This is a genomic window from Streptomyces syringium (assembly GCF_017876625.1).
Lineage (GTDB): Bacteria > Actinomycetota > Actinomycetes > Streptomycetales > Streptomycetaceae > Streptomyces > Streptomyces syringius.
The window spans coordinates 5,438,208-5,495,683 of sequence record NZ_JAGIOH010000001.1 but is presented as its reverse complement, the minus strand read 5'-3'; the positions used below and the strand labels follow the sequence as shown (position 1 = coordinate 5,495,683).

Genomic DNA, 57,476 nt, shown 5'->3' with positions numbered 1-57,476 from the left:
GGGATCCGGCGGCGACGGCACGCGGCTGGGCCACGGCGGTCCGGAGTGCGTCCTCGAACCGGGCGTTCCGGCCTTCAATCTCATCACGGCCTTCGATCCGCTGTACTGCGCGGGCGGCAGCGCCCGCGGCATGGCGGAGGCGCTGTCCCGGGCCGCCGCCTGCGCCGAGCACGGCGCTCCGGTCGTGCTGGCCGGCTGGGGACCGCAGGAGCGCTGTGCGGCCTCGGGGGCGCTTCGAGTCGCGGCCCGGCTCGCGGACCCGATGTGCGCGCCTGCTCGCTGGCGGCCCAGTGGCCGTGACGATCTGGAGGACCTGGCCCGCCGGGCCGGGCTGGTGCCGGACGGCTCGGGGCGGGTGGCGTGCCCGTACGGCTACGCCGACATGAGCAGCGCGGTGCGCGGCCTGCTGTCGACGGGTGCGTTCGACGCGGCGATGCGGGCGACGGACGAGGAGCAGGTGACCAAGGAATTGGTCGAGGCCCTGCACCCCTATCTGCGCCGGGACGGGACCGTCTGGATGCCGAATGTCTTCCGCTACCTCATCGCGCGCGTCTAGCCCGCGCCACGGCCCGCGACCGGACAACGAAATCGCCCGCCACGGCTGAGCCGTGACGGGCGATTTCACCGGCCGGGGCCGATGGCTCGGTCTCAGCCCATGAATTTCTTGAACTCGTCGGGCAGTTCGAAGTTCTGCGGAGCCTGAGCGGGCAGCTCCAGCGGGTTGTCGCCCTGCTCGCGGCGCGCGGCCGCGGCCTGCTCCTCGGCCTTGCGCTTCATCGGGTTGCCGCTCTTGCGCTTGCCCTTGGCCTGCTTCTGCTGCTTCTTCTGCCGGCCGGGGCCGCCGCCCATGCCCGGGATTCCCGGCATGCCCGGCATACCGCCGCCCTGGGCCATGCGCGACATCATCTTGCGGGCCTCGAAGAAGCGCTCCACGAGGTTCTTGACCGCGCTGACCTCCACGCCCGAGCCCTTGGCGATACGGGCGCGGCGCGAGCCGTTGATGATGTGCGGGTCCTGGCGCTCGGCCGGGGTCATCGACTTGATGATCGCGGCGGTGCGGTCCACGTCGCGCTCGTCGAGGTTGTTGATCTGGTCCTTCATCTGCGCCATGCCGGGCAGCATCCCGAGCAGCTTGCTGATGCTGCCCATCTTGCGGACCTGCTCCATCTGGGACAGGAAGTCGTCGAGCGTGAACTCCTTCGGCCCCTTCGCCAGCTTGGCCGCCATCTTCTCGGCCTCGTCCTGGCTGAAGGTCTGCTCGGCCTTCTCGATGAGGCTGAGCATGTCGCCCATGCCGAGGATGCGGGACGCCATGCGGTCCGGGTGGAACGCGTCGAAGTCGTCCAGCTTCTCGCCGTTGGAGGCGAACATGACCTGCTTGCCGGTCACGTGCGCGACCGACAGGGCGGCACCACCGCGGGCGTCGCCGTCGAGCTTGGAGAGCACCACGCCGTCGAAGCCGACGCCGTCGCGGAAGGCCTCGGCGGTGTTGACCGCGTCCTGGCCGATCATCGCGTCGACGACGAAGAGGATCTCGTCCGGCGAGACGGCGTCACGGATGTCGGCGGCCTGCTGCATCATCTCGGCGTCGATGCCGAGGCGGCCGGCGGTGTCGACGATGACGATGTCGTACTGCTTGGTGCGGGCGAACTCGATCGAGTCCTTGGCGACCTGGACGGGGTCGCCCACGCCGTTGCCCGGCTGCGGCGCGTACACGCCGACGCCGGCGCGCTCGGCGACGACGCTGAGCTGGTTCACGGCGTTGGGGCGCTGGAGGTCACAGGCGACGAGCAGCGGGCTGTGGCCCTGGCCCTTCAGCCAGTGGCCGAGCTTGCCGGCGAGGGTGGTCTTACCGGCACCCTGGAGACCGGCGAGCATGATCACGGTCGGCGCGGTCTTGGCGAAACGCAGCCGCCGGGTCTCGCCGCCGAGGATGCCGATGAGCTCCTCGTTGACGATCTTGATGACGGTCTGAGCAGGATTCAGCGCCTTGGAGACCTCGGCACCGAGCGCACGCTCCTTGACCTGCTTGATGAAGGCCCGGACGACGGGAAGGGCGACATCGGCCTCAAGCAGGGCGATACGGATTTCACGGGCGGTGGCGTCGATGTCCGACTCGGACAGCCGACCCTTGCCACGCAGGGATTTGAAGGTCGCACTGAGACGGTCGGAGAGAGTATCGAACACGGCGCTCGTCGGTCCTCGCGGTCGGGGGCAGTTTGAATCGACCTCCAGGGTATCCGGCCGGGAAAGCAGGGTGGCCTCTCCCCGGTTAATAAGCCAGGCAGAGGCCACATCCCAGGGCGGGGAGCAGACTTTGGCGATCTTGGTGATCTGCTGTGCCGGTGGGTCATCCCCGCCGCGCCGGGGAGCATGCCGTGCCCAATGCCCGGGCCCTCGCAGGCCACCGTCTCACCTCAGGGCGTCCTCCACCGCCTTCGCCAGCGCCACCGCCGCCGCGTCCGGCAGCGGTGAGCCGTCCCGCCGGGTGAGGTAGACGGTGTCCACGGCGTTCGCCCCCAGCGTGGAGACGTGGGCGCTGCGCACCCACACCCCGGCCGCGTCCAGGGCCCGGCCGATCCGGTGCAGCAGCCCGGGGGCGTCGTGCGCCCGCACTTCCACCACCGTCGCGGCCCGCGAGACGCCCTCCACCACGCTCACCCGCGGCGGCGCGGGAGAAACGCCCCGGCGCCGTTTGCCGTAGGCGGCCTCGCGCTCGGCCAGCCGGCCCGCGATGTCCAAGGTGCCCGCCAGGGCCCGCACCAGGTCGTTGCGCAGACGGGCCGCCTCGGGGGGCGCGCCGTACTCGGCGGCCACCCGCCAGTTCAGCACCAGGGCGCTGCCGCCGACGGCGGGCTCCGGCGCGATCGCGCGCAGTTCCGCCGCGCGGACCGTCAGCCGGTGCAGGGCGAGGACCCCGGCCGTCGCGGGCAGCACGCCCGGCTGGTCGGGGACGGCGACGAGCAGCTCGATACCCACGGGCGCCGGGGCACCGGCGTCCTTGGGGTCCGTAGGGGTGCCCGTCGGGGTGTCCGTCGGGGCATCGGCGCCTTCCGGCCGGGTGCGCAGGACCAGCACCGGGCCGCCCGTGCGCAGCGCCTCGATCGCCAGCCGCTCCTCCTCCACGGTCGGCGCCGCCGCCTCCGCGCGGCTCGGGGTCGCACCACCCGCGAGGGCGGCACCGGCACGGCGGACCAGGTCGGCGACCAGCGAGGCCCGCCAGGCGCTCCAGGCCGCCGGTCCGGTGGCGAGGGCGTCGGCCTCGGTGAGGGCGTGCAGCAGCTCCAGGGTGTCCGGGTGCCCGATGGCGTCCGTGACCGAGCGGACGGTGGCCGGGTCGTCGAGGTCACGGCGGGTGGCGGTCTCGACGAGCAGCAGGTGGTGGCGTACGAGGGTGGCGAGGGTCTCCGTGTCGGCCGGACCGAAGCCCAGCCGGGGCGCCACGTCCCGGGCGATGGTCTCGCCCGCGACGCTGTGGTCACCGGGCAGGCCCTTGCCGAGGTCGTGCAGGAGGGCCGCGACGAGCAGCAGGTCGGGGCGGCCGACGCGGCGGGTGAGGGCGGCGGCCCGGACGGCCGTCTCGACCAGGTGCCGGTCGACGGTCCAGCGGTGGACGGGGTTGCGCTGCGGGCGGCAGCGCACGTGCTCCCACTCGGGCAGGAGCCGGGAGACGATGCCCTCCGCTTCGAGGGCCTCCCAGACGCCGACCGTGGACTCCCCCGCCCCGAGCAACGTGACGAGCTGCTCGCGGGCCTCGTCCGGCCACGGCACCGGCAGCGGACCGGCGCCCGCGAGGCGGCGTACGGCGTGCCGGGACAGCGGCAGCCCCGCCTGCGCCGCCACGGCCGCCGCGCGCAGCGGCAGGACGGGGTCGCGCTCGGGCCGGGCGGTGCGGGCGAGCACGGCTTCGCCGTCCTGTTCGACGACGCCTTCCGCCAGCGGGGTGCGCTCGGGCTCCACGAACCCGCCGCGGCCGCCCCGCCCGCCGAGGAGCCGGCGCAGCCGGGGCCGCCCGGACCGGGCCCGCAGCACCCGTCCCACTTCGCGCCAGGTGACGTCGGCGGCGTACGAGACGGTGCGGGCCGCTTCGTAGACCTCGCGCAGCAGCGCGTCCGCACCGGGCAGCCCGAGCCCGGTGGCGACCTGGTGCTGTTCCTGGAGGGCGAGCCGGTCCGTGGCCCGGCCGGTGGCCAGGTGCAGTGCGTCGCGGGTGTCGAGCAGCAGCGCCCGGGCCTCCTCCAGGCCCTCGCGGGGCGCGTCGGCCAGCCAGGACGCGGCCACGGCCCGCAGCGCGGTCGCGTCACGGAGCCCGCCGCGCGCCTCCTTCAGGTCGGGTTCCAGCAGGAACCGCAGCTCTCCCTGGCGGCGGGCCCGCTCCTCCCCCAGCTCGCGCAGCTCCGGCAGCCGGGCGGGCGCCTGGGCCCGCCAGTCCTCGTAGGCCGCCGTGCGCAGCCCGGCGGTGAGGGTGGGGTCGCCGGCGATATGGCGGGCGTCGAGGAGACCGAGGTGGACCTTGAGGTCGCCGGCCGCGGTCTTGCGCGCCTCGGCGGGGGTGCGGACGGAGTGGTCGAGAGCGAGTCCCAGGTCCCACACGGGGTACCAGACGCGGTCGGCGAGCGCCGCGATGGCGGGCGCGTCCGCGGAGCCGTCGTGCAGGAGCAGCACGTCGAGGTCGCTGCGCGGAGACAGCTCGCCGCGCCCGTAGCCACCGACGGCCACCATCGCGACGCCCCGCGCCGCGCCGAGCAGGCCGCCCAGCCACGCGTCGGTGGCGCGCGCGAGCGCGGCGCGGCGCGGCGGCCCGGCCGGTGCCTCCTCGTGCAGGAGGTGCAGCCGGGCCGCCGCGTAGCCGCCGGGGTCGGGCCGGCCTGGACGGCCGGGACGGCCAGGACGACCGGATCCGGTCTCGTCCGTCTTGATCTCGGTCAACTCGGGCTTCCCCTCTTCCGGCTCTGCTCCGGCCCCTGTTCCGGCCCCTGCTCCGGCCCCTGCTCCGGCCCTCTTCCGGTGGGCTCGCTCCGGGCTCAGAGCGCGTCCGGGCCGCGGTCTCCGGTCCGGACGCGCACCACCGTCTCGACCGGGACGACCCAGACCTTGCCGTCGCCGATCTTCCCCGTGCGGGCCGTCTTCACGACGACGTCGACGACGTCCTCGGCGTCGGCGTCCTCCACGAGTACCTCTATGCGGATCTTCGGAACGAGGTCGATCTCGTACTCGGCGCCGCGGTAGACCTCGGTGTGACCGCGCTGCCTGCCGTAGCCGCTGGCCTCGGTGACGGTCAGACCCTGGACGCCGAAGGTCCGCAGCGCGTCCTTGATCTCGTCGATCCGGTGCGGCTTGACGACCGCGGTGATGAGCTTCATGCGTCCACCTTCTTGTTCTGCGCCTTGTCGGATACGGCGGCCGGCGCGGCGGCCCGTGCGGAGGAGACGCCCGCGACCGCGCTGAAGTCGTAGGCGCTCTCGGCGTGGTAGGCCTGGTCGACGCCGCTGACCTCGTCGTCCTCGGAGGCACGGAAGCCGATCGCCTTGTCGACGCCCTTGGCCAGAAGCCAGGAGACGACGAAGGAGTAGCCCATCACGGCGAACGCCCCGGCGGCCTGCCGGCCGAGCTGGGTCGCGCCGCCGACACCGCCGGTGGCGAGGACGCCGACGAGGAGGGTGCCGATCACACCGCCGACGAGGTGCACGCCGACCACGTCGAGGGAGTCGTCGAAGCCCAGCTTGAACTTGAGGCTGACGGCCCAGGAGCAGACGGCACCGGCGACAAGTCCGATGAGGATCGCGCCGAAGGCGTTGACGGCGGCGCCGGCCGGGGTGATCGCGACCAGGCCCGCGACGGCGCCTGAGGCCGCGCCGAGGGTGGTGAAGGCGCCGTGCCGGATACGTTCGTAGACGAGCCAGCCGAGCATCGCGGCACCGGTGGCCACCTGGGTGTTCATCGCCATGTTGGCGGCGACGCCGTTGGCGGCGAGCGCCGAGCCCGCATTGAAGCCGAACCAGCCGAACCACAGGAGCGCCGCGCCGAGCATCACCAGCGGCAGGCTGTGCGGCCGCATCGGGTCCTTCTTGAAGCCGATGCGCTTGCCGACGACGAGGACGGCGGCGAGCGCGCCGACACCGGCGTTGATGTGGACGGCCGTGCCGCCCGCGAAGTCGATCACCTTGAGCTTGAAGAGCCAGCCGTCGGCCTGCCAGACCCAGTGCGCGACCGGGAAGTAGACGACCGTCACCCAGAGGGTGATGAACAGCGCCCAGGCGCTGAACTTCACGCGGTCCGCGAGGGCCCCGCTCATCAGCGCGGGGGTGAGGGCCGCGAACATCAATTGGAAGAGGGCGAAGGCGAGGACGGGGATGCCTTCCTTGCCGCCCGTCAGGGTCTCGGGGCTGATGCCTTTGAGGCCGATGTGGTCGAAGTTGCCCAGCAGCCCGCCACCGAGGTCATCGCCGAAGGCGAGCGAGTACCCGTAGAGCACCCAGAGCACCGAGACGATGCCGAGCGAGATGAAGGACATCATCAGCATGTTGAGCGTGCTCTTCACCCGCACCATGCCGCCGTAGAAGAAGGCAAGGCCCGGTGTCATCAGCATCACGAGCGCGGCACTGATCAATACGAATGCGGTATCTGCGCCATTCAATGTCGTCGTCTCCTCGAAGCGGCGACCCGTACACCCGTGCGGGCGGGAAATGCGATGGGCCGGTATGGCCTCGAGGCTGACGCAGCGCGATTTCAGCCGATGCCATCGATTGTTTCGCGACAGTGACGAAGGCGGCCGACGTGTTACGCCCCGATGAACCGCACCCGCACGGCTCGCCGGACCGTGCGGACGGCCGCGGTCCGGCGGCGCGAGAAGGCCGACCGCGACGACCAACCGAAGTGACCTGGCGTAGGGGGAGCCGAGTCGGGCTGTACGGGATGGTCGTCGCGGCCGGGTCGAGGGGCCGGAGGGGTCAGACCGCGTGCGCGGTCTCCACGGATTCCGGCAGGTGAACGGCGAGTTGCTCGGTCAGATCGACGACTTCGGCCACATCGCCGAAGTCACGCACGGCGGTGTCGACGGTCTTGCGCAGCCGGTTGTTGACCCGCTCCGAACGCACCTGCTTGGCGATCTTGAGGGCCTTTCCGGCGAGCACCGTGGACTGCTCGGGCTCGCGCTCCATGAGGTGCACGGTGGCCATGCCGATGAGGTTGAGCGCATACGACCGCTGGTGCTCCGGGTCCTGCTCGAAGAGCTCGACGGCGGTCTCCATCTTCGGCCGCGCGAGCGAGGCGTAGGTGGGGCTGCGACCGGCCACATAAGCGAGATCCCGGTAGGAATGGGCATTCTCCGCGTTGAGTTCGGCCTCGGAGAAGAAACGGATCCAGTCGGGATCCCCGTCGCCCGGCACACAGTCGCTGAAGCAGTCCTCCGCCATGTTCACCGCGCGCTTGCACTTGGCGGGCTGGCCCATATTGGCGTAGGCGCGGGCCTCCATCGCATACAACATCGCCTGGGTCCGCGCGGTGGCCGTCTCGCGGGAGCCGTACTGCCCGAGGTGGATCAACTCCAGTGCGTCGTCCGCCCGGCCGAGGTGGATCATCTGGCGGCTCATGCTGGAGAGGATGTACGAACCGAGGGGGCGGTCGCCCGCCTCCTTGGCGGCGTGCAGGGCCAGCACGAAATACTTCTGCGCGGTGGGGTGCAGACCGATGTCGTAGCTCATCCAGCCCGCCAGCTCCGCCAGCTCGGCCGCGACCTTGAACAGCCGCTTGGACGTGGCGTCCGACTGGGGCTCCTGGAGCAGGTCGGTGACCTCGTGGAGCTGCCCGACCACGGCCTTGCGGCGCAGCCCGCCACCACACTGGGCGTCCCACTGGCGGAACATCATGGTCGTCGACTCCAGCAGATCCAGCTCCGGCCTGGAGAGCTTGGCCCCGCGGCGGCCGCCCTCGGGAACGGCCGGCCGCTCGGGCTCACGGCCCGCCGGGACCGGCACCAGCCAGCGCTGCATGGGCTCGATCAGCGCGGGCCCCGCCGCCAGGGCGAGCGAGGTACCGAGGAAACCGCGCCGCGCCAGCATCAGGTCGCTGCGCGAGAACTCGCTGATCAGCTCGACGGTCTGGGACCCCGCCCAGGGCAGGTCCACCCCGGACACGGACGGCGACTGGTGTGCGGCGCGCAGACCGATGTCCTCGACGCCCACCACGCAGCCGAAGCGCTCGGAGAACAACTCGGAGAGGATCTTCGGGATCGGCTCGCGCGGCTGCTCGCCGTCGAGCCAGCGCCGCACCCGCGAGGTGTCCGTGCTGATGTGATGGGCACCCAACTGCCGTGCCCTGCGGTTGACTTGCCGGGCCAGTTCGCCCTTCGACAGGCCACTGCGCAGGAACCATGAGCCCAACTGCTCATTGGGACGCTTGTCGCCCTTATCGGGCTGGTCGGCCCCACCGATGCCGCTGCCGTTGCCGCCCACTGGAACGCCCCCATCCGGAACTCTGCTCTGCGCTCGAACCGCCCACAGCATGCCGCCTGTTGCGACTGCTTGTCCGGTGATGCACCATCTCGGCCGGTAATAAACGGTCGCGAGGCAAGGAGCACCGGGACGGAGCAATGCCTCCGGCATACCCACCGGCGGGTGCGTCTCCGGGTTCGCGTACCGAAAGTAATCCTACGATCACGGCTTCGGCGAGAAGAGTCCAGTAATCGCCACCATTCGCCACCCCAACGAATGAACTCCTCCACGTCACAACGCGATTGACTTGACAGGGGAACGATCAGGAGGGGGTGGGTTGATGCACATCGGGGCGCACAGAGCGGGCCGCACCACCCGTCGCGCACCGTCGCGCCGCCGCAGAGCAGGCGTCGGCGACCGTGCGTGTTCGAGACACTCCGAGTCGTAACCATCTGCGAGCACGACCCGTTGGAGGGGGTATGGGCTTCACAATCGGCGGCATCCGGGATCTGCGCTCGAGCTCTCGGCGCCGGTGGCGCGCGTCGGAGTGCGCGACGACGGTAGCGGAGTACACCGGCCTCTGGGGGTGGGACGTGGTGCCCGGCGCCCGGGCGGCCCGCGGCGGGAGCGTGACGTGTTCGTGCGGCGCCGCCGACTGCCCCGCACCGGGCGCCCATCCACTCTCTTTCGCCCCGATCGTCCCGGCCGGGGCGACGTTGGACGATGCCACGGCCGCCTGGGCCGAGGTGCCGGGCGCGGCCGTACTGCTGCCCGTGGGCCGCGCGTTCGACGTCCTGGAGGTCGCGGAGGCGGCGGGCCGGCACGCGCTGGTGCGACTGGAGCGGATGGGGCTGCCGCTCGGTCCGGTGGCCCTCACCCCGCACAGCCGGGCGCTGTTCTTCGTCGCACCCGGCGCCGCCGCCGAACTCCCCCAGCTGCTCTACCGCATGGGCTGGGACGACGCCCGGCTCGATCTGCGCTGCCTGGGAGCGGGTGACCACATCACCGCCCCGCCCTCCGACTTCGCGGGCCTCGGCCCGATGCGCTGGCTGCGCCCGCCGGCCCTGGACACCGCGGGCCACCCCCCACAGGCACGGCTGCTGCTGGGCACCCTCGCCTATGTCTGCCACCGCTCGGCCGCGAGCTGAGCGCGCGGAGTTCCCCCCTCGAGTTCACCCCCCACACAAGAAAGAGGCCCCGCCACGGACGGATGTCCATGGCGGGGCCTCTGTGATGAGGTCCTGCCGACTTCGGCAGGACCTCATGCCTCAGTCACCGATGAGGGCGTCGACGAACGCCTCCGGCTCGAACGGCGCGAGGTCGTCCGCGCCCTCGCCGAGCCCCACCAGCTTCACCGGCACGCCCAGCTCGCGCTGGACCGCGACGACGATGCCGCCCTTGGCGGTGCCGTCCAGCTTGGTCAGGACGATGCCCGTGATGTTCACGACCTCGGCGAAGACCCGCGCCTGGACCAGGCCGTTCTGCCCGGTGGTCGCGTCCAGCACCAGCAGCACCTCGTCCACCGAGCCGTGCTTCTCCACGACCCGCTTGACCTTGCCCAGCTCGTCCATGAGCCCGGTCTTGGTGTGCAGTCGGCCGGCGGTGTCGATGAGGACGACGTCCGCGCTCTCGGCGATGCCCTCCTTGACCGCGTCGAAGGCGATCGACGCCGGGTCGCCGCCCTCGGGCCCGCGGACCGTACGGGCGCCGACGCGCTCGCCCCAGGTCTGCAGCTGATCGGCGGCGGCGGCACGGAAGGTGTCCGCCGCGCCGAGCACGACGGACTTGCCGTCGGCGACGAGCACGCGCGCCAGCTTGCCGGTCGTGGTGGTCTTGCCGGTGCCGTTCACGCCGACGACCATCACGACACCGGGCTTCTCCTCGCCGTTCGTCCCCACACCGGGCTCGGTGTGGACACTGCGGTCGAAGTCGGTGCCGATGAGGGCGAGCAGCTCCTCACGGAGCAGGTTGCGCAGGTCCTCCGGGGTGCGGGTGCCGAGCACCCGGACCCGCTCGCGCAGCCGCTCCACGAGCTCCTGCGTCGGCGCGACGCCGACGTCGGCGGTGAGCAGGGTGTCCTCGATCTCCTCCCAGGTGTCCTCGTCGAGGTGCTCGCGGGAGAGCAGGGTGAGCAGTCCCTTGCCCAGGGAGTTCTGGGAGCGGGAGAGCCGGGCGCGAAGCCGCACCAGCCGGCCCGCGGTGGGCTCGGGGACCTCGATCTCGGGGGCGGCCGGTGCCTCGGGGGCCGCCGGCTCGGCGACGGGTGCCTCCGCGGCCGGCGCCTCGGCCGGCGGCAGGTCCACCTCTTCAATGGTCCGGCGCGGTTCCGCGCGCGGGGTCTCGGCCTCCTCGCCGACGTGTGGCTCGGCGGGCGGCGCGGTGACGGACGGGCTGCTCGGCGGGGCCGGGGGCAGCTGCTTCTTCTTGCGGCTGCTGACCACGAGCCCGCTGATCGCGCCGAGCGCGACCACAGCGATGACTACAGCAAGGATGACGATTTCCATAACGGACCCAGTATCGGACACCGAGCCGCCGGGGCTACTCCACGAACGGTGGCGCGCGTGTTCGATCTTGGTTGTGAGGACCAAAGCGACCAACCCGCCAAAGTTGGAGCAAACTACGGTGGCGTGCGACGATGCGACGCGCGTAGAGTCCCCACGTCCCCCTCTGCCCAGGCCTCCCGCCTCGCTTCACCCCGCACGGAGCCCCACCTCATGGACAACGTCGTCCTCGCCGATTCAGAAGGCGCGATAGAAACCCGCGGCATCGAGCCCGTACCGGACCAGGAGCGTCACGGCAGAGTCCGGGAACTCTTCCCGACCTGGGTCGCGGCCAACATCAGCGTGTTGCTGCTCACCATGGGCGCTGCCCTGGTCGTCTTCAACGCGCTGAACTTCTGGCAGGTGCTGATCGTCGCCGCCTGCGCCGCGCTCGCGTCGTTCGGCATGGTCGGCGTGCTGTCGGTGTCGGGCAAGTGGGGCGGCGCCCCGGGCGCGATGCTCTCCCGCGCGACCTTCGGTGTGCGTGGCAATCTCTTCCCGGGCGCGATCCTGTGGGTCGCCCGCTTCGGCTGGGAGACGATCAACGCGGTCACCGGCGCGTATGCGGTGCTGACCGTCCTTGACCTGCTCTTCGGCATCAAGAGCAACAACGTGCTCATCGTGATCACGCTGTTCGTCTTCGTCGCCTGCACGTTCCTGGTCAGTGGCATGGGCCGCAAGGCGCTGAACGTGTGCAACAAGTGGTCGACGTACCTCTTCGGCATCTTCAGTGTGCTGGTCCTCGGCTACCTGATCGCCACCATGGACTGGGACGAGGTCTTCTCCAAGCCCGCCGGCACCACCGCCATGATGATCACCGGCATCGGCACGATCGCCGCCGGCGGCATCAGCTGGGTGCCCACCGGCCCCGACTTCACCCGCTACCTCCCGCACGCGGCCTCCGGCAAGAAGATCGTCGGCGCGACGATCTCGGGCGCGGGCCTGGTCATGGTCCCGATGGTGCTGATGGGCGCGGTCATGGCCGTGGCCACCCCGGGCCTCGCCGAGGCTCCGGACCCGGTCTCCTTCCTGGGTGACATCCTGCCGACCTGGCTGGCCGTGCCCTACCTCGTCACGGCGATCGTGGGCATGCTGCTGATCAACAGCCTGTCGATGTACTCGGCCGGCTTCACCGCGCAGACCATGGGCGTGAAGCTGCCCCGCGCGATGGCCGTCAGCATCAACGCCGTGATCTCCCTGGTCGGCGGTCTGCTGCTGATGCTGGTCGCGAAGAGCTTCCTCAGCTCCTTCATCACCTTCCTGATCCTGCTCGCGGTCTCCTTCTCCGCCTGGATCGGCGTCTACGCCGTCGACATGGCCCGCCGCCGGGCCCGTGCCGTGCGCTACGACCCCGAGGGCCTCATGGACACCGGCCGCACCAGCCGCTACTGGTACGTGGGCGGCTTCTGCTGGCAGGCGATGACGGCCTGGACGATCGCCCTGATCGCGGGCATCTGCTTCACGAAGTGCGACTGGTTCACGGGGCCGCTCGCCTCGACGTTCGTCGGAAAGTACGGGCTGAGCTGGGCGGCGACGATCGCCATCTCCGCCCTGCTGATGGCAGTGCTGCCGGCTCCGCGGGAGTCGGCCTCGGCCGACGCGGACACGGATGCCGCCGCCGGTTCGCAGCGGGAGTCCGCTGCCGCGTAGTCGCTGGTCGCTGGACCGTCGGACGCCCCCTTTGCCGCTGTGCGGCGGAGGGGGCGTTCGCGTTTTCGCCTGTGGCGGCGTGTGGCGCCGGCGGGCGTCTGTGACGACCAGTGGTCGGGACCCGCGGGGGCCGGTGCCGTATCGCGCGAGGCCGCGCGTAACGCGTGGCGAAACCCCGTGGGGGCCGGGCCCGGGGCCGCGCCGCTCCGGGGTGGGTTCGGGGCTGCTTCGCTTTACGCCCCGACCCCACCCCTCCGCGTCCCGTCCCCTCCCGTCGCGGGAAGCCGGGCGTATCCGGTTCCGTTGCCCCCATACACGGGCGGCCGACAACGCCGGGGGCGGGCCGCGCAGGGGGGTCGGGGGGCGTAAAGCGAGGCACCGGCCCCAGCCACCACAGGTACGACACAAAGACGCCGCCCCGGCTCACATCCGTGAGCCGGGGCGGCGTCCTTCGAGGAGACGAGCAGCGGGGGGGTTAGCCCATCTCCTCCAGCGCCTTGCCCTTGGTCTCCTTCACGAACTTCATCACGAAGGGGATCGAGAGCAACGCGAAGAACGCGTAGATGACGTACGTACCCGAGAGGTTCCAGTCCGACAGGCTCGGGAAGCTCGCCGTGATGGCCCAGTTCGCGATCCACTGCGCGGCGGCGGCGACGCCGAGCGCCGCGGCGCGGATCTTGTTCGGGAACATCTCGCCCAGGAAGACCCAGACCACGACACCCCAGGAGAGGGCGAAGAAGAGCACGAACGCGTGGGCCGCGACCAGGGCCACCGTGCCCTGCGTGGTCGGCAGCGAGCCGTCCGCCGCCTGGGCGGAGAAGGCCCAGGCCTCGAGGGCGAGGGAGACGGCCATACCGGCCGAGCCGACGAGGGCGAGCGGGCGACGGCCGATCTTGTCGACGAAGATCATCGCGATCACGGTGCCGACGATGTTGATGATCGACGTGGTGAAGGAGTAGAGGAACGAGTCGCTCGGGTCGATGCCCACGGACTGCCACAGGGTCGCCGAGTAGTAGAAGGCGACGTTGATGCCGACGAGCTGCTGGAAGACCGAGAGGCCGATGCCGACCCAGACGATCGGCATGAAGCCCATCTTGGAGCCGAGCAGGTCCTTGAAGGACGACTTGTGCTCGCTGCGCATCGCCAGCTCGATCTCGTTGACGCGCGCGTCGAGGTCGATGTGGCTGCCCTCGACGTCGGCCAGGACGGCCTTCGCCTTGTCGATCTTGTTGACCGAGATCAGGAACCGGGGCGACTCGGGGATCACGAAGGAGAGCAGACCGTAGAGCACGGCCGGGACGACCATGACGCCGAGCATCAGCTGCCAGGCCTCTATGCCCATGAGCTTGCCGCGCTGGTCACCGTCGGCGAGGTTGAGGATGCCCCAGTTGACCAGCTGCGAGACGGCAATGCCGACCACGATCGCGGCCTGCTGGAACGAGCCGAGGCGGCCGCGGTAGGCGGGCGGCGAGACCTCGGCGATGTAGGCCGGGCCGATGACCGAGGCCATGCCGATCGCGATGCCGCCGAGCACCCGCCAGAAGGCGAGGTCCCACAGGGCGAAGGGCAGCGCCGAGCCCACCGCGCTGATCGTGAACAGGGTCGCGGAGATCTGCATCACGCGGATCCGGCCGATGCGGTCGGCGAGCCGGCCGGCGGTGGCGGCACCGATCGCGCAGCCGATCAGGGCGATCGCGATGACCTGGGCGAGGGCGGCGGAACCGATGTCGTACTTACCGCGGATGCCCTCGACCGCGCCGTTGATCACGGAGCTGTCGTAGCCGAAGAGGAAGCCACCCATGGCCGCGGCCGCGGTGATGAAAATGACGTGGCCGAGGTGGTCCGGCTGGGCCTTGCGGCCCTCGGACCCCTGCGCCGTCGCAGTGCTGGTCAACGTGTACTCCTGAGACCCGGCCGCGTTGCCGGGCGTGGGGGGCTGGCCCTTCCAGTGGTACATGGGGCATCGGCACCCACCACCGAAAGGTAAAAGCAACGTTGCAGACCCTATGCCTTCAACTTTCGAAGTCAATAGGTCGTAACCAAGAAGTTTCCTGTGAGTTTCCCCGCGCTTGAGTTCAACACTTGAACTAGCTCTTTTTGATCATCGAAGTCGCTGGCTGATGACCTTCGAGACACCGTCGCCCTGCATGGAAACGCCGTACAGCGCATCGGCCACCTCCATCGTCCGCTTCTGGTGCGTGATGACGATCAGCTGCGAGCTCTCCTGGAGCTCTTCCATGATCCCGATCAGCCGCTGGAGGTTGGTGTCGTCCAGCGCCGCCTCGACCTCGTCCATCACATAGAACGGGCTCGGCCGCGCCTTGAAGATCGCCACCAGCAGCGCCACGGCGGTCAACGACCGTTCGCCACCCGACAGCAGGGACAGCCGCTTGACCTTCTTGCCCGGCGGCCGGGCTTCCACATCGACGCCGGTGGACAGCATGTCGTCCGGGTCGGTGAGCACCAGCCTGCCCTCGCCACCGGGGAACAAACGCGCGAAGACGCCCTCGAACTCCCGGGCCGTGTCGTGGTAGGCCGCGGTGAAGACCTCCTCGACCCGCCGGTCGACGTCCTTCACGACCTGCAGCAGATCGGAGCGGGTCTTCTTCAGGTCTTCAAGCTGCTCCGAGAGGAACTGGTGCCGCTCCTCGAGCGCCGCGAATTCCTCCAGCGCGAGCGGATTCACCTTGCCGAGTTGCTGGTACGCCCGCTCAGCCGCGCGCAGCCGCTTCTCCTGCTCGGCCCGTACGTACGGCACGGGCTGGTTCCGCGGGTGGCCGGGGTCCTCGGGCAGTTCCTCGCCCTCGGCGGCGGGCGAGGGCGGTACGGGCTGGTCCGGGCCGTACTCGGCGACGAGCCCGGCCGGCTCGACGCCGAGTTCCTCCAGGGCCTTGGCCTCCAGTTGCTCGATGCGCAACCGCTTCTCCGCGCCCAGCACCTCGCCGCGGTGGACCGAGTCCGTCAGTTTGTCGAGCTCGGCCTTGAGTTCCCGTGCCCGGTTCCGCTCGGCGACCAGTTCCCGTTCCTGCTCGGCCTTGGCCGTCTCCGCCGCCCGCCGCTCCTCGTCGGCCCGTACGAGCGAGACCTCGACGTGCGCGAGCAGCTGCCGGGCCCCGGCCGCCACGGCGGTGGCGACGCGCGCCTCGTGGCGCAGCCGCGCCCGCCGCTGTTCGGCCCGGGCGCGGGCCTCCCGCTCGGCACGGGCCGCCCGGTCGAGGGCGTCCGCCCGGCCGGCGAGACCCTTGACGCGTTCCTCGTGCGTGCGGACCTGGAGCCGTGCCTCCATCTCGGTCTGCCGTGCGTTGGCACCGTCGGCGGCCAGCCGGTCGCGTACGGACGAGTCCGGCTCGTCCGCCGTCTCCTCGCCGTCGGCGGCCAGTTCCTCGGCGACCGCCAGCCGCTCGGCCAGCTCCTCGGCCTCCTCGGTGGCCCGCTCGAGCGCCTCGGCGGCGCGCTCGGCCGCCGCGGCCGTGCGGCCGGCTTCCCCGGCCGCCGCCCGCGCCGCGCCCGCGAGCCGTCCCAGGTCCTGCGCGACCTGCGACTTCTCCCGGTCCGCGGCGCTGCGCCGGACCGCCAGTTCCTCGACCCGGCTGGCGCACTCGGCGCGCCGCCGGTCGGCGGCCCGCAGGGCGGCGGTCAGTTCCTCGCACCACGCGTCCAGCTCGGTCAGCTCGGCGCTCGCCTCGTCGACGGCCGCCTGCACCTCCAGCAGGCTCGGCGCCCCGCCGGATCCGCCGTGCGCGAAGTGGGCACCGAGCGCGTCGCCTTCGGCGGTGACGGCGGTCAGCTCCGGCCGCGCCGCCACCAGCTCCTCGGCGTCCTCCAGGGTCGCGACGACCATGACGTCGCGCAGCAGCCGGCGTACGGCGGGCATCAACGCCGCCGGCCCGGCCACGAGGTCCGCCGCCGGGCGCGGGGTCCCCGGTGTCCGGTCGCGGCCGTCGGGGTCTGCCGGGGCGTCGTCCGGTGCGTCGGGCTCCGGTGCCGCCGCCGATACCAGCAGTGCCGCGCGCCCCGCGTCCTCCTTGCGGAGCAGGCGCAGGGCTTCGGCCGCCGTGGCAGTGTCCGTGACGGCGATCGCGTCGGCGGCGGCGCCGAGGGCGGTGGCGACGGGGAGCTCGTGTCCGGGGGTGACGGTCAGGAGTTCCGCGGCCGGGCCCAGCAGGCCGGACAAACGATCCTTCGCCGCCAGCAGCGTGCCCGTTCCGTCCTTGCGGCGCAGGCCCAGGGCGAGCGCGTCCCGGCGGGCGGCCAGCGCCGCGCGGTGCCGTTCGGTGTCCGTCGCCGCCTCGCGGGCCGCGTTCAGCCCGGCTTCCGCGGCGGCGAGCTCGCGCTTCGCGCTCTCGTGCCGGCCGGCCAGCTCGGCGTCGTCCGCGCCCTGGCCGTCCACCTCGCTCTGCCGTGCCGCGTACGCGGCCTCGGCCTCGGCGGCCCGTTCCCGGGCCTCGTCGCGGGCGGCGGCCAGCCGGTCGGTCTCCGCCTGGGCAGAGGCGACCCGGCCGCGGGCGGCGGTGGCGCGGCCGTGCAGCCGGGCCAGCTGTTCGCGGCGGTCTGCGATGGCCCGGGCGGCGTCCTTCAGCCGCCGTTCCTCCTCCGCCAGCCGGCGCTCCAGCTCGGCGCGGTGCTCGGCCGTGTCCGTCAGCGCCCGGCTCGCCGCCTCCAGCGCGGCCTCCAGCTCCGCTTCCTGCTCACGGACCCGGGCCGCCTCGCGTTCCAGGTCCTCCGGGTCGCGACCGCGCCGCTCCTCCTCGGGGGCGGTGGTCGCGCTGGTGACCCGCGCGTCCGCGAGGCTCACCGTGCCCCGCACGCGTTCGGCGAGCCGGGAGAGCTCGTACCAGGTCTGCTGTGCCTGTCCCAGCCGCGGCGTCAGCGTCCGCACCCGCTCCTCCAGCGCCGCCTCGCGGTCGGTCGCCGCCCGCAGCTCGGCCTCCACGGCCTCCCGGCGGCTCTTGAGCGCGGCTTCGTCGGCGATCTCCGCGCGTAGCGCCTCGCGCAGGGTCACCAGGTCGTCGGCGAGCAGCCGCAGCCGGGCGTCGCGGAGATCGGCCTGGATGACGGCGGCGCGGCGGGCTACGGCCGCCTGCCGGCCGAGCGGTTTGAGCTGGCGTCGCAGTTCGTCGGTCAGGTCCTGGACGCGGGCGAGGTTGGCGCGCATCGCGTCGAGCTTCCGCAGCGCCTTCTCCTTGCGCTTGCGGTGCTTGAGGACGCCCGCCGCCTCCTCGATGAAGGCGCGGCGCCCCGTCGGGTCGGCGTGCAGGACGGAGTCGAGCTGGCCCTGTCCGACGATGACGTGCATCTCGCGGCCGATGCCGGAGTCGGAGAGGAGTTCCTGGATGTCCAGGAGCCGGCAGGTGTCGCCGTTGAGCTGGTACTCGCTGCCGCCGTTGCGGAACATGATCCGCGTGATGGTGACTTCCGCGTAGTCGATGGGCAGCACGCCGTCGGAGTTGTCGATGGTGAGCGAGACCTCGGCGCGGCCCAGCGGCGGCCTGCCGGTCGTCCCGGCGAAGATGACGTCTTCCATCTTGCCGCCGCGCAACGACTTGGCACCCTGCTCGCCCATGACCCAGGAAAGCGCGTCCACGACATTGGACTTTCCCGAACCATTGGGGCCCACGACGCAGGTGATGCCGGGTTCGAAGCGCAGCGTCGTGGCCGAGGCGAAGGATTTGAACCCACGCAGGGTCAGGCTCTTGAGGTGCACGCGGTGGGACTCTACCGCCCGCCCGCCTCCCGTCGCGTCCTGGCACGAGGCGCGGGCGACACCGCGTCTTCATTTCGGTTTCACCCGGGAAAGCGCAGGGCACATCAGACGGTGAGGGGACGGTGCGGCGAAAATCAGACAGACGCGCCCAGCGCGCCGGACGCCCAGGTCGGGCGGCAGCCGGGGGGAAACGACGAAGGGACGCCGAAGCGTCCCTTGCAGATCACAAGCGGCTGACAGTGCAGCCTGACCGGGCCCCCGGAGGAAGGGCGTGGGGTCAGGCGAGCGCAGGCTCCGCCTGGGGTACGTCGATGCTGTCGAGCAACGAGTCGCCGTGGTGCGCGGCGGCGGACAGTGCGTCGTTCTCGGCCTGCATCCGAATGAGCTCGGATTCGAGGTCCTGGACACGCTGCTGAAGCCGTCGCATCTCGGAGAGGACTCGGGGGTCGGAGCCGCCGACGTAACCGAGAAGCGCCTTTGCCATGATGGATGGTCCTCCACACTGAGTGACCGACCGGAAGCGGTGTGGGTCGTGAGGGATTCGCACCCGCGGTGTCTGCCATCAGCTACTGCGGTGTTCAATGGCCAAACAGCTAAGGTGCGCGGGGCTTCCAGAGTCTCACCAAAAGGTTTGACGGTCAACACGATCACACCCCGTATCCACGGGCGTCCCAGGGGTGCGCGGCGGCGAATGCGCGGCGCTTTCCTCTCCCGGGGCCCGAGGGGGCGTGGAGATCATCCGTTGAGTTGCAGCCTTCCACGACGGGGCCGAGTTGGCAACCATCAGGCAATTTCTGCCGAGCGAATATGCCAGCGGCATATGAATACGACTTCCATGCCCCGCCAAATCTCTCCGCTTCCCCCCGCAAACCGCTTTCCGGGCCGTCCGGTCAGCGGATCTCGAAGCCGTCATAACCACCCTTGGGTGTGGCCCAGATCTCGGTGACGCCGTCCACGCGCCCGGGCGTGTCCCCGTCCCGGAGCCAATCGAGCAGTCGTTCGCACCGGTCGCGCGGCCCCTCCGCGACCACCTGGACGCGCCCGTCGTCGAGATTCGAGGCAAAGCCGATCAGATTACCGATACCCAGAGCGTTCTCCCGCGTGAACCATCGGAAGCCGACACCCTGCACATGACCACGAACCCAGGCGGTAAGACGGACATTCTCGTTCATGTCTGCACGTTAACCGGGCAATTGCGCAGGTAGCACCTCGGCCCCCCATGTCTTGGCGTACAGTCGCCGCTCGTTAAGACTCCGCCGTACGAGTGACGCACGATGACGCCGAGCACGTAAGGAAGGCAGCGGATGGGTCGCCATCGACGCTCTGCCCCCGAGACCTCCGACGACACGGCCGCGATTTCCCAGGCAGCCGGAGCGCCCCCGACGAGCGAGTCGACCGAACGCAGCGATCCCCCGAACACACCGGCGCGGCAGTCCGCCAAACCCTTCCCGGCGAACTCCCGCAGCCCCTTCGGCGCGTCCGTCCCCGCGGCCGGCACGGGACGGCACCGCAGTCCCCGCCGGGGGGCCCGGAGCAGGGCGAAGGGGCCCGTGCGGACGGGGCTGCTCGGCGCCTCCGCCGCGATGGCGATGGGCGCGGTGGTGGTGGCCTCCGGGCTGCTGCCGGGCGGCAGCGACACCTACACGCTCAACAGCGGCACCGGCAGCGAGAGCACCCGGGGCCGGTTCGAGGTGGAGGAGCCGCCCGAGCCCGATCTGCCGCCCGACTTCGGCGACGACCTGCCCCGCGATCTCCTCACCCAGCGCCCCCGGCCACTGGAGCCCCGGGAGCCCGACGAGCGGGAGTGGTTCCCCGCGCACCGGGAGGCCGCGCCGTCGCACACGCCCTCGGCGGCCCCGTGGCGGGAGCCCGGGGCCGAGCCGTCCGCCACGCCGTCGCCCCGGGAGACCGGCGCCGGCGCCGATCCCCGTGGCGGCACGGCGGCGCCGCCGGAAGCCGCCCGGACCACCGCGGCGCCGTCGGCCCCGCCCCCTTCGTCCGCGCCGCCCCGGGCCGCTGCCCCTCCGGCGCCGGACGCGGCCCAGGTGGCGCTTCCCCGGGCCTCGGTCGCGGCCCATCTGCTCGCGCTGGTCAACCGGGAGCGGGTGCGGGCGGGCCGCCCCCCGGTGCGCGCCGACGCCCGACTGGCCCGGCTCGCCCAGGACTTCAGCGAGGACATGGCCAGGCGGGGCTTCTTCGCCCACACCGACCCGGACGGCCGGACCCCCTGGGACCGGGCCGCCAAGCGCGGCATCACCACCCTCGGCGGCGAGAACATCGCCCGCGGCCACAGCGACGCCGAGGCCGTGATGGAGGCCTGGATGCGCAGCCCCGGCCACCGGCGGAACATCCTGAACGGCGACTACCGGACGATCGGCATCGGTATGCACGCCGGCCCGGGGGGTCCGTGGTGGACACAGGAATTCGGCTACTGAGGGCTCACTGAGGGCTTTGAGGGGCGCGCCCGACTTGCCGTCACCGGGCGCCCGTTGAACGCCGTCGGCCGCCGCGGGCCGGGAGGGATCCCGGTCCGCGGCGGCCGACGTCATCGTTCAACAGACGCGTGGCACCGGTCAGACGGCCGCGCGGCCCGCGACGTAGATCCGGGTCTGCTCGGCGATGCGGCGGCCGAGGTGCTCGGCGGTCGCTATGTCGGCCTTGTGGACGCCGTCCGGACCCTGGTCGGTGTCGGTCTGGGCGCCGGCGCCGAGGTAGAAGCCGAGGCGGTTGAGGTCGTTCTCGGAACCCGTGGAGCTGCACCAGCCGGGCGACAGGTTCAGACCGACCCAGTGCATGCCGTGCTGGGCGGCGAGGACCGTGAAGAACTGGAGGGTGTGCAGCTTGTCGCCGCTCTTGGAGCCGGAGTTGCTGAAGCCGGCCGCGATCTTGTTCTGCCAGGCGCGGGTCGCCCAGCGCCTGGACGTGGCCTCGGCGAAGACATGGAAGGCGCCGGAGGCGGTGCCCATGTAGGTGGGCGAGCCGAAGATGATCGCGTCGGAGGCATCGAGCAGCTCCCACTGCGCCTCGCTGATCTCGTCGACCTTGATGAGGTGGACGGTCGCACCGGTGTCGGCTGCGCCGGCCCGGACGGCCTCGGCGAGGACCGCGGTGTGGCCGTAGCCGGAGTGGTAGGCGATGGAAACGACGGGCGTGGTCACTGCGGGCTCCTCGGGAGGGGGGACGAGCGGTGCGATGGCCTAAAAAAGCACTAATTTTCGGAAAACGCAATCCTGTGCGCGAGCTGCGGCGGCACGCTCATCGAGCTGGTGGAGGAGCGCGTGCCGGAGGTGCTGGTGGCGCGGGAGCGGTACGAGGCGGTCCACGCCGAGGGCCGAGACCGGCCGGACGCTGGGACCGGAGGGGCCCCGGGCCGTTCTAGGACACGCGCGGCGGGCGCTGGCAGCGCGGGCAGAAGTAGCTGGACCGGTTCATCCACGGCCGCCGGCGCATGGCCGTGCCACAGCGGCGGCAGGGCTCGTCCTCGCGTCCGTACGCGTCCAACGACCGGTCGAAGTAGCCGGATTCGCCGTTCACATTGACGTAGAGGCTGTCGAAACTGGTGCCGCCGACGGCGAGAGCCGCGTGCATGACGTCGCGGATGTGGGTGAGCAGCTCGGCGCTGCGCGGGCGGGTCAGGGTCGCGGTGGGGCGGTCGTAGTGCAGCCGGGCGCGCCACAGCGCCTCGTCGGCGTAGATGTTGCCCACGCCGCTGATCAGCGACTGGTCCAGCAGGGCGCGCTTGACGGTCGTACGGCGGCGGCGCAGCGCCGCGTGGAAGGCGTCCTCGTCGAAGGCGGGGTCGAGGGGATCGCGGGCGATGTGCGCGATGACGTCGGGCAGCCCGTCGGGGTCGCCGGGGACGGTGTCGTGCAGCGACAGGCCGCCGAAGGTGCGCTGGTCGACGAAGCGCAGCTCGGTGCCGTTCGCATCGGCGAAGCGGACGCGGATGCGCAGGTGTTTTTCGTCGAGCGCGTCGTGCGGCTGGACGAGGAGCTGGCCACTCATGCCGAGATGGGCGAGGACGGCCCGGTCGGGAGCGGCCCGGTCAGGCGTCCCGGCGGAGGTCTCGGCTTCGAGGGGCAGCCAGAGGTACTTGCCCCGGCGTCGGGCGGTGCCGAGCCGGCGCCCGCGCAGCTGCGCGGCGAAGTCCTCGGGTCCGGCGAGGTGACGGCGGATCGCGCGGGGGTGCAGCACGGCCACGTCCGCGACCGTGCGGTCACGGACCCAGCGCTCCAGCCCGCGCCGTACGACCTCGACCTCGGGCAACTCGGGCACGATGCTCCTTGGGAGGGTTCGCCGGGATTCGCCGGGATGTCGGCCCCCGCGCCGCTGCCGCGGCTGCCGGCCGGGCCCGGGTGACCGGGCCCGGCCGGCAGCCGGGGTGCGGGGCGTCGCGGGGCGGCGCTTCAGTGCGAAGCGCCCTGCGCGCCGTCCGTGGCGGGCTCGGCCGCCACACCGTCGGCGGGCGTCTCGTCCGCCGGGGCGGGGGCGGCTTCCGCCGCCGCCCGGGCGGCCGAGGCGCGAGCCTCCGCCGCTCCGTGGATGGCGCGCCAGGCGGATTCCGCCGCCTGCTGCTCCGCTTCCTTCTTGCTGCGGCCGGTGCCGGTGCCGTACGCGACACCACCGACGCGGGCAGCAGCCGTGAAGGTCTTCTCGTGGTCGGGACCCGTCTCGGAGACCAGGTATTCGGGAACGCCCAGCCCCTCCGTCGCGGTCAGCTCCTGGAGGCTGGTCTTCCAGTCCAGGCCGGCCCCGAGGTTCGAGGACTTCTCGATCAGCGGGTCGAAGAGCCGGTGCACCAGTTCGGCGGCGGCTTCGAGGCCCTGGTCGAGATAGACCGCACCGATCACCGCTTCCAGGGTGTCGGCGAGGATGGACGCCTTGTCCCGGCCGCCCGTGCCCTCTTCACCGCGGCCGAGCCGGATGAAGGAACCGAGTTCAAGGCCGCGACCGACCTCCGCCAGCGCACGCGAGTTGACCACCGCGGCCCGCAGCTTGGCCAGCTGGCCTTCGGGCAGATCGGGGTGGATGCGGTACAGCGTGTCCGTGACCACCAGGCCGAGCACGGAATCCCCGAGGAATTCCAGCCGCTCGTTGGTGGGCAGACCGCCGTTCTCGTATGCGAAGGAACGGTGGGTCAGTGCACGCACCAGAAGGGCGGTCTCGAGTCTGTACCCGAGCCGCCCTTCCAGAAGCGTGTGAGACGAGGCCGTGTCCGCCGGCGCCTTCTTCGGCGTAATGGCGTCTGACATGAAGCCTGTCACCCGCCGATCAGACCTCGAGGACCTGGCGCTTGTTGTAGGTGCCGCAGCTGGGGCACGCGATGTGCTGCAGCTTCGGCTCGTGGCAGCTAGCGCATGCCACCAGGGTGGGGACCGCAGCCTTCCACTGCGACCGGCGGTGGCGCGTGTTGCTGCGCGACATCTTCCGCTTCGGAACAGCCACGGCTACTTCTCCTGTGAGTCATCCCCGCCGGAGCGGGGTGCGTTGTCCATCTCGCCGTCCTGGTTGGACCCGGCGAGGCCCTGCAGTGCCGCCCAACGAATGTCGACGGACTCGTGGTGGTGGTCCAGGTCGTCCGCCAGTCGCGTGCCGCACTCGGCGCACAGACCCGGGCAGTCTTCCTGGCACACCGGCTGCAGCGGCAGTGCGAGCACCACCGCGTCACGCAGCACGGGTTCGAGGTCGAACAGGTCGCCCTCGAGGAAGAGCATGTCCTCCTCTTCCTCGGCGTCGTCGCCGGTGTCCGCGGGGCGGCTCCGGTCGTCGGCGTCGGGGTAGGAGAACATCTCCTGGAAGTCCACTTCGAGCTCACGCCCGAGCGGCTCCAGACACCTTACGCACTCCCCTGTCAGCGGTGCACGGGCGGTGCCTGTGACAAGCACCCCTTCCATGACCGACTCCAGTCGGAGGTCGAGCTCCACGGTCGCGCCCTCGGCGACCCCGATGACCTCGATGCCGAGGTCCTGGGGGGCCGGAATGGAGCGGGAGACCCTCTTCAGCGCACCGGGACGCCGACCCAGCTCGCGTGTGTCGAACACGAGAGGGGCACGGTGATCGAGGCGGGTGTTCAGGGCTTCCTGCTTTCTACACTGCGGCGACGGCGGCCCGACGCTGAATGCGCTGAGGGCAGCCGAGATCGCGAACGTACACGCGACCGAAGAGCCAGGATACTGGACGGGCCGCCGTAGACCCAATCCGCACCTATGGGGAGCGGTCGGGCCGCCGACGGGCGGCACCCGGTCCGGGCCAGGTCAGACCTGGCGGACGGAACCGGTCCGGTTTCACCCTACGGGGGACACCGCGGCGTTACGTCAGCGGCCCTGCTCGTAGCGCCGGAGCTGATCGAGGTCGATCATGCTCGTGTCGAAGAGGCTCGTCTCGTCGAGCGAGCCACCGCCCTGCTGCGCCGCCGTCGGCTGCGGCGACGCCTGCGCGGGCACGTATCCGCCGTGCGGGCCGTAGCCGCCCTGGCTTCCCTGGTCGAGCCCCTGCCCGCCGTCGTGGGGGGCCCAGGCGTAGGGGTCCTGCTGGTAGCCGCCGTGGGCCGCGTACGGGTCGGCCTGGTGGGTGTAGTGCTGCTGGTACTCGTACGGGTCCTGCTGGGCGTAGCCGCCCACGGGCGCGTAGTAGTCCTGCTGGGGCGGCGCCGGGGGCGGGACGGCCGGCCCCTGGGGGGCGGCCAGCTCGGAGAGGAAGTCGGCGTCGCTGGTGTGGTGGCCGCCGGGAAGGCTGTCCTGGGCGGCCATGTGGGCGCCCAGCTCGTCGGCCGGCCGGGCGCCGAGCAGCTTCTCGCGGCCCTTGCCCACGGCTTCGAGCGTCTTGGCCAGCACCGCGGCGACCGCGCCGAGCTTGGCGTCCACGTAGGCGTCGGCGTTCATCCGCTGGGTCTGGGGGTCGGCGCTGCGCTCGGGGGCGTCCTCGGCCAGGCCGCCGGAGGAGCCGTAGCCGGTGTCGTCCGCGTGACCGAGCAGCTTCTCGCGGCCCCGGTCGACGGAACCGATGGTCTTGGTGAGGACGACCTCGAAGTTGGCGAGCTTGCTGTCGACGTAGTCGTCGGCTTCCGCCCGGATCTCGTCGGCCTCCCGGCGGGCCTCCGCGAGGATGCGGTCGGCCTCCTCCTGGGACTGCCGGGCGACCTCGGTGTCGGAGATCAGCGAGCCGCGGTGGGCGCGCGCGGACTCGATGATCCGCTCGGCCTCCTCGCGCGCGTCCGCGACGAGCTGCTCCCGGCCGCCGATCAGCTCCCGGGCCTGGGCGAGGGAGCCGGGCAGGGCGGCCCGCACCTCTTCGAGCAGGGCGAGCAGCTCGGCCCGGTTGACCACACAGGAGGCCGACATGGGCATGGACCGGGCGCCGGAGACGGTCGCGACGATCTCGTCGAGCTTCTTCTGCACGTCCACCTTGGCGCTCGCCACTCTCTTTTGACGGATGGGCACGAACGGGGACGACTGTACGGCCAGTGGCCCCCGCTCGACACCCGATGACAGTCCGTCGGTGGTGCGGCCGGTGTGTCAGCGCTGGGCGAGCCGCTCGGTGAGGGATTCCAGCACCAGCGGCGGCACCAGATGGGAGACGTCGCCGCCCCATGCCGCCACCTCTTTGACGAGGCTGGAGGAGAGGAAGCTGTAGGTGGGGTTGGTGGGGACGAAGAGGGTCTCCACGCCCGAGAGCCCGTTGTTCATCTGGGCCATCTGCAGCTCGTAGTCGAAATCGCTCACCGCCCGCAGCCCCTTGACGATGGCGGGGATCTCACGCTGCTTGCAGAAGTCCACGAGCAGACCGTGGAAGGACTCCACCCGCACATTGCCGTATTCGGCGGTGACCTGTCGGAGCAGCTCTATCCGCTCCTCGACGGTGAACAGGCCCTTCTTCGACTGGTTCACCATCACTGCGACGTGCACGACGTCGTACAGCCTGGAAGCTCGGGCGATGATGTCGAGATGTCCATTGGTGACGGGGTCGAACGACCCCGGACAGACGGCGCGGCGCAACGGTGGTTCCTCGCTCTCCGGTCCATTCATGACGTGCACGGAGCCGGGTCGGCGGTGCGCGTCGAGGCGGCGCGACCGTACCAAAGCGTCCCCTCCCCGTAGCGACGGGCCCTCAGGGGCTCGAAACCGTCCGGCCAGGGGAATTCCCCTCCCCTGGTGCTTCTCTCCACAGTGACCAGCGCGTCGTCCGCGAGCCACCCCCGGGTGCGCAGTGTGAGGAGGATCTCGCACAGTTCGGCGTCGGTGACGGCGTAGGGCGGGTCGAGGAAGACCACGTCGTACGGGCTCTGCGGCGCGGCACCGGCGACGACCTGCTCGGCCTTGCCGCTGCGGACCTCGGCGCCGGGCAGGCCGACCGCGCGGACGTTGTCCCGGATGGTGCGCACCGCACGGGCGTCGGCCTCGACCAGCAGGGTGTGCTCGGCGCCCCGCGAGAGCGCCTCCAGGCCGACGGCGCCCGAGCCGCCGTAGAGGTCCAGGACCCGGCTGCCCTCCAGGGTGCCGTGCAGCGACTCCCAGGTGGAGAACAGGCCCTCGCGCGCCCGGTCGGAGGTCGGGCGGGTGCCGTTGCCGGGCGGTACGGCCAGGCGGCGTCCGCCGGCGGTGCCGGCGATCACGCGGGTCATGGGGCTTTCGGTCCTTCACGGGTCGGGGGTGGTGGGGCCGGTGGGTGCCGGGCCGCCGCTGTGGACGGCGGGCCCCGCCCCCTCAGCCTAGGGCGTCGGTGGCGCCCCGGCCCTGCCCGGTGACCCGGACGCGGGCGACGGCTGCCCCTCGGTCCGTGCCGTCCCCGGTCCGTCCGGTCCGGACGGACCGGCCGGTCCGTTCGGGTCAGCCCTTGTCGAGATAGCGCTCCCGCTCCTTGTCCAGCAGGGCGTCCAACGCGGTGCGCAGCTCGGGCAGTCGCTCCAGCTCGGGGTCGGCGGTGACGATCGCGGTGGCCTCCTCGCGGGCGGCGGCGATGACCTCCTCGTCGTCGATGACGGTGAGCATCCGCAGCGACGAGCGGACGCCCGACTGCGCCTGGCCGAGCACATCGCCCTCGCGGCGCTGCTCCAGGTCGATGCGGGACAGCTCGAAGCCGTCCAGTGTGCCGGCGACGGCGGCCAGCCGGGCCCGCGCGGGGCTCGCCTCGGACGCCTCGCTGACCAGCAGACAGAGCCCGGGGGCGGAGCCACGGCCGACGCGGCCGCGCAGCTGGTGCAGCTGGGAGACGCCGAACCGGTCCGCGTCCATGATCACCATGACGGTGGAGTTGGGGACGTTCACCCCGACCTCGATGACGGTCGTCGCCACCAGGACGTCCACCTCGCCCGCGGCGAAGCGGCGCATGACGTCGTCCTTCGCCTCGGGCTGCATCCGCCCGTGCAGCACCTCCACGCGCAGCCCGCCGAGCGGCCCCTCGGCGAGCTGCTCGGCGATGTCGAGGACCGCGAGCGGCGGTCGCTTCTCCGCCTCCGGCTCCTCGGCCGCCTTCTTCTTCGGGGTGTCGCCCTCGCCCTGCGGCTCCTCCCCCAGGGTGTCGCCGATGCGCGGACACACCACGTACGCCTGGTGTCCGCCTTCGACCTCCTCGCGCACCCGCTCCCAGGTGCGCGCCAGGAAGTGCGGCTTGTCCTTGGCGGGCACGACGTGGGTGGCGATGGGCGAGCGGCCGGCGGGGAGCTGGTCGAGGACCGAGGTCTCCAGGTCGCCGAAGACGGTCATGGCGACGGTCCGCGGGATCGGGGTCGCGGTCATCACCAGCAGGTGCGGGGGTTGCTTGCCCTTGGAGCGCAGGGCGTCGCGCTGTTCGACGCCGAACCGGTGCTGCTCGTCCACGACCACCAGGCCGAGGTCGTGGAACTGGACCTTGTCCTCGATCAGGGCGTGGGTGCCGATGACGATCCCGGCCTCGCCGGTGACGAGGTCGAGCAGCGCGTGCCGGCGCGCTGCCGCGCCCATGGAGCCGGTGAGCAGCACCACCTTGGTGCCCTGCTCGGCGCCGCCGAGCATGCCGCCCTCGGCCAGCTCGCCCATCATCTCGGTGATCGACCGGTGGTGCTGCTGGGCGAGCACCTCGGTGGGGGCGAGCATCGCGGCCTGGCCGCCGGCGTCCACGACGCCGAGCATGGCGCGCAGGGCGACCATCGTCTTGCCCGAGCCGACCTCGCCCTGGAGCAGGCGGTGCATGGGGTGCTCGGTGGCCAGGTCGTCGAAGATCTCCGCCGAGACCGTCCGCTGTCCGTCGGTCAGCGTGAAGGGCAGCTTCGCGTCGAAGGCGTCGAGCAGTCCGCCCGCCACGGGCTTGCGGGCCACGGCCGGCAGCTGGGCGTCGGTGTGGCGGCGGCGGGCGAGGGCGACCTGGAGCACGAAGGCCTCGTCCCACTTCAGCCGGGCCCGGGCGTCCTCGATGTCGGCCTTCGAGGCCGGCCGGTGGACCTTGCGGAACGCGTCCGCGAGGGGGGCGAGGCCGCGGCCGTCGCGCAGCGCGGGGGGCAGCGGGTCGACGATGCCCTGCCAGCCGTCCGCCTCGAAGAGGTCCAGCAGGGTGTCGACGGCCTTGGTGAGCTTCCAGGACTGGAACTGCTTGCACGCCGGGTAGATCGGCAGCAGCCGCCCAGCGAAGGACTCGGCGGCGGCCGCGCCGCTCTCGCGGTCCAGGAGTTCGTAGTCGGGGTGGAGCAGCTGCCGGGTGCGGTTGAAGACCGAGACCTTGCCCGCGAACATGCCGCGGCGGCCGGGCAGCAGCTCCTTCTCCCGCGCGTAGGCGCCGCGGCCGAAGAAGACCAGGGTCAGCGAGCCGCTGCCGTCGGTGACCACGACCTCCAGGCGGACGCCCTTGCCGTGGTTGAAGGTCTTCATGGCGGCCTTGGCCACCTGGGCGACGACCGTGGCGTGCTCGTCGAGCGGCAGATCGGCGAGCCGGGTCAGCTCGCCGCGCTCGGCGTAGCGGCGCGGGTAGTGGTGCAGCAGGTCGCCGACGGTGTGCAGGTCGAGGTGCTCGGCCATCACCTTCGCGGTGTTGCCGCCGAGGATCTTTTTCAGGGGTTCATCGAGCGCGGGCACGCGACCATTGGACACCACCGCACTGACATCGTGGTGGCACGCCCGGGGAGCCGGGAGGTCCGGGGTGTCGCGCCCGTGCTCGTCGGGGCCGGCTCACTCCACCCCGACGATCAGGGGCGCGGACTGCTGTCCGCCCCGGTAGACCACTGTGTCCACGGCCAGGTGCCCGCCGCGTACGTGCCGTTCCAGGCGGTCCGCGACGGTGTCGGGGACGTCCGCGCCGAGGACGAGGGTGACCATCTCGCCGCCCGCCGCGAGCATGCGGTCGAGGACGGTCTCGGCGGTGGCGGCCAGTTCGGCGCCGATGACGGCCACGTCGCCGTCGATCAGGCCGAGCACGTCCCCGGCCTGGCAGACGCCGGCCATGGTCCAGGACTGTCGTTCGGCGACGGCCAGTTCGGCGTAGCGGGTGGCGCCGGCGGCCGCGGTCATGGCCACGACGTCCTCGTCGAAGCGCCGGCCGGGTTCGTGGACGGCGAGGGCGGCGATGCCCTGGACCGGTGAGCGGGTGGGGATGAGGGCGACGCGGACGCCCTCGGCGCGTGCCTGCTCGGCGGCCGCGGCGGCGGTCTGCCGCAGTTCCGCGTCGTTGGGCAGCAGGACCACCTCGCGCGCGTGGGCGCGGCGGATCGCCTCGACGAGTTCCTCGCCGGCGGGCTGCTGCCCGGGCCGGGTCGCGACGACCGTGGCCCCGGCCTCGGTGCACAGCCCGGCCAGTCCCTCGCCGGGCACGACCGCGACGACGGCCCGCTGGGCGCGCTCGCGGGTGCGCGTCCGTTCCTCCTGGGCCGCACCGAAGTGGGTGATCCGGATCCGGTAGGGCCGGCCGGCCTCGACGCCGGCCTCCACGGCGGCTCCTGCGTCGTCGACGTGCACATGGACGTTCCACAGCCCGTCGCCGCCGACGACGACGAGCGATTCGCCGAGGGCGTCGAGCCGGGTGCGCAGCCGTGCGACGGCGGTGTCGTCCGCCTCCAGCAGGTAGATCACCTCGTAGGAGGGTTCGGCGCCGCCCGCGAGGTCGGCGGGGCAGCTCTCGGTCCGCCACGCGCGCGTGGCGGGCGTCTCGGGGGCGGCGGCGTCCTGGGAGGGCTGCCCGGCCCTCTCCCCCGCCAGCGCCCGCGTGAGCGCGCCCAGCACCTCGACCAGGCCGAGTCCGCCCGCGTCCACGACCCCGGCCCGGCCGAGGACCTCCAGCTGGCCGGGGGTGGCCGCGAGGGCGGTGCGGGCCGCCTCGTACGCGGCGCGGGCCACGGCGGCGGCGCCGCCCGGGGCGGTCGCGGCCCCGTCGGCGGCGGCGGCCGCGACGGTCAGCACCGTGCCCTCCACGGGCCGGGCCACTCCCTCGTACGCGGCCTCCACCGCGCGCCGCAGGGCCCGCCGCAGCCGCTCTGCGTCGTCGGTGCCCGGTGCCGTCCCGGGGTCGCCGGTGAGGACCTCCGCCATGCCGCGCAGGAGCTGCGCGAGGATCGTCCCGGAATTGCCGCGGGCTCCTATCAGCGCGCCGTGCGCCATGGCCCGGACGGCGTCGGGGAAGGCGGGGGGCGAGGCGGGGTCCGTCGTGGCGTGGCCGTGGAAGACGTCGTCGACGGCCCGGGCGGCGGATTCGACGGTCAGGTAGAGGTTGGTGCCGGTGTCGCCGTCCGCGACCGGATAGACGTTGATCGCGTCGATCTCCTCGCGGGCCCGGCCGAGCGCGTCGAGTGCCAGGGCGCACCAGGCACGAACCGCGTCGGCGTCCAGGGTGTGCGACACCTGTGTCCTCCTCGGACTCCTGGGGGCTGTGGCAATGCTTGGGCAGGTTAGTCCGTGGGGTGGCCCGATGGGACCCTGACCAGCCCGGTCGGGGCCCTGACCGGCCGGGCCGGGGTCCCGCCGGGTCGCGGCGGGCGGCCCGGGGCGGCCGGGCGGATGCGGGAGCGTTCGTGGTAGTTTCGTTGAACAGGAGCGGCCGTTGTATGCTGCTCCGGTTGCCTGATGAGAATCAGGCCATCCCTTCCTGGCACTGCCGGTCATCGACTTCCTCAAGACTTCGATCTCGGCTTGCCGGGATTTCACCGTAAGAGCATCTGAAGTCTTTGGAGTGACCCGTGGCTGCCAACTGCGACGTCTGCGGCAAGGGGCCGGGCTTCGGCAACGCTATTTCGCACTCGCACCGCCGTACCCCCCGCCGTTGGAACCCCAACATCCAGCGGGTGCGTGCAGTGGTCGGGAGCACGCCGAAGCGGCTCAACGTCTGCACCTCGTGCATCAAGGCCGGCAAGGTCTCGCGCTAGCGAGTGGTCCTCCCCGCGCAAGCGGGGGTGAGCCGGTCTCGCAATGACGTTTACGTCGTGGCGCAGCCCCCTCCGGTTGCCTGAAATACCGGTCCATCTCACGATGGGCCGGTTTTTCGCATGTCCGGGGAGTTTTCCGTACGGAAGGCCCCCGTAGGGGCCCGCTCCTGGTCGTTCAGTTCCGGTGGTCCCGGAACCGCCACCCGTGGTCCACCGGTCCGATCCCGCCGCCGAGCGGGAAGCCGGCGGCGATGGCGCCGGTGACGTAGTCCTTGGCGTCGGCCACCGCCTCCGGCACCGAGCGTCCCTGTGCCAGTCGCGCCGCGATGGCGCTCGCCAGGGTGCAGCCGGTGCCGTGGGTGTGGCGGTTGTCGTGGCGCACGGCCCGCAGCCAGTGCTCCTCGGTGCCGTCGGTCAGCAGGTCGACGGCGTCGCCCGCCAGATGACCGCCCTTGATCAGCGCCCAGCGCGGGCCGTGGGAGAGCACCGCGTCCGCCGCCCGCCGCAGGTCGCTCTCCGTCCGCACGCGCACGCCGGTGAGCCAGGCGACCTCGTCGAGATTGGGGGTGGCGACCGTGGCGGCCGGCAGCAGTTTCGTGCGGACCGCGTCCAGCGCGGAGGCGGCGAGCAGCGCGTCGCCGTGCTTGGAGACGCCCACCGGGTCGACGACCACGGGGGCGTCGACCCCGGCGAGCAGCCCCGCGACGGTCTCCACCAGTTCCGCCGAGGCGAGCATGCCGGTCTTGACGGCCTGGACGCCGATGTCGTCGACGACGCTGCGGAACTGGGCCCGTACGGCCTCGGCCGGCAGCTCCCAGGCCCCCTGGACGCCCAAGGAGTTCTGGGCGGTGACGGCCGTGAGCACGCTCATGCCGTGCACGCCGAGCGCGAGCATCGTCTTCAGGTCGGCCTGGATGCCCGCACCGCCGCCGGAGTCGGAGCCGGCGACGGTCAGGACGCGTGGAGGTATGCCCATGGGGCCGAATCTACAGGCCCCCGTGCGCTACTCCTCGGGCTCCATGTCGCCGAAGTGGTCCCAGCCGCCCGCCTTGTCCCAGGGGGCGCCGTCGACGGTCACCTGCGGCAGGGCGGAGGGATTGACCACCTCTCCGATGACCTTCCAGCGGGCGGGGAGCTTCACGTCCGGCGGGAAGGTCGCCACGATGGCGTGGTCCTCTCCCCCGGTCAGCACCCACTGCAGCGGGTCGACGCCGACGGCCTGCCCGATGTCGGACATCTGCGTCGGTACGTCGATCGCGGCCGTGCGCAGATCGATACGGACCTTGCTGGCCTCGGCGATGTGCCCGAGGTCGGCGATGAGGCCGTCACTGATGTCGGTCATCGCGGTGGCGCCGAGGGAGGCCGCCGCGGGACCGGCGTGGTACGGCGGCTCGGGCCGCCGGTGGGCCTCGACGAAGGCCCGCGGGGAGCGGAAACCGCGGGAGAGCACCGCGTGCCCGGCCGCGGACCAGCCCAGCCAGCCCGTGACGGCGACGACGTCGCCCGCCTGGGCACCGGACCGGGTGACCGGCTCGTGGTTGCGCAGATCGCCCAGCGCCGTGATGGCGACGGTGATCGTCTCGCCCCGCACCACGTCCCCGCCGACCACGGCGGCACCCGCGACCTGGCACTCGTCGCGGATGCCGTCCATCAGCTCGGTCGGCCAGGTGACGGGAAGTTCGGCGGGCACGACGAGGCCGAGCAGGATCGCGGTGGGCACCGCGCCCATGGCGGCGATGTCGGCGAGGTTCTGCGCCGCGGCCTTGCGCCCGACGTCGTACGCGGTGGACCAGTCGCGGCGGAAGTGCCGCCCCTCCAGGAGTACGTCCGTGCTGGCCACGACCCTCCGGTCGGGGGCTGCGACCACCGCGGCGTCGTCACCCGGCCCGAGTCGGACCGCCGGGGTGGTGGTGAGCCGGGACGTAAGCTCTCTGATGAGCCCGAACTCCCCCAACTCGCCCACGGTGCCTTTCACTGAGCTCCTCCTCGGAGTGTCGGTTGCCCTGTTCGTGACGTGTTCCGCGCCGCGCAGGCCGCGCGGGTCTCCCCGCACCGTGCGACGACGCGGTACCGTGGCGTCTCTTCTCCCCACATGATCCTCGAAGCCGCCCTGGAGGTTCCGTGGTACAGGCGTACATCCTGATCCAGACCGAGGTCGGCAAAGCGTCGACCGTGGCCGAAGTCATCGCCAAGATCCCGGGGGTGATCCAGGCCGAGGACGTGACCGGACCCTACGACGTCATCGTGCGCGCCCAGGCCGACACCGTGGACGAACTCGGCCGGATGGTGGTCGCGAAGGTGCAGCAGGTGGACGGCATCACCCGCACACTGACCTGCCCGGTCGTCCATCTGTAGCTCCCCCGTATGCTCGGCCGGTGAAGTCTTTACTCCGCCGGCCCCTCGGCCTGTCCGCTGTCGCCGTGCTGTGCGCGGCCGTTGGCTGCTCATCCACGGACGACGCGGCGGGCCTGGTGGTTCCCACGCCGTCGGCGCGGGAGGCCCAGCTCTGCCGGGCTCTGCACGAGGAACTGCCCGAGGCCGTGGACGGGCACCGGCGGCGTACCACTGAACCCGTCTCGGACTTCACGGCCGCGTGGGGCACGCCCGCGATCGCCCTGCGGTGCGGGGTGGGCCGCCCCAAGATCCTTACGTCCGGCTCCGAACACTACAACCCCGCCGCGGACTCGGTGGAGATCAATGGCGTGGAGTGGCTGCCGGAGAAACAGCCGGACGGCAGCGTCCGCTGCACGACCACACTGCGGGCGGCGTGGGTGGAGGTCACCCTGCCGAAGAAATACGTCGGCGACGCCGGCGACATCAGTGCGCTCACCGATTTCGCCGACGCCGTCAAGAAGACGATTCCCGAGGGCGTCGTCTGAGAAGCGGGACCAGCGGGCCGGTCGTCCCACGACCGGCCCGCCTCGTGTGCCGTCAGCGCAGGCCGGTCGGGCGGCGCAGTGCCGCCTGGACGAGCCGGTCCACCAGTTCCTGGTAGCCGACGCCGCTCTCCTGCCACATCCGCGGGTACATGGAGATGGGCGTGAAGCCCGGCATGGTGTTGATCTCGTTGATCACGAACTCGCCGTCCTCGGTGAGGAAGAAGTCCGCGCGGACCAGACCCTCGCAGGAGGTGGCCTCGAAGGCCTGGACGGCCAGCTCCTGGATCCGGGCGGTCTGCTCCTCGCTCAGCGGCGCGGGCACGATGCCGGCGGCGGAGTCGATGTACTTCGCCTCGAAGTCGTAGAAGTCGTGGGCCGTGACCGGGGGGATCTCGGCGGGCAGGCTCGCGCGCGGCCCGTCCTCGAATTCCAGCACGCCGCACTCGATCTCGCGACCGCTCAGCAGCGACTCGACGATGATCTTCGGGTCGTGGCGGTGCGCCTCGGCGATCGCCTCGTCCAGGCCGGCGACATCGTCGACCTTGGTGATGCCCATGGAGGAGCCGGCGCGGGCGGGCTTGATGAAGACGGGCCAGCCGTGCTCCCCGGCGAAGTCCACGATCTTCTTCCGGGCGGCGGCCGGGTCGGCCTGCCACTCACGGGGCCGCACGACCTCGTACGGGCCGACGGGCAGTCCGAAGGAAATGAAGACGCGCTTCATGTACTCCTTGTCCTGGCCCACGGCCGAGGCGAGCACGCCCGCCCCGACGTAGGGAATCCCGGCCAGCTCCAGCATGCCCTGCAGGGTGCCGTCCTCGCCGTAGGGGCCGTGCAGCACGGGGAAGACGACGTCGACCTCGCCCAGCGCCTTGGGCATGGCGCCCGGCTCGGTGTAGACGACCTCGCGGTCGGCGGGGTCGACCGGCAGCACGACGGTGCCGTCGAGGGACTGGGCCAGCCCCTCCACGCTCGGCAGCGAGCGGTCGGTGATGGCCATCCGCTCGGGGTCGTCGGCGGTGAGCGCCCAACGGCCGTCGGTGGTAATGCCGATCGGCAGCACGTCGTACTTCGTGCGGTCGATCGCGCGCAGCACCGCGCCGGCGGTGACGACGGAGATCGCGTGCTCGGAACTGCGACCGCCGAACACGACCGCGACTCGCGGCTTCCGGCTCCGGTCAGGGCTGTGGGAGGAGGTCTCGCTGCTCATATCGCGTCGAGAGTACCTCGTGGTCCGCCGGGTGCAATCCCGCGCTTCAGTGTCGCTCGGGCTTGGCGCTGCGCGACATGAGCTCCTTGAGGGCCACCAGCGGCGGCTTGCCCTCGTGCACGATGTCCACGACCGTCTCGGTGATCGGCATGTCGACATCGTGGCGCCGGGCCAGATCCAGCACGGATTCACAGGACTTGACGCCTTCGGCGGTCTGCTTGGTGACCGCGATGGTCTCGGCGAGGGTCATGCCGCGGCCGAGGTTGGTGCCGAAGGTGTGGTTGCGGGAGAGCGGCGAGGAGCAGGTGGCGACGAGGTCGCCCATGCCGGCCAGTCCGGCGAAGGTGTGCGCGTCGGCACCCATCGCGAGGCCCAGCCGGGTCGTCTCGGCCAGCCCGCGGGTGATGAGCGACGCCTTGGCGTTGTCGCCGAGGCCCATGCCGTCGGCGATGCCCACGGCGAGGGCGATGACGTTCTTCACGGCGCCGCCGAGCTCACAGCCGACCACGTCGGTGTTGGTGTACGGGCGGAAGTACGGGGTGTGGCAGGCGGCCTGGAGCCGCTTGGCCACGGACTCGTCACGGCAGGCGACGACGGCCGCGGCGGGCTGCCGGGCGGCGATCTCGCGGGCGAGGTTGGGGCCGGTGAGGACCGCGACCTGATCGGCGGAGACCTTGGCGACCTCCTCGATGACCTCGCTCATCCGCTTGGCCGTGCCCAGTTCGACGCCCTTCATCAGGGAGACGAGCACGGTGTCGGCGGGCAGCAGGGGGGCCCACTCGGCGAGATTGCCGCGCAGCGTCTGGGACGGCACGGCCAGCACGGTGAACTGTGCGCCGTCGGCCGCCTCGGCGGGGTCGGTGGTGGCCCGGACCGTGGCGGGCAGCTCGACGCCCGGGAGGTAGTCGGGGTTGGTGCGGCCGGTGTTGACGGCGTCCACGGTGGCGGCGCGTCGGCCCCACATGGTCACCTCGCAGCCGGCGTCCGCGAGGACCATCGCGAAGGCCGTGCCCCAGGAGCCGGTGCCGTAGACGGCGCAGCGCGTCACTTGCTGTCCCCTTGTGTCTGCTGTGGTGTCCGGCGGGCCGCGGCGCGGGCCCGCTTGTGGTTGTACGGCTCGGCGGGCGCCGGCTCGCCGCGGAGTTCGGCGAGGAGTTCGGTGATCGCGGCCATGATCTTCTCGGTGGCCTCGCGCAGCACCTCGGCGGTCGGCTCCTTGCCGTAGTACGCGGAGAGGTCGACGGGCGGTCCCGCCGCGACCCTGAGCGTCTTGCGGGGGAAGAGCCGCAGCTTCTTCTCCTTGGCGTACGGCGGCATGGCCTCGTTGGCGCCCCACTGGGCGACCGGGATGACCGGGGCCTTGGTGAGCAGGGCCACGCGGGCGGCCCCGGTCTTGCCCTCCATGGGCCACATGTCGGGGTCGCGGGTGAGGGTGCCCTCGGGGTAGAAGGCCACGCACTCGCCCTTGTTGATGGCGTCGACGGCGGCCCGGAAAGCGGTGGCGGCGTCGGTGGTCTCGCGGTAGACCGGGATCTGCCCGGTGCCGTGCAGCAACGTTCCGACGAAGGTGGTCCGGAACAGGGCGGCCTTGGCCAGGAAGCGGGGGACGCGCCCGGTGTTGTACTGGAAGTGGGCGTACGAGAGCGGGTCGAGATAGGAGTTGTGGTTGACCGCGGTGATGAATCCGCCGTCAGCCGGAATGTGCTCCATTCCCCTCCAGTCCCGCTTGAACAGAACCACGAGCGGCGGTTTTGCCAACACCGCCGTAAAGCGGTACCAGAAGCCGATTCTGTGGCGGGACACTCGGACACCCTTCTCTTGGAACCTGAAGCCGGGCTCGGGAGCCGTCCGAACCCGGGGGCCGGACAAGTGTGGCCCCAGGTACCCGGTCTGTCGAGAACACCGTAACCCCGGCGGTCCCCGGCGGGCTGCGGCAGCAGGTGACAATAAGAGCCATGCGACGGGAGGGAGCGGACGTGGTCTGGACGCTGGTCGTGCCCGTGAAGCCGCTGGCCCTGGCCAAGAGCCGCCTCGCGGGCGGCACCGGGCGGCTGCCCCGGCCCGCCCTCGCGCTGGCGTTCGCCCTGGACACCGTGGGCGCCGCGCTGACCTGCCGGGCCGTGCGGGATGTGGTGGTCGTCACGGACGATCGCCGGGCGGGGGCCGAGCTGTCCGCGCTCGGCGCCTGGGTGCTGCCCGAGCCGACGGGGGGCGGTGGCCTGAACAGCGCCCTCGCGCACGGGGCGCGCACCGCCCGGACGCGGTGGCCGCATACCGGGGTGGCGACGCTCAACGCGGATCTGCCGGCGCTGCGCCCCGCGGAACTCGGGCGGGTGCTCGATTCGGCCGCCGAATTCCCGCGCGCATTTCTCGCGGATGCCGCGGGAATCGGCACGACACTGCTCTCGGCGACCGCGGGAAATGAATTGGCGCCGGCGTTCGAGGGCCGGTCGCGTGCCCGTCACCGTGCTTCGGGGGCCCGGGAGATCGAGCTGACCGGGGTGGATTCCGTACGGCAGGACGTGGATACCGAGCAGGATTTGCGGACGGCTCTGGCATTGGGCGTGGGCCCGCACACGGCGGCCGCGGCGGGCCGTGCGACGGCCCCCGGCCCGGCGGTGGGGCTCGACTAGGCTGGCCCCATGCAGGCCACCGCGTACACCTACGACCCTCAGACCCGCGCCGGGAGCGTGCTCCTGGACGACGGCACCCCGGTGCCCTTCGACGCGGCGGCGTTCGACGCGGGCGGCCTGCGGCTGCTGCGCCCCGGGCAGCGCGTACGGATCGAGTTCGGACAGGCCCCGGAAGGCGCCGAGGGCGGCGACGCGGCCCGGCGCGTGACGTTGGTAACGCTGCAGACCTTCTAGCTCCGACGGTTCCGGGGCGGCTCCCACGGCGGATTCCGGCGCGGTCTGCCGGCTGGGGACACACCGCGGGCCGGGCTCCCCGAGGGGAGCCCGGCCCGGCGCGTGACGCCGTGCGTCGCCGTTACTTCTTCTTGGCGGCCGTCTTCTTGGCGGTGGTCTTGCGCGCGGTGGTCTTGCGCGCCGGAGCCTTGGTCGCCGTAGCCTTCTTGGCGGGCGCGGTCTTCTTCGCCGTGGTCTTCTTGGCGGCCGTCGTCGTGGCCTTCTTCGCCGGGGTCGCCTTCTTGGCGGCGGCCTTGGTGGCGGTGGCCGTCGTCTTCTTGGCGGTGGCCTTCTTCGCGGTGGTGGCCTTCTTGGCCGCTGCCGCGGTGGTGGTCTTCTTCGCCGTGGTCTTCGCCGCGGTCTTCTTCGCGGTGGTGGCCGTGGTGGCCTTCTTCGCGGCGGCCTTCTTGGCGGTGGCCTTCTTGGCCGCGGCCTTGGTGGTGGTCTTGACGCCACCGGAAAGGCTGCCCTTGGGCGCCTTCTTCACCGCGACATCGTTCTTCGGGAGCTTCTTCGAGCCGCTCACCAGGTCCTTGAAGCCCTGACCCGCGCGGAAGCGGGGCACCGAGGTCTTCTTGACCCGCACGCGCTCACCCGTCTGCGGGTTGCGGGCGTAACGGGCCGGACGGTCGACCTTCTCGAACGAGCCGAAGCCGGTGACCGAGACCCGGTCGCCGGAGACCACCGCACGGACGATCGCGTCGAGTACCGCGTCGACAGCGTCTGCGGCCTGCTGACGGCCGCCGAGCTTGTCGGCAATCGCTTCAACGAGCTGCGCCTTGTTCACGTCTTCCCCTTCGGAGACATTGCTGGAACGAATGCGTTCCAGCCTTTTCGCACGTTAGGCAGATATATACCGCAAATCAAACACGAAACGGTCTAATCACCCTTGTGCCGCAACGAACTCGACCATCACGGAGTTCCGTCGGGGTCGGGCTCTTCGGGGAAACGGCCCTCGTCGAGGTCGTTCATCAGCCGGTCCAGACGCCTTGCCGCGCCTGAGAGATCGTGCTTTGCCGCGGCCGTGATGACCAGCAGCTTCCGGGACAGCGCCATCCGTACGCCCTCCGGGACTTGCAGTGCGCGCACCCTTGTGTGCGCTTCCTTGAGTTGGTCGGCGACGAGCCGGTAGAGCTCGAGTTGGCTGTCGCGTTCCATGCACCGATTGTGCCATCTGAGGCGAGTTGTCGCTTCACAGGGCCTCAACAGAGCGATGCGCCCCCTGTCCGAAGACAGGGGGCGCATCATGTCAAACCCTGGGTGAACAGCGAAAATCCGGGGTCGGCAAGGGGCTCGGACGATGGGCCGTTCGGGCCCGAAATTGATGTCAGATCCGGGCCGTGGACGGCTTGTAGGAAGGCCTCCGGGCCTCGAAGGCGGCGATGTCGGCCTCTTGCCGGAGGGTCAGGCTGATGTCGTCCAGCCCCTCCAGGAGTCGCCACCGGGCGTTCTCGTCAAGGTCGAATCCAGCCGTGATGCCCTCGGCCCGGACCTCGCGTGCCACGAGGTCCACCGTGACCTCGGCGGTGGGGTCGGCTTCGGTCAGCTCCCAGAGCGCGTCGACGGTCTCCTGCGGCAGGACGACGGTCAGCAGACCGTTCTTGAGGGAGTTCCCACGGAAGATGTCGGCGAAGCGCGACGAGACCACGGCCTTGAAGCCGTAGTTCTGCAGCGCCCAGACCGCGTGCTCGCGGGAGGAGCCCGTGCCGAAGTCGGGGCCGGCGACCAGCACGGTGGCGCCCGCGCGCTCCGGACGGTTCAGGACGAACTCCGGGTCCTTGCGCCAGGCCTCGAAGAGCCCGTCCTCGAAGCCGTCGCGGGTCACCTTCTTGAGCCAGTGCGCCGGGATGATCTGGTCGGTGTCGACATTTCCGCGGCGCAGCGGGACGGCCCGGCCGGTGTGCGTGGTGAAAGCTTCCATGGCTGTTCAGGCCCCCACGGGAGTCGTGACGTCGGAAGTGGCGGCCGGACCGGAGAGGTCCGCCGGGGAGGCCAGATGGCCCAGTACGGCGGTGGCGGCGGCGACCTGGGGGGAGACCAGGTGGGTGCGGCCGCCCTTGCCCTGCCTGCCCTCGAAGTTGCGGTTGGAGGTCGACGCGGACCTCTCGCCGGGCGCGAGTTGGTCGGGGTTCATACCGAGACACATCGAGCAGCCCGCGTGCCGCCACTCGGCGCCGGCGGTGGTGAACACCTTGTCCAGACCCTCCTCGACGGCCTGCAGTGCCACGCGCACGGACCCGGGGACGACCAGCATCCGGACGCCGTCGGCGACCTTCCGGCCCCCGAGGACATCGGCGGCGGAGCGCAGGTCCTCGATCCGGCCGTTGGTGCAGGAGCCGACGAAGACGGTGTCCACCCGGATGTCGCGCAGCGCCTGACCCGCCGTCAACCCCATGTATTCCAGGGCCTTTTCGGCGGCCAGCCGCTCGGAGGCGTCCTGGTAGGAGGCGGGGTCGGGAACGGCGGCGGACAGCGGGGCGCCCTGGCCCGGGTTGGTGCCCCAGGTGACGAACGGGGCGAGCTCGGTGGCGTCGATGACCACCTCGTGGTCGAAGACCGCGTCGTCGTCGGTGCGCAGGGTGCGCCAGTACGCGACGGCGTCGTCCCAGTCCGCGCCCCGGGGGGCGTGGGCCCGGCCCTCCAGATAGGCGAAGGTGGTCTCGTCGGGGGCGATCATGCCGGCCCGGGCGCCCGCCTCGATGGACATGTTGCAGACGGTCATCCGGGCTTCCATCGACAGCTTCTCGATGGCGGAGCCGCGGTACTCGATGACGTAGCCCTGGCCGCCGCCGGTGCCGATCCTGGCGATGACGGCGAGGATCAGGTCCTTGGCGGAGACGCCGTCCGGCAGCTCGCCCTCGACGGTGACGGCCATGGTCCTGAAGGGGGCGAGCGGCAGCGTCTGAGTGGCCAGCACGTGCTCGACCTGGCTGGTGCCGATGCCGAACGCCAGCGCGCCGAAGGCGCCGTGGGTGGAGGTGTGGCTGTCGCCGCAGACGACGGTGGTGCCGGGCTGGGTCAGTCCCAGCTGCGGGCCCACGACGTGGACGACGCCCTGCTCGACGTCGCCCAGCGGGTGCAGCCGGACGCCGAACTCCGCGCAGTTCTTGCGCAGCGTCTCCAGCTGGGCCCGGGAGACCGGGTCCGCGATGGGCTTGTCGATGTCGAGGGTGGGGGTGTTGTGGTCCTCCGTGGCGATGGTCAGGTCGAGGCGGCGGACGCCGCGGCCGGCCTTGCGCAGACCGTCGAAGGCCTGCGGGCTGGTGACCTCGTGGAGCAGGTGCAGATCGATGAAGAGGAGGTCGGGCTCGCCTTCGGCGCGCGTGACGACGTGGTCGTCCCAGACCTTCTCCGCGAGTGTCCGTCCCATCGCTGTCCCTCCGGCCGGCGTCGCTGCCGACCCAACTCGTGTGCCAGTGGGGTCCTGTCCGTCCAGGTTGGCGCCAATCCCGGAAAATTGAACTTGCGTTTCACACTGTGAGACGCGAATATCGTTTCATGGACAACTCTGGTGGCGCCTCGAGTGGCGTGGGCGTTCTCGACAAGGCGGCTTTGGTACTGAGCGCTCTGGAGTCCGGCCCGGCGACGCTGGCCGGGCTCGTGGCGGCGACCGGGCTCGCCCGGCCCACGGCGCACCGGCTCGCCGTGGCGCTGGAGCACCACCGGATGGTGGCGCGGGACATGCAGGGCCGTTTCATCCTCGGCCCGCGGCTCAGCGAGCTGGCGGCGGCGGCCGGTGAGGACCGGCTGCTGGCCACGGCCGGACCGGTGCTCACGCACCTGAGGGACGTGACGGGCGAGAGCGCGCAGCTCTACCGCCGCCAGGGCGACATGCGGATCTGTGTGGCGGCCGCGGAGCGGCTGTCCGGACTGCGGGACACCGTGCCGGTCGGCTCGACGCTGCCGATGAAGGCGGGCTCGGCGGCCCAGGTGCTCATGGCCTGGGAGGAGCCCGAGCGGCTGCACCGCGGTCTGCAGGGCGCCCGCTTCACGGCGACCGCGCTCTCGGGCGTCCGGCGCCGGGGCTGGGCCCAGTCGATCGGCGAGCGGGAGCCGGGCGTCGCCTCGGTCTCCGCGCCCGTGCGCGGCCCCTCGAACCGCGTGGTGGCCGCCGTGTCGGTCTCCGGCCCCATCGAGCGGCTGACGCGCCACCCGGGCCGGATGCACGCCCAGGCGGTCATCGACGCCGCCCTGCGCCTGAGTGAGGCCCTCCGCCGCAACGGCTGAGCCGCGCCGACCCTCGCCCGTAGCGAGTCACCTGCGGCCGACCGTCCGTGGGTGACCGTTCGTGCGGTCAGCCGCACTCCGCGTCACGCAGGCCCGCGAGCCGCAGACCGAGGCGGGTGCGGTCGCCCTCCGCGCGCACCTCCAGGGTCTCGCTGAGGGTGCGCGCGAGCCAGAGGCCGTCCTCCGGGTCCGGTGCCTCGTCGGGGGGCAGGAAGCCGGCGAAGGCCGGCACGCTCGCGCCGTGGGGATCCTCGCGCAGCAGTTCGCAGGCCAGGGTGCCCGGCTCCTCCCAGATCCGCAGGGCGACCCGGGCGCCGTCGGCGGCCAGCAGATAGCCCGCCGCCTCGGCGACGGCGAACTCGGCCAGGGCGAGCCGCTCGCCCGTCAGCCCCGCCGCGGCCGCCCGCTCACGGGCGAAGAGCCGGACGGCCGCGGAGTCGGCCGTGGGGCCCATCCGCGCGGCCGTGGCCGGGGCGGTCTCCGGCGCCGGACCGATCGCCGCCGCGTACGCCAGCGGGTCCGTGTACCCGGCACAGGGGCGGGCCCGCCCGCCGTCCATCCGCACGGGGTGCGTGACACAGGCGGCCGCCGCCACGTCGGCGGACACGGCCCGGGTGTCGTACGGGCAGATCATCCAGACCGGCAGCTCGGCGAGCAGCACATTGAGCCCGGACTCCATCCGTTTCCACTCGGCGATCTGACGGGCGGATCTGCCGCCCCACACCGGCTCGGCGAGCATCCGCATGCGCCGCCCGGGCCGGGCCCGGCGGTCGTGGTAGCGCAGGAAGGCGGAGACGCGCTCCACGGGCCGGCGGCCGAAGTACGCGGTCTCGGCGGTGTCCAGGGCGTGCGCCCGCTCGCCGAGGGCGTCCCGGAGCAGTTCGATGTTGGCGGGTGTCGTCGCGGCGAGGACGGGCTCCCCGGCCGTCAGCCCGTCCCGGACGAACGGCAGGGCCGTCGCCAGGAACTGCTCGTCGCTGCCGTACAGACAGGCGTGATGGACGAATCCGGGCCCGTCGGCGTGCTCAGTAGGCATGCGCGGCCCCGAGCCGGAGGCCGGGCGTCCGGTCCCAGCCGATGAGCGTGATGACGCGGAGCAGATGGGGCAGCAGCCCCGTCAGCTCGACGGCGTAGTGGCGGGCGGCGCGGGCCCTGGCGAAGGTCATCAGCAGCCGCAGCCCGCCGAGGTCGAGGAATTCCACCCGGGACATCTCCAGGCGGACGTCGCCCCTGACGGCCGCGACCGACTGCAGGGCCTCCCTGAGGTGCCCGTGCGAGCCGGCGTCGACCGCCCCCTCGATCCGCAGGCCCGGGGGACGGAAGGTGCGGACCACGACCAGATCGGCCGTGCGGACGAGTGGATCCAATTCGACGCTCCGGGGGTGGGCGGCTGCGAGGGTGTCCAGGGCAGCGGGGTCACAGCGGCGGAGGTCGTACTGGCAGACGGCCAGCGCCTCGTCGTCGATGAACTCCGCGGCCAGCAGGGCTTCGTACCGCAGTAGGCGGTGGACGTCGCGGCCGTCGCGCAGGAGGGCGCCCAGATCGGCCGCGACCCGCAGGGCGCGGTAGCCCTCCCGGCGGCCGCGGTCGGCGGCGGCCCGGAGCCGGTCCAGGAGGGCGGCGGGCTCGAACTCCCCGCGGCCCGAGGAGATTTCGGCCGGGCCCACGATCTCCAGCTGCCCGGACAGATCGGGCGGCCCGGCGGGGAAACGGCAGCGGTCCAGCAGGGCGTCGTGGCCGGCCGGGCCCTCCCCCGCGAGGTAGAGGATCTTGTCCTTGGCGTCCAGGCCCCCGAGCAGGAAGCCGCCCAGGAGCAGAGCCCGTTCCTCGTCCGAGTCGAAGAGGAGGCACGCGTGGTCGCCGGGCCGGAGATCGCCGACGTGGACCCGGCGGCGCCCGCCGTGGGGATGGACCATGCGGGAATTATCGGGGCGGCATCCGGCGGCGCGGAAGAGCGCACGAAAAAATGCCCTCCGCTCACGCGAAAGGCATTTTTTCTTCTTGTACCCCCGACCGGATTCGAACCGGCGCTACCGCCTTGAGAGGGCGGCGTGCTAGGCCGCTACACAACGGGGGCTAGCTTTGTTTGCAGAGCTATCTGCGCTGGGATACCAGGACTCGAACCTAGACTAAGGGAACCAGAAACCCTCGTGCTGCCAATTACACCATATCCCATGGTGATACCAGTACCCCCGACCGGATTCGAACCGGCGCTACCGCCTTGAGAGGGCGGCGTGCTAGGCCGCTACACAACGGGGGCCCTAGCGATCCATTCATCATCGCCTCCGGAAGTTCTCCGGATGGTGACGGAATTCAGGATCTGTACCCCCGACCGGATTCGAACCGGCGCTACCGCCTTGAGAGGGCGGCGTGCTAGGCCGCTACACAACGGGGGCTCGCACTGCGCTTACTAATTTACCAAAAGAAATTCGATCGAATTTCCTTTGGCTGGGGTACCAGGACTCGAACCTAGACTAAGGGAACCAGAAACCCTCGTGCTGCCAATTACACCATACCCCACCAGAACTCGACCTTACTTAAAGGGTCTTGCTCGGGCTTGCACCGTCCGCTCCGGCCTCTCGGCCCTCTCGGGCGGCGCAGGAAGAACATTACCCGAAGGTGGACGGGGCTCCAAAACCGATAACCCGCAGGGCCGGCCCGGACGCCCCACGGCACCTCGCGCGGCGCCCGCACCCGCGCCCGCACGGCCGTACGGCCCGCCACGGGCGAAGGGCCCGCCCCCGCGGTCGAACAACCGCGGGAACGGGCCCCTGAGCCCGTGAAAGGGCCCTGTGGCCGCCTGGGCGGCCCTGCGCCGTCAGCCGGCGAGCTTCACCAGGGCAGCGTCGATACGCGCCAGAGTGCGCTCGCGGCCGAGGATCTCCAGCGATTCGAACAGCGGCAGGCCGACCGTGCGGCCCGTGACCGCGACGCGGACCGGCGCCTGGGCCTTGCCGAGCTTCAGCCCGTGCTCCTCACCGGCGGCGAGGACGGCCGCCTTGAGGGCCTCGGGGTTCCACTCCGCGGCCTCCAGGCGGGCGCGCGCGGTGCGCAGCAGCGCGTCCGAGCCCTCCTTCATCGCCTTGGCCCAGGACGCCTCGTCGTGGGCCGGCTCGTCGAGGAAGAGGAAATCGACGTTGGCGGTGATGTCGGAGAGCACCGTCAGCCGGGTCTGCGCGTGCGGGGCGATGGCCTCGAAGACCGCCTGGTCGAAGGCCTCGGGGGCCCACGGGGCGAACGGGGCCTTCAGCCAGGGGCCGCAGGCCTCGATGAACGCCTTCACGTCCATGCGGCGCATGTGGTCGCCGTTGATCGACTCGCACTTCTTGAGGTCGAAGCGCGCCGGGTTGGCGTTGACGTCCTTGATGTCGAAGGCCGCGACCATCTCGTCCATCGTGAAGATGTCCTGGTCGGCCGAGAGGGACCAGCCGAGCAGGGAGAGGTAGTTCAGCAGGCCCTCGGGGAGGAAGCCGCGCTCCCGGTAGAGGTTCAGGGACGCCTGCGGGTCGCGCTTGGAGAGCTTCTTGTTGCCCTCGCCCATCACGTACGGCAGGTGGCCGAACTGCGGGGTGGTGCCATTGCCGACGCCGATCTCGGCGAGCGCCCGGTAGAGGGCGATCTGGCGCGGCGTGGAGGACAGCAGGTCCTCACCGCGCAGCACGTGGGTGATCTCCATCAGCGCGTCGTCGACGGGGTTGACGAGCGTGTAGAGCGGCGCGCCGTTGGCCCGGACGATGCCGAAGTCCGGCACGTTCTCCGGGGTGAAGGTCAGCTCGCCACGGACGAGGTCGGTGAAGGTGATCGGCTCGTCGGGCATCCGGAAGCGGACGATCGAGCTGCGGCCCTCGGCGTCGTACGCCGCCTTCTGCTCGGGGGTGAGCACCCGGCACTGGCCGTCGTAGCCGGACGGCTTGCCGGCCGCGCGGGCGGCGTCGCGGCGGGCGTCGAGCTCCTCGGTGGTGCAGTAGCAGTAATAGGCGTGACCGCCGTCCAGCAGCTTCCGCGCGACGTCCTGGTAGATGTCCATGCGCTGCGACTGGCGGTACGGCGCGTGCGGGCCGCCGACCTCGGGGCCCTCGTCCCAGTCGAAGCCCAGCCAGCGCATCGAGTCCAGCAGCTGCTGGTACGACTCCTCCGAGTCGCGCGCCGCGTCGGTGTCCTCGATGCGGAAGACCAGGGTGCCGCCGTGGTGGCGGGCGAACGCCCAGTTGAACAGGGCGGTGCGGACCAGACCCACATGGGGGTTGCCGGTCGGCGAGGGACAGAAACGGACGCGTACGGGAGTTGCGCTAGCCACGCTTGATCACCTTATTGGTGAGAGTGCCGATGCCTTCGATGGTGACGGCGACCTCGTCGCCGACGTTCAGGGGTCCGACCCCGGCCGGGGTGCCGGTGAGGACGACGTCGCCGGGGAGCAGCGTCATCGCCTCGGTGATGTGGACGATCAGGTCCTCGATGGAGCGGACCATGTCGCTCGTGCGGCCCAGCTGGCGCTGCCGGCCGTTGACCGTGCACATGATCCCGAGGTCGCTCGGGTCCAGCTCGGTCTCGACCCAGGGGCCCAGCGGGCAGGAGGTGTCGAAGCCCTTGGCCCGGGCCCACTGCTTCTCGCGCTCCTGGACATCACGCGCGGTGATGTCGTTGGCGCAGGTGTAGCCGAGGATGACGTCCTTCACGCGCTCGCGCGGGACCTCGCGGCACATGCGGCCGATGACCACGGCCAGCTCGGCCTCGTGGTGCACCTCGCTGGAGAAGGAGGGGTACGCGATGGGGTCGCCGGGGCCGATGACCGCGGTGGACGGCTTGAAGAACGCGACGGGGGCGTCGGGACGCCCTTGATCGTCAAAAATGGCATTGCCCAGCTCGGCGGCGTGCTCGGCGTAGTTGCGGCCGATGGCGACGACCTTGTTGGGCAGGACGGGCGGCAGCAGCCGCACCTTGCTCAGCGGGATCTTCTGCCCCGAGCGCTCGAACTCGGCGAAGGGGTGGCCCTTGATGATGTCGAGGACGGGGCCGCCTTCTGTGGAGGCGTCCCCTTCCACGACACCGAAGGCGACGTTGCCGTCGATGGAGAACCTGGCGATGCGCACGGGAAGCTTTTGCCCCTATCTGGTCCGGCCGGAGACTGACACCCCAGGCTATCGCGGGGGTCGCCGGCGGCCCGTGCGCCGCCGTGGGTCAGCCCTGGGGGGCCGTCACGGGCGCGGTCATGAGGACGGTGCGGCGCGGGTTGGCGGTGACGGCCGGCAGCTCGACGGCGTGCTCGCGGACGAGGTCGCCGGCGGCGCTCAGCCCCGCGGCGTCCTCGAGGTGCGCGAGCGTGGTGCGGCGCGGGTTGGCGGTCTTCCGGGACGGCGTCGTCGTCTTCACTGTGAGTGGCCTCGCGTTGTCGTTTTCGCAGCGGGTGTAAAGGTCCAGGCTAGGCCTGCCCTTCCCCACCGGCCCGCTGGAGAAGTCCTGAGTCTGCTGTGAGTTTGCTCACGAGTACCTCAAAAAATGCCGCATATCGGTCGGACATTTCACCCTCGCGAAACGGACATTGCAGGGCTGAACCAGACGTTCCGCTCCTGATCATGGCGACTGGGACACCGGGCGCCCCTTCACGTCCGGGGTGCGAATTGCCGGTTTGGGGGCGTTTTAAGGGGTGCAGGTTTCTACATCTGGTGACCCATTCCGCACATAGCGTCACAGCATTCCGGGTGCCGTGCACCGGCCTTGTTGGAGATCCGGCACTGTGCTGGAATTCCACGGACCGCCAGGGGGCAACCGCGGTCCCCCCACGACTCGACACCGTCCCGCCGCTCACCCGGAGGGACGCCTGGTCCAGAGGTTGCGACGCTAGTGCAGGGACGTTTCAAGAGGGATGGCAGCGCTGCGGCGGAGCCGGAGCCGCGCGGTGCGACCGACCGCGGCACGCCCGCCGACGCGCCGAGCGGCGGCGAGCCCGCCGACAAGCCGAAGGCGAAAAAGCCGAACGGGCCGGGCTCACGAATAGCCCTGCGCAACTGGCGCATCAGCACCCGACTGGTCTCCCTGCTAGCCCTGCCCGTGGTCGCCGCGACGACCCTGGGTGCGCTACGTATCGACGGTTCGCTCGAGAACGTCGACCAGCTCGACCACATGAAGATCCTTACCGAGATGACCGGTAAGGCCACCCAGCTCGCGGACGCGCTCCAGGAGGAGCGCGACAAGTCCGCGGGTCCGCTGGTCGGCGGCAACGACAAGGACGACCGGGTCGTCGCCCCGCGCGAGAAGACCGACCGCGCCATCGACGCGTTCCGGGAAGCGACCACCAAGGTCGAGTCGAACGACACGACGATGATCGGTGTCCAGACGACCCTGGTCGACATCACCAAGCAGCTCGACAAGATCAAGAACCACCGGCTGCAGGCGTACCAGGAGACCGACTACATCGCGCAGACGGTCAACGACTACAACGCGTTGATCACCTCGCTGCTGTCGCTGTCCCAGGACATGGCGCAGGCCACCAGCAACAGCGACATGATCACCAGCACCCGTGCGCTGGCGACGTTCTCCGCTGCCAAGGAGTACGCCTCCATCCAGCGGGCCGTGATCAGCGCCGCGCTCGCCAACCCCAAGGGCGCGCGGCTCTCCGCGAACGACCTGCAGTACGGCAAGAATGCGCTGGACAGCGAGGACGAGGCGCTGCGCCGCTTCACCGCGATCCGCGCCGGTGACTCCGCCGAACTGCTCCAGGCTCTCAACGGCGGCCAGACGGAGATCACCTCGGCGAACACCTTCGCCGAGCGCGCGCTCGGCAAGACCGAGGGCCTCAAGTCCGCGCCGTACACGTACATGGACTGGTACGACCAGGACAGCGTGAAGCTCGAAGAGATGTCCAAGATCGAGCAGACCCTGCTGTCCCAGATGGACCAGAAGGCGCGCGAGCTCCGTGACGACGCCCAGCAGGACGCCATCCTCAACGGTGTGCTGATCATCCTGGTCCTCGGCATCTCGCTCGTCGGCGCGTTCGTCGTGGCCCGGTCCATGGTGCGGTCGCTGCGCCGACTGCAGGACACCGCCCAGAAGGTCGCCCAGGAACGTCTGCCCGAGCTCGTCAAGCAGCTGTCCGAGACGGACCCGCAGGACGTCGACACCACGGTCGAGTCCGTCGGTGTGCACAGCCGGGACGAGATCGGCAAGGTGGCCGCGGCCTTCGACGACGTGCACCGCGAGGCGGTCCGCCTCGCCGCCGAGCAGGCGTTGCTGCGAGGCAACGTCAACGCGATGTTCACCAACCTCTCGCGCCGCAGCCAGGGCCTCATCCAGCGTCAGCTCTCGCTCATCTCCGAGCTCGAGAGCCGCGAGGCCGACCCCGACCAGCTCTCCTCGCTCTTCCGGCTCGACCACCTCGCGACCCGTATGCGCCGTAACGGCGAAAACCTCCTCGTCCTCGCGGGCGAGGAGCCGGGCCGCCGGTGGACCCGCCCGGTGCCGCTCGTCGACGTGCTGCGTGCCGCCGCGTCCGAGGTGGAGCAGTACGAGCGCATCGAGCTGAGCGGTGTGCCGCCGACCGAGGTCGCCGGCCGCGTGGTCAACGACCTCGTGCACCTGCTCGCCGAGCTGCTCGAGAACGCGACGTCCTTCTCGTCGCCGCAGACCAAGGTCAAGGTCACCGGTCACGCCCTGCCCGACGGCCGGGTACTGGTCGAGATCCACGACACGGGCATCGGCCTCTCCCCCGAGGACCTTGCCGCGATCAACGAGCGGCTCGCCAGCCCGCCCACGGTCGACGTCTCCGTCTCCCGGCGCATGGGTCTGTTCGTGGTCGGCCGTCTGTCCCTGCGACACGGCATCCGCATTCAGCTCCGGCCCTCCGACTCGGGCGGCACGACCGCGCTCGTCATGCTGCCGGTCGACGTCGCCCAGGGCGGCAAGAAGCCGGCTCCGGGCATGCCCGGCGGCCAGCCCGCCATGGGCGGCGGCAACCCGGGTGCCGGACAGGCCGGCCTCATGGCCGGCGGCCAGGCTCCCCGCCGGCAGGTTCCCCCGGCCAGCGGGCCGCGGCCCGCGCTGCCGGGTCGCCCCGGCACGACGGACAAGGGTCTGCCGACGCGCCCCGCGGCCGGTGCCGGCGCTGCTGCCGGTGCTGCCGCTGGTTCAAGTGGCGGCAGCCTCTTCGACAGCGCGCCGCGCGGCGGCGGCGACCGCCCCACGCTTCCGCCCCGGGGCAACCCGGCCGGCCCCGCCGCCACACCGCCCGCCGGTGACCGCGGCGGCCGCCGTCCGCAGCTTCCCGCCCGCGGCGCCGCTCCCGAGCTCCCGGGCCGCACGGCCCCGAGCTGGGGCAACGAGCAGTCGCCCGCGACACCCGCTTCCGGCACCCCGGCTCCGGCCGCCCCGGTCGACGACTGGCCCCTGGCCTCTGACGGCGGCGCCCGGCGCCCGGCGCAGGACAGCCCGCGCGGCCACGAGGACGTGGAGAACACCGGCCGGTTCGCGCAGCCCGCGCAGGGCGCGCGTCCGGACACCACGGGCCAGTTCCCGCGGCCCGGTACCCCGCAGCCCGGCTCCGGCGGTCCCGGCGACACCTCCGAGTTCCCGCGGATCGGCGGCGGCGACGAGTCCCGCGCCAACGCCACCGGCCAGTTCCCCCGGCCGACGGGCGCACAGCCGTCCACCGGTCCGGGTGACACCGGCCAGTTCGCGCTGCCCGGCTCGCCCGCCGACACGTCGTCGTTCCCGCAGATCGGTGGCGTCGACCACGCGCAGAACAGCACCACCGGCCAGTTCGAGCGCCCCGGTGACACCGGGCAATTCGCACAGCCCGACGGCAGGCCCGAGGCGGGCCAGCTGCCGGCGGCCGGGCCCGGCGACGGACGGGCACCGCTGTTCGAGGAGCTGGAGTCGAACTGGCGCCGGGGCGAGAACGGCGGGAACGCCGGGACCGCCGGGACCGCCGACAACACAGCCGCACCCGCGCAGCCCGCCAAGAACGGGCGGTCGCTGCCGCGGCGCGAGCCGCAGCCGACGCCCACGCCGCAGGGCGACCGGGCCCCCAAGGCCCAGCGCACGCCGCGCAACCCGCAGGCCCCGAAGGCCCGGCAGGCTCCGGCGGACGACTGGCGCAACCCCAACGACGAGCGCCAGCAGCGGGCCGAAGCGGTCCGCGAGCCGGCGGCCGGCGGTATCACCTCTTCCGGTCTGCCGCGGCGCGTGCCGCGTGCGAACCTCGTCGAGGGTGCCGCGCAGGAGCAGGAACAGAACAACCCGACCGGTCCGGCGGTCTCGCGTGCGCCCGATGACGTACGCGGCCGGCTGACCAATCTTCGCCGGGGCATCCAGCAGGGTCGTCAGGCCGGAAACGGCTCGACCACCGGCAGTCACAACATTGGCCCCACTTACCAGCAGGAGCGTTAGTTGAGTCCGATGAGCCAGGCGGCGCAGAATCTGAACTGGTTGATCACCAACTTCGTGGCGAACACCCCGGGGGTGTCCCACACGGTGGTGGTGTCCGCCGACGGACTCCTTCTGGCGATGTCCGAAGGCTTTCCGCGCGACCGCGCCGATCAGCTGGCGGCTGTCGCCTCCGGTCTGACCTCCCTCACGGCCGGGGCCTCCCGGATCTTCGAGGGCGGCCCCGTCACCCAGACCGTGGTGGAGATGGAGCGTGGTTTCCTCTTCATCATGTCCGTCTCCGACGGTTCGTCCCTGGCCGTGCTGGCGCACCCCGAGTGCGACATCGGCCTCGTGGGCTACGAGATGGCCCTGCTCGTCGACCGCGCGGGCACGGTGCTGACGCCCGATCTCCGCGCGGAGCTTCAGGGCAGTCTGCTGAACTGACCGTACGCATACCGCAAATACCGTCCGACCGTACGGCCGAAAACCCCCCACCGGCCACCGCTCGACGGCATTATTGCCATCCTGCTGTCCCGTCCGGAGGATTCATGACCCCGCCCGCCTCGCCCGGCCCGTACGGCGCCTCGCATCATCACGCGTCGTACGGGAGTGAAGGCGACCAGCCGCTGGTCCGCCCCTACGCCATGACCGGGGGCCGTACCCGGCCGCGCTACCAGCTCGCCATCGAGGCCCTGGTCAGCTCCACGGCCGACCCGGCCCATCTCGCGGGGCTGCTTCCCGAGCACCAGCGGATCTGCCACCTCTGCCAGGAGGTGAAGTCGGTCGCGGAGGTCTCCGCGCTGCTGAACATGCCTCTGGGCGTGGCGCGGATCCTCGTGGCGGACCTGGCGGAGGCCGGAATGGTGGCGATCCACCAGCCGGGCGGCAGCGGCGAGTCCGGTGGAACGCCGGATGTGACACTGCTCGAAAGGGTGCTCAGTGGACTTCGGAAGCTCTAGCGGGAGCGTCGGCCGTTCCACCACTTCGGCGAAGATCGTGGTGGCTGGCGGCTTCGGCGTGGGCAAGACGACATTCGTCGGTGCGGTCTCGGAGATTTCTCCGCTGCGCACCGAAGCCGTCATGACCTCCGCCTCGGCGGGGATCGACGACCTGAGCCACGTCCAGGACAAAACCACCACCACGGTGGCGATGGATTTCGGCCGCATCACACTGGACGACGATCTGATCCTGTACCTCTTCGGTACGCCGGGTCAGGACCGCTTCTGGTTCATGTGGGACGACCTGGTCCGCGGCGCCATCGGCGCCGTCGTCCTCGTCGACACCAGGCGCCTCGCCGACTGCTTCCCCGCCGTCGACTACTTCGAGAACAGCGGCCTCCCCTTCGTCATCGCCCTCAACGGCTTCGACGGACACCAGCCCTACAACCCCGAAGAAGTCCGCGAAGCACTCCAGATCGGCCCCGACGCACCGATCATCACCACCGACGCCCGCCACCGCAACGAAGCCAAGAGCGCACTCATCACGCTCGTCGAGCACGCCCTCATGGCCCGGCTCAAGTAGCTTTGCGCGTCCCACAGTTGCGATGGGCGGATTTGTGTTATTGGACACGGACCACCGTCCGGGGTTCATAACATTTCAACAAGAGAATTGACCGGACGTGACCACTCGGCGCGTTCGGTCAACTTCGCTCTGCACACAATTCGCCCGTCATTTGGCGCCGCTCGCTCTTAATGCCCGTTTTATGTCGGGCGAATCGTCGTGTCCGACGGCCGTGCCCACTGTTTGGAATGCACCTGCCTGCCGTGCTGGAATTCCGGGGCTGAGCAGTCACGGCTCAGCGGAAATACACGGCACAGGTCAGGTGCCGACGCCGAGAGGTTGTTGGTCGAGTGAGGCGTAGAAAGACGGGCGCCACGCAGCAGGCGCGGGACGAGCGGGGCAACTTCACCCCACCGTCCCGCTCAGCGGCGTTGCCCTCTGACGTGCCCGAAGCCCCCGCCGAGCCCGTGAAGGGCAGTGGCGGCAGGTTCTCCCCACGCAACTGGCGGGTGCCCACCCGGCTGAACGTCATTCTGCTGATCCCGGTGCTCGTCGCCCTGGTCTTCGGTGGCCTTCACGTGAAGACCTCCGTCGACACGTGGAACGAGGCGCAGGACGCCACGGAGACCGCGCGAGGAGTACGGGCCGCGGCCACGTACGCCCACGCTCGAGGAGCGCGACCAGACGGCGCTGCCGCTGCTGGGCAACCACCGCGACGACCCGGTCATCAAGAAGACGCGGGACGCGACGGACGCCGCCCGGACGGAGTTCGACAAGGCCGTCAAGAACATGCCGGCCACCCCGAGCCTCCAGCGCCGCATCAAGCTGCTGCGCGACGCCGAAGCCGGGCTGCCCAGGCTCCGCAGCGCCGCGTACTCCTCCGCCCTGTCCGGCGCCGACACCGAGGACGGCTACGGCGCCATCCAGCGACCGCTCATGGCGTTCTCCAACGAGCTGGGCCTCGGCACCGACAACGCGAGCTCCTTCGGCCGCATGGTCTACGCCGTGCAGCTCGCCAAGGCCGCCGAGTCGCTGCAGCGTTCCATCGGCGCCCACCTGCTGGAGAAGCCCGGCAGCGCGCAGAACCGCGAGAAGCTGACGACCTCCTTCGTCTCCTACAACTTCCTGGAGTACATCGCCCACGGCGAGTACGTCCAGGGCGGCACCGACGACGACATCAACCGGCTCAACAAGGCGCTGGCCGACAAGGCCAAGGTGACCGAGCAGGACAAGATGTACGCCGCGATCTCCACCACGCCGGCCGCGGCGCTGAAGACCAAGGGCATCACCGCCGAGTCGTGGTTCACCACCGCGACGGGCAAGTTCGATGCCTACCACTACATCGAGATGCAGCTGGCCGACCGGGCCGTGGCCGATGCCGAGAAGGTCGCTTCCGACGCCAAGCAGGAAGCGATCATCAACTCCTCGATCATGGTGCTGGCCCTGTTCGCCGCCTTCGTGGTGGCGGGCAAGATGGCCCGCTCGATGAGCCGGAGCATGCTCCGGCTGCGCGCCGGCGCCTTCGAGATCGCCGAGCAGCGACTGCCGGCCCTGGTCGACCAGCTTTCGCGCACCGACCCCGGTCACGTCGACACCCGTATCGAGCCCATCCCGATCACCACCGGTGACGAGATCGGCGAGGTCGCCCGCGCCTTCGACCAGGTCCACCGCGAGGCGGTGCGACTGGCCGCCGAGCAGGCGCTGCTGCGGGGCAACGTCAACGCGATCTTCACGACCCTCTCGCACCGCAACCAGGCCCTCATCGAGCGTCAGCTGACGCTGATCACGGAGCTGGAGAACAACGAGGCGGACCCGGACCAGCTGGAGAACCTCTTCCGGATGGACCACCTGGCCACCCGTATGCGGCGCAACGGCGAGAACCTCCTCGTCCTCGCGGGCGAGGAGCCGGGCCGCCGCTGGGACCAGCCGATCCCGCTGGTCGACGTGCTCCGTGCCGCCTCCTCCGAGGTGGAGGCGTACGAGCGCATCGAGCTGAGCGGTGTCCCGGAGGCCGAGATCCACGGCCTGGCCGTGACCGACCTCGTGCACCTGCTCGCGGAGCTGCTGGAGAACGCCACCACCTTCTCCTCCCCGCACACCAAGGTCCGGGTGACCGCGACCCGGCTGCCCGACGGCCGCGTGATGGTCGAGATCCACGACAAGGGCATCGGCCTCACGCCCACCGACTTCGCGGACATCAACCACCGGTTGGCCAACCCGCCGACCGTGGACGTCGCGATCGCCCAGCGCATGGGTCTGTTCGTGGTCGGCCGCCTGGCGACCCGCCACGGCATCCGCGTCCAGCTGCGCCCGTCGGGCGAGCAGGCCGGCACCACCTCGCTGGTGATGCTGCCGGACGCCATCACGCACGGTGGCGGCGCCTCGCTGGACGAGATGTCCCCCGAGGACTTCACGCTCACTTCCCGGGCCGTGCCGGAGCAGCAGCAGCCGGCCGCGCCGGCCGCACCGACCGGCCCCCGGCTGCGCACCGCCGCCGAACTGGGCTTCGACGACTCCCGTTACGAGCCCCGGCCGGACGCCGGCACCGGACCTTCGCTGGACCCGGTCGGCCGTTCGCTGATGCGCGAGGAGCGGCGCGCGGCGCTGGAGGCGCAGGCCGCCGACAACCGTCCGCTGTTCCGGGACGAGGTTCCGCAGCAGGGGTACGACCAGCAGGGCTACGAGCAGCAGGGTTACGACGAGCAGCGGGGCCTCGCCCAGTCGTCGGAGCAGACCGGGCAGCAGCCGTATACGGAAGCCGGCTATACCGAATCCGGGTACGGCGACCAGCAGGGCTACGGCGACTACAACGCCCCCGCCCCCCAAGGCGAGTGGAACGAAGCCGGTCCGTACCAGCACGGTTACGAGCAGGGTCGCGGAGCTGATTCGGAATCCCTGCCGTCCGCTGACACGGCCCAGCCCGAGCGCGTAGAGTTCGACCGTCCGGGCCCCTCTTCGAGCGGCTCCCACTCGCTGACCGGGTCCGGTCTGCCGCGCCGCGCGAAGCAGTGGCAGCAATCCGAGTCGGGCGAGAGCGCCGCGGGGGCCGGCGGAGAACCGGAGCAGTCCCAACAGGACCCACAGCAGCGTGCAGAGGCCGATAAGTCCGACTGGCAGTCGGCGAACGACGAGCGCTGGCACCGCGCCGAGCAGCTCCGTGAGCCGAAGGCCGGCGGAATCACCTCTTCCGGTCTCCCCCGCCGGGTCCCCAAGGCCAACCTGGTCGAGGGCAAGGCGGAAACGACCCCGCAGGGCGGCCCCCAGATATCCCGCGCTCCGGAGGACGTCCGCGGCAGGTTGAGCAACCTGCGCCGCGGTGTCCAGCAGGGGCGCAGCGCGGGGACCGACAACTCCGCACATGAGCAACACGACCAGGGCTTCGGCCCCGGCGGCACCTACGATCAGGAGCGTTAGTGTGAGCCCGATGAGCCAGGCGGCGCAAAACCTGAACTGGTTGATCACCAGTTTCGTGGACAACACCCCAGGGGTGTCCCACACCGTCGTGGTCTCCGCCGACGGACTCCTTCTGGCCATGTCCGAAGGGTTCCCGCGGGACCGCGCCGACCAGCTGGCGGCAGTAGCCTCCGGCCTGACCTCACTGACCGCGGGTGCCTCCCGGATCTTCGAGGGCGGCGCGGTCAACCAGACCGTGGTGGAGATGGAGCGTGGTTTCCTCTTCATCATGTCCGTCTCCGACGGATCCTCGCTGGCCGTGCTGGCGCACCCCGAGTGCGACATCGGCCTCGTGGGCTA

Annotated in this window: 49 protein-coding genes, 5 tRNA genes and 1 pseudogene (2 of these 55 cut by a window edge); 16 read left to right on the top strand and 39 right to left on the bottom strand. The window is 71.4% G+C overall.

Annotated features, from left to right (window positions below; all coding sequences use genetic code 11):
• Positions 1-556, top strand: partial view of an MDR/zinc-dependent alcohol dehydrogenase-like family protein gene (locus JO379_RS24625; RefSeq protein WP_130880133.1) — the 3' portion only. 272 nt of this gene lie to the left of the window's left edge; only the last 556 of its 828 coding nucleotides appear in the window; its start codon lies off the left edge, out of view; its stop codon occupies positions 554-556.
• 92 nt (positions 557-648) lie between these two features.
• On the opposite strand, the gene ffh is transcribed toward JO379_RS24625, so the two are convergent.
• The 5 genes from ffh to nsdA form a co-directional block, all read right to left on the bottom strand.
• Positions 649-2,187 carry a signal recognition particle protein gene (gene ffh, locus JO379_RS24620; RefSeq protein ID WP_130880132.1) on the bottom strand — a complete coding sequence of 513 codons (1,539 nt, stop codon included), beginning with the start codon at positions 2,185-2,187 and terminating at the stop codon, positions 649-651.
• A gap of 225 nt (positions 2,188-2,412) precedes the next feature.
• On the bottom strand, positions 2,413-4,833 hold the full coding sequence (locus JO379_RS24615; RefSeq protein WP_245382475.1) for a [protein-PII] uridylyltransferase: 2,421 nt from the start codon (positions 4,831-4,833) through the stop codon (positions 2,413-2,415).
• 191 nt (positions 4,834-5,024) lie between these two features.
• Positions 5,025-5,363 (bottom strand): P-II family nitrogen regulator, encoded by a 339-nt coding sequence (locus JO379_RS24610; RefSeq protein WP_130880131.1) that lies wholly within the window; start codon positions 5,361-5,363, stop codon positions 5,025-5,027.
• Complete coding sequence (locus JO379_RS24605; protein WP_130880130.1) at positions 5,360-6,637, bottom strand: ammonium transporter; 1,278 nt, start codon at positions 6,635-6,637, stop codon at positions 5,360-5,362. The genes JO379_RS24610 and JO379_RS24605 overlap by 4 nt, the downstream gene beginning before the upstream one ends.
• 313 nt (positions 6,638-6,950) lie before the next feature.
• Positions 6,951-8,453 (bottom strand): transcriptional repressor NsdA, encoded by a 1,503-nt coding sequence (gene nsdA, locus JO379_RS24600; protein WP_207303987.1) that lies wholly within the window; start codon positions 8,451-8,453, stop codon positions 6,951-6,953.
• Positions 8,454-8,911: 458 nt separating this feature from the next.
• Here nsdA and JO379_RS24595 point away from each other — a divergent pair, with 458 nt between their 5' ends.
• Positions 8,912-9,580: a bifunctional DNA primase/polymerase gene (locus tag JO379_RS24595; RefSeq protein ID WP_130880129.1), complete on the top strand. Its 669-nt coding sequence runs from the start codon at positions 8,912-8,914 to the stop codon at positions 9,578-9,580.
• Between the two features lie 120 nt (positions 9,581-9,700).
• Here JO379_RS24595 and ftsY read toward each other — a convergent pair whose 3' ends face one another.
• Positions 9,701-10,936, bottom strand: a complete 1,236-nt coding sequence (ftsY, locus tag JO379_RS24590) for a signal recognition particle-docking protein FtsY (RefSeq protein WP_130880128.1) — start codon at positions 10,934-10,936, stop codon at positions 9,701-9,703.
• Between the two features lie 210 nt (positions 10,937-11,146).
• Here ftsY and JO379_RS24585 point away from each other — a divergent pair, with 210 nt between their 5' ends.
• Positions 11,147-12,622, top strand: coding sequence for a purine-cytosine permease family protein (locus tag JO379_RS24585; RefSeq protein WP_130880127.1), 1,476 nt, complete (start codon positions 11,147-11,149; stop codon positions 12,620-12,622).
• Positions 12,623-13,097: 475 nt separating this feature from the next.
• Here the strand turns inward: JO379_RS24585 and JO379_RS24580 are convergent, their stop codons facing one another.
• The 4 genes from JO379_RS24580 to JO379_RS24565 form a co-directional block, all read right to left on the bottom strand.
• Entirely contained in the window at positions 13,098-14,516 is a 1,419-nt protein-coding gene (locus JO379_RS24580; protein WP_130880126.1) for a sugar porter family MFS transporter, read from the bottom strand.
• Positions 14,517-14,723: 207 nt separating this feature from the next.
• The gene (smc, locus tag JO379_RS24575) at positions 14,724-18,326 is read right to left on the bottom strand and encodes a chromosome segregation protein SMC (protein ID WP_209517014.1); all 3,603 of its coding nucleotides are present in this window, start codon (positions 18,324-18,326) and stop codon (positions 14,724-14,726) included.
• 277 nt (positions 18,327-18,603) lie between these two features.
• Complete coding sequence (locus tag JO379_RS24570; RefSeq protein WP_045933597.1) at positions 18,604-18,810, bottom strand: hypothetical protein; 207 nt, start codon at positions 18,808-18,810, stop codon at positions 18,604-18,606.
• 406 nt (positions 18,811-19,216) lie between these two features.
• The gene (locus JO379_RS24565) at positions 19,217-19,498 is read right to left on the bottom strand and encodes an acylphosphatase (RefSeq protein ID WP_130880124.1); all 282 of its coding nucleotides are present in this window, start codon (positions 19,496-19,498) and stop codon (positions 19,217-19,219) included.
• Positions 19,499-19,630: 132 nt separating this feature from the next.
• On the opposite strand from JO379_RS24565, the gene JO379_RS24560 reads away from it, so the two are divergent.
• Positions 19,631-20,761 (top strand): CAP domain-containing protein, encoded by a 1,131-nt coding sequence (locus JO379_RS24560; protein ID WP_209517012.1) that lies wholly within the window; start codon positions 19,631-19,633, stop codon positions 20,759-20,761.
• A gap of 138 nt (positions 20,762-20,899) precedes the next feature.
• Here the strand turns inward: JO379_RS24560 and JO379_RS24555 are convergent, their stop codons facing one another.
• From JO379_RS24555 to JO379_RS24510, 10 genes are all read right to left on the bottom strand, one after another.
• The gene (locus tag JO379_RS24555; RefSeq protein WP_130880122.1) at positions 20,900-21,484 is read right to left on the bottom strand and encodes a flavodoxin family protein; all 585 of its coding nucleotides are present in this window, start codon (positions 21,482-21,484) and stop codon (positions 20,900-20,902) included.
• A gap of 217 nt (positions 21,485-21,701) precedes the next feature.
• Complete coding sequence (gene mutM / locus JO379_RS24550; protein WP_130880121.1) at positions 21,702-22,601, bottom strand: bifunctional DNA-formamidopyrimidine glycosylase/DNA-(apurinic or apyrimidinic site) lyase; 900 nt, start codon at positions 22,599-22,601, stop codon at positions 21,702-21,704.
• Positions 22,602-22,732: 131 nt separating this feature from the next.
• Positions 22,733-23,578: a ribonuclease III gene (rnc, locus tag JO379_RS24545; protein ID WP_130880120.1), complete on the bottom strand. Its 846-nt coding sequence runs from the start codon at positions 23,576-23,578 to the stop codon at positions 22,733-22,735.
• A gap of 19 nt (positions 23,579-23,597) precedes the next feature.
• Positions 23,598-23,771: a 50S ribosomal protein L32 gene (gene rpmF / locus JO379_RS24540; protein WP_030087884.1), complete on the bottom strand. Its 174-nt coding sequence runs from the start codon at positions 23,769-23,771 to the stop codon at positions 23,598-23,600.
• A 2-nt stretch (positions 23,772-23,773) separates the two neighbouring features.
• A complete protein-coding gene (locus JO379_RS24535; RefSeq protein WP_209517010.1) occupies positions 23,774-24,367 on the bottom strand; it encodes a YceD family protein in 594 nt (197 codons plus the stop codon).
• Positions 24,368-24,640: 273 nt separating this feature from the next.
• Positions 24,641-25,729 carry a F0F1 ATP synthase subunit B gene (locus tag JO379_RS24530; protein WP_130880335.1) on the bottom strand — a complete coding sequence of 363 codons (1,089 nt, stop codon included), beginning with the start codon at positions 25,727-25,729 and terminating at the stop codon, positions 24,641-24,643.
• A gap of 111 nt (positions 25,730-25,840) precedes the next feature.
• Positions 25,841-26,320: a pantetheine-phosphate adenylyltransferase gene (gene coaD / locus JO379_RS24525; protein WP_207304002.1), complete on the bottom strand. Its 480-nt coding sequence runs from the start codon at positions 26,318-26,320 to the stop codon at positions 25,841-25,843.
• 26 nt (positions 26,321-26,346) lie between these two features.
• Complete coding sequence (rsmD, locus tag JO379_RS24520) at positions 26,347-26,946, bottom strand: 16S rRNA (guanine(966)-N(2))-methyltransferase RsmD (RefSeq protein ID WP_130880118.1); 600 nt, start codon at positions 26,944-26,946, stop codon at positions 26,347-26,349.
• A gap of 205 nt (positions 26,947-27,151) precedes the next feature.
• Positions 27,152-29,368, bottom strand: coding sequence for an ATP-dependent DNA helicase RecG (gene recG / locus JO379_RS24515; RefSeq protein ID WP_209517008.1), 2,217 nt, complete (start codon positions 29,366-29,368; stop codon positions 27,152-27,154).
• Between the two features lie 93 nt (positions 29,369-29,461).
• Positions 29,462-31,123 (bottom strand): DAK2 domain-containing protein, encoded by a 1,662-nt coding sequence (locus JO379_RS24510; protein WP_307842120.1) that lies wholly within the window; start codon positions 31,121-31,123, stop codon positions 29,462-29,464.
• Between the two features lie 335 nt (positions 31,124-31,458).
• Between JO379_RS24510 and rpmB the strand changes: the two genes are divergently transcribed.
• Positions 31,459-31,644: a 50S ribosomal protein L28 gene (gene rpmB / locus JO379_RS24505; protein ID WP_078645170.1), complete on the top strand. Its 186-nt coding sequence runs from the start codon at positions 31,459-31,461 to the stop codon at positions 31,642-31,644.
• Positions 31,645-31,819: 175 nt separating this feature from the next.
• Here the strand turns inward: rpmB and thiD are convergent, their stop codons facing one another.
• Together thiD and JO379_RS24495 are read right to left on the bottom strand one after the other, a co-directional pair.
• Positions 31,820-32,620 (bottom strand): bifunctional hydroxymethylpyrimidine kinase/phosphomethylpyrimidine kinase, encoded by an 801-nt coding sequence (gene thiD / locus JO379_RS24500; protein ID WP_130880115.1) that lies wholly within the window; start codon positions 32,618-32,620, stop codon positions 31,820-31,822.
• A gap of 27 nt (positions 32,621-32,647) precedes the next feature.
• Entirely contained in the window at positions 32,648-33,619 is a 972-nt protein-coding gene (locus JO379_RS24495) for a thiamine-phosphate kinase (RefSeq protein WP_130880114.1), read from the bottom strand.
• Between the two features lie 146 nt (positions 33,620-33,765).
• On the opposite strand from JO379_RS24495, the gene JO379_RS24490 reads away from it, so the two are divergent.
• Positions 33,766-33,999: an Lrp/AsnC family transcriptional regulator gene (locus JO379_RS24490; protein ID WP_130880113.1), complete on the top strand. Its 234-nt coding sequence runs from the start codon at positions 33,766-33,768 to the stop codon at positions 33,997-33,999.
• Positions 34,000-34,019: 20 nt separating this feature from the next.
• A complete protein-coding gene (locus JO379_RS24485; protein WP_209517006.1) occupies positions 34,020-34,523 on the top strand; it encodes a DUF3515 domain-containing protein in 504 nt (167 codons plus the stop codon).
• A gap of 52 nt (positions 34,524-34,575) precedes the next feature.
• On the opposite strand, the gene JO379_RS24480 is transcribed toward JO379_RS24485, so the two are convergent.
• Genes JO379_RS24480 through JO379_RS24470 form a run of 3 tightly spaced genes read right to left on the bottom strand, consistent with a single transcriptional unit; the run spans position 34,576 to position 37,533 of the window.
• A complete protein-coding gene (locus JO379_RS24480) occupies positions 34,576-35,730 on the bottom strand; it encodes a D-alanine--D-alanine ligase family protein (RefSeq protein ID WP_130880111.1) in 1,155 nt (384 codons plus the stop codon).
• A 46-nt stretch (positions 35,731-35,776) separates the two neighbouring features.
• Positions 35,777-36,778: an NAD(P)H-dependent glycerol-3-phosphate dehydrogenase gene (locus tag JO379_RS24475; RefSeq protein WP_130880110.1), complete on the bottom strand. Its 1,002-nt coding sequence runs from the start codon at positions 36,776-36,778 to the stop codon at positions 35,777-35,779.
• Positions 36,775-37,533 (bottom strand): lysophospholipid acyltransferase family protein, encoded by a 759-nt coding sequence (locus tag JO379_RS24470; protein WP_209517003.1) that lies wholly within the window; start codon positions 37,531-37,533, stop codon positions 36,775-36,777. The genes JO379_RS24475 and JO379_RS24470 overlap by 4 nt, the downstream gene beginning before the upstream one ends.
• 173 nt (positions 37,534-37,706) lie before the next feature.
• Between JO379_RS24470 and cofC the strand changes: the two genes are divergently transcribed.
• Together cofC and JO379_RS24460 are read left to right on the top strand one after the other, a co-directional pair.
• Complete coding sequence (cofC, locus tag JO379_RS24465; protein ID WP_130880334.1) at positions 37,707-38,363, top strand: 2-phospho-L-lactate guanylyltransferase; 657 nt, start codon at positions 37,707-37,709, stop codon at positions 38,361-38,363.
• Positions 38,364-38,372: 9 nt separating this feature from the next.
• The gene (locus JO379_RS24460) at positions 38,373-38,597 is read left to right on the top strand and encodes a hypothetical protein (protein WP_130880108.1); all 225 of its coding nucleotides are present in this window, start codon (positions 38,373-38,375) and stop codon (positions 38,595-38,597) included.
• 121 nt (positions 38,598-38,718) lie between these two features.
• Here the strand turns inward: JO379_RS24460 and JO379_RS24455 are convergent, their stop codons facing one another.
• The 4 genes from JO379_RS24455 to leuC all read right to left on the bottom strand — a co-directional run bounded on the left by JO379_RS24455 (position 38,719) and on the right by leuC (position 42,006).
• Positions 38,719-39,423, bottom strand: a complete 705-nt coding sequence (locus tag JO379_RS24455) for an HU family DNA-binding protein (RefSeq protein WP_130880107.1) — start codon at positions 39,421-39,423, stop codon at positions 38,719-38,721.
• Positions 39,424-39,548: 125 nt separating this feature from the next.
• On the bottom strand, positions 39,549-39,794 hold the full coding sequence (locus tag JO379_RS24450; protein ID WP_130880106.1) for an SCO5555 family protein: 246 nt from the start codon (positions 39,792-39,794) through the stop codon (positions 39,549-39,551).
• A gap of 169 nt (positions 39,795-39,963) precedes the next feature.
• Positions 39,964-40,557, bottom strand: a complete 594-nt coding sequence (leuD, locus tag JO379_RS24445; protein ID WP_130880105.1) for a 3-isopropylmalate dehydratase small subunit — start codon at positions 40,555-40,557, stop codon at positions 39,964-39,966.
• 6 nt (positions 40,558-40,563) lie between these two features.
• A complete protein-coding gene (leuC, locus tag JO379_RS24440) occupies positions 40,564-42,006 on the bottom strand; it encodes a 3-isopropylmalate dehydratase large subunit (protein ID WP_130880104.1) in 1,443 nt (480 codons plus the stop codon).
• Between the two features lie 128 nt (positions 42,007-42,134).
• On the opposite strand from leuC, the gene ndgR reads away from it, so the two are divergent.
• Positions 42,135-42,863, top strand: coding sequence for an IclR family transcriptional regulator NdgR (ndgR, locus tag JO379_RS24435; protein WP_130880103.1), 729 nt, complete (start codon positions 42,135-42,137; stop codon positions 42,861-42,863).
• 67 nt (positions 42,864-42,930) lie between these two features.
• On the opposite strand, the gene JO379_RS24430 is transcribed toward ndgR, so the two are convergent.
• The 10 genes from JO379_RS24430 to JO379_RS24385 form a co-directional block, all read right to left on the bottom strand.
• Positions 42,931-43,899 carry an anti-sigma factor RsbA family regulatory protein gene (locus JO379_RS24430; protein WP_130880102.1) on the bottom strand — a complete coding sequence of 323 codons (969 nt, stop codon included), beginning with the start codon at positions 43,897-43,899 and terminating at the stop codon, positions 42,931-42,933.
• Positions 43,889-44,779, bottom strand: coding sequence for an MEDS domain-containing protein (locus JO379_RS24425; protein WP_130880101.1), 891 nt, complete (start codon positions 44,777-44,779; stop codon positions 43,889-43,891). The genes JO379_RS24430 and JO379_RS24425 overlap by 11 nt, the downstream gene beginning before the upstream one ends.
• An 88-nt stretch (positions 44,780-44,867) precedes the next feature.
• Positions 44,868-44,940, bottom strand: a tRNA-Glu gene (locus JO379_RS24420).
• Positions 44,941-44,966: 26 nt separating this feature from the next.
• Positions 44,967-45,038, bottom strand: a tRNA-Gln gene (locus JO379_RS24415).
• A gap of 12 nt (positions 45,039-45,050) precedes the next feature.
• Positions 45,051-45,123: transfer RNA gene (locus JO379_RS24410), tRNA-Glu, on the bottom strand.
• A 63-nt stretch (positions 45,124-45,186) separates the two neighbouring features.
• Positions 45,187-45,259 (bottom strand) — tRNA-Glu (locus tag JO379_RS24405).
• A gap of 49 nt (positions 45,260-45,308) precedes the next feature.
• Positions 45,309-45,383: transfer RNA gene (locus JO379_RS24400), tRNA-Gln, on the bottom strand.
• A gap of 298 nt (positions 45,384-45,681) precedes the next feature.
• Complete coding sequence (gene gltX / locus JO379_RS24395) at positions 45,682-47,160, bottom strand: glutamate--tRNA ligase (RefSeq protein WP_209517001.1); 1,479 nt, start codon at positions 47,158-47,160, stop codon at positions 45,682-45,684.
• Positions 47,153-47,953, bottom strand: a complete 801-nt coding sequence (locus JO379_RS24390) for a fumarylacetoacetate hydrolase family protein (protein ID WP_130880099.1) — start codon at positions 47,951-47,953, stop codon at positions 47,153-47,155. The genes gltX and JO379_RS24390 overlap by 8 nt, the downstream gene beginning before the upstream one ends.
• 88 nt (positions 47,954-48,041) lie before the next feature.
• Positions 48,042-48,233, bottom strand: a complete 192-nt coding sequence (locus JO379_RS24385) for a hypothetical protein (RefSeq protein WP_130880098.1) — start codon at positions 48,231-48,233, stop codon at positions 48,042-48,044.
• A gap of 471 nt (positions 48,234-48,704) precedes the next feature.
• Between JO379_RS24385 and JO379_RS24380 the strand changes: the two genes are divergently transcribed.
• From JO379_RS24380 to JO379_RS24355, 6 genes and pseudogenes are all read left to right on the top strand, one after another.
• Positions 48,705-52,244, top strand: coding sequence for a sensor histidine kinase (locus JO379_RS24380; protein WP_130880097.1), 3,540 nt, complete (start codon positions 48,705-48,707; stop codon positions 52,242-52,244).
• Between the two features lie 9 nt (positions 52,245-52,253).
• Positions 52,254-52,667 carry a roadblock/LC7 domain-containing protein gene (locus JO379_RS24375; protein WP_165451611.1) on the top strand — a complete coding sequence of 138 codons (414 nt, stop codon included), beginning with the start codon at positions 52,254-52,256 and terminating at the stop codon, positions 52,665-52,667.
• A gap of 104 nt (positions 52,668-52,771) precedes the next feature.
• The gene (locus JO379_RS24370) at positions 52,772-53,182 is read left to right on the top strand and encodes a DUF742 domain-containing protein (RefSeq protein WP_130880095.1); all 411 of its coding nucleotides are present in this window, start codon (positions 52,772-52,774) and stop codon (positions 53,180-53,182) included.
• On the top strand, positions 53,163-53,744 hold the full coding sequence (locus tag JO379_RS24365; protein ID WP_130880094.1) for a GTP-binding protein: 582 nt from the start codon (positions 53,163-53,165) through the stop codon (positions 53,742-53,744). The genes JO379_RS24370 and JO379_RS24365 overlap by 20 nt, the downstream gene beginning before the upstream one ends.
• Before the next feature lie 329 nt (positions 53,745-54,073).
• Positions 54,074-57,137 (top strand): annotated as a pseudogene (locus JO379_RS24360) (sensor histidine kinase).
• Between the two features lies 1 nt (position 57,138).
• Positions 57,139-57,476, top strand: the 5' portion of a protein-coding gene (locus JO379_RS24355; RefSeq protein WP_130880092.1) for a roadblock/LC7 domain-containing protein. Its footprint extends 85 nt past the window's final position; the window shows 338 of its 423 coding nt (coding positions 1-338); its start codon is at positions 57,139-57,141; its stop codon lies beyond the right edge, outside the window.

What these genes read in the sequence shown, in the direction of transcription:
- JO379_RS24610 (WP_130880131.1), bottom strand. Translation starts at nt 5,363, where the DNA reads ATGAAGCTCATCACCGCGGTCGTCAAGCCGCACCGGATCGACGAGATC.
- JO379_RS24595 (WP_130880129.1), top strand. Translation starts at nt 8,912, where the DNA reads ATGGGCTTCACAATCGGCGGCATCCGGGATCTGCGCTCGAGCTCTCGG.
- ftsY (WP_130880128.1), bottom strand. Translation starts at nt 10,936, where the DNA reads ATGGAAATCGTCATCCTTGCTGTAGTCATCGCTGTGGTCGCGCTCGGC.
- JO379_RS24585 (WP_130880127.1), top strand. Translation starts at nt 11,147, where the DNA reads ATGGACAACGTCGTCCTCGCCGATTCAGAAGGCGCGATAGAAACCCGC.
- JO379_RS24570 (WP_045933597.1), bottom strand. Translation starts at nt 18,810, where the DNA reads ATGGCAAAGGCGCTTCTCGGTTACGTCGGCGGCTCCGACCCCCGAGTC.
- JO379_RS24565 (WP_130880124.1), bottom strand. Translation starts at nt 19,498, where the DNA reads ATGAACGAGAATGTCCGTCTTACCGCCTGGGTTCGTGGTCATGTGCAG.
- JO379_RS24560 (WP_209517012.1), top strand. Translation starts at nt 19,631, where the DNA reads ATGGGTCGCCATCGACGCTCTGCCCCCGAGACCTCCGACGACACGGCC.
- rnc (WP_130880120.1), bottom strand. Translation starts at nt 23,578, where the DNA reads ATGTCAGACGCCATTACGCCGAAGAAGGCGCCGGCGGACACGGCCTCG.
- rsmD (WP_130880118.1), bottom strand. Translation starts at nt 26,946, where the DNA reads ATGACCCGCGTGATCGCCGGCACCGCCGGCGGACGCCGCCTGGCCGTA.
- thiD (WP_130880115.1), bottom strand. Translation starts at nt 32,620, where the DNA reads ATGGGCATACCTCCACGCGTCCTGACCGTCGCCGGCTCCGACTCCGGC.
- JO379_RS24480 (WP_130880111.1), bottom strand. Translation starts at nt 35,730, where the DNA reads ATGAGCAGCGAGACCTCCTCCCACAGCCCTGACCGGAGCCGGAAGCCG.
- JO379_RS24460 (WP_130880108.1), top strand. Translation starts at nt 38,373, where the DNA reads ATGCAGGCCACCGCGTACACCTACGACCCTCAGACCCGCGCCGGGAGC.
- JO379_RS24450 (WP_130880106.1), bottom strand. Translation starts at nt 39,794, where the DNA reads ATGGAACGCGACAGCCAACTCGAGCTCTACCGGCTCGTCGCCGACCAA.
- leuD (WP_130880105.1), bottom strand. Translation starts at nt 40,557, where the DNA reads ATGGAAGCTTTCACCACGCACACCGGCCGGGCCGTCCCGCTGCGCCGC.
- leuC (WP_130880104.1), bottom strand. Translation starts at nt 42,006, where the DNA reads ATGGGACGGACACTCGCGGAGAAGGTCTGGGACGACCACGTCGTCACG.
- ndgR (WP_130880103.1), top strand. Translation starts at nt 42,135, where the DNA reads ATGGACAACTCTGGTGGCGCCTCGAGTGGCGTGGGCGTTCTCGACAAG.
- JO379_RS24430 (WP_130880102.1), bottom strand. Translation starts at nt 43,899, where the DNA reads ATGCCTACTGAGCACGCCGACGGGCCCGGATTCGTCCATCACGCCTGT.
- JO379_RS24425 (WP_130880101.1), bottom strand. Translation starts at nt 44,779, where the DNA reads ATGGTCCATCCCCACGGCGGGCGCCGCCGGGTCCACGTCGGCGATCTC.
- JO379_RS24375 (WP_165451611.1), top strand. Translation starts at nt 52,254, where the DNA reads ATGAGCCAGGCGGCGCAGAATCTGAACTGGTTGATCACCAACTTCGTG.
- JO379_RS24370 (WP_130880095.1), top strand. Translation starts at nt 52,772, where the DNA reads ATGACCCCGCCCGCCTCGCCCGGCCCGTACGGCGCCTCGCATCATCAC.